The sequence below is a fragment of the Streptomyces sp. NBC_01433 genome (assembly GCF_026340105.1).
Lineage (GTDB): Bacteria > Actinomycetota > Actinomycetes > Streptomycetales > Streptomycetaceae > Streptomyces.
The window spans coordinates 288,358-345,514 of the sequence record NZ_JAPEPM010000001.1 but is presented as its reverse complement, the minus strand read 5'-3'; the positions used below and the strand labels follow the sequence as shown (position 1 = coordinate 345,514).

Sequence of the window (57,157 nt, the reverse complement as noted above, 5' to 3'; positions counted from 1 at the left end):
GCGCCGCCGTCGACGCCATCGAGCGGGGCGAATGCGTCGCCTTCTACCCCGAAGGCACCCTCACCCGCGACCCCGACATGTGGCCGATGGCCGGCAAGACCGGCGCCGCCCGCGTGGCGCTGATGACCAGGGCACCGGTCATCCCCGTCGCCCAGTGGGGCGCCAATCTCGCGATGCCGCCGTACGCCACGGAGAACAAGCTCCAGCTGTTCCCCCGCAAGACCCTCATCGTGCAGGCGGGACCGCCCGTCGACCTCAGCCGCTTCTACGCGATGGAGCCGACGCCCGACGTGCTGCGGCAGGCCACCGAGGTCATCATGGCCGCGGTCACCGCCCAGCTGGAGGTCGTACGCGGCGAGAAGGCCCCCACAGAGCTCTACGATCACCGCAAAGCCCGTGCTGAACTACGGCGCAAGGCCCAGGGAAAGGGACCCACGTGACGCACCCCGTCAAAGCAGCCGTCTTCGGAACCGGCTCATGGGGTACGGCCTTCGCCGTGATCCTCGCCGACGCGGGATGCGAGGTCACCCTCTGGGGCCGCCGCGCCGAAGTCGCCGAGGCCATCAACACCACTCGTACCAACCCGGACTACCTGCCGGGCCTCGAACTCCCCGCATCGGTACGGGCCACCACCGATGCCGCCGAGGCGCTGCGCGGCGCCGAGTTCGCCTTCCTGGTCGTGCCCTCGCAGACGCTGCGCGCCAACCTCGCGGACTGGGCCCCGTACCTGGAGGACCGCACCGTCCTCGTCTCCCTGATGAAGGGCGTCGAACTCGGCACCGCCAAGCTGATGAGCGAGGTCATCGGGGACGTCACCAAGGTCGCCCCGGACCGCATCGCCGTCATCTCCGGGCCCAACCTCGCCAAGGAGATCGCCGAACGCCGCCCCGCCGCGGCCGTCGTCGCCTGCCAGGACGAGTCCGTCGCCCGGCGCCTCCAGGCCGCCTGCCACACCCCGTACTTCCGCCCGTACACCAACACCGATGTGATCGGCTGCGAGCTCGGCGGCGCCGTGAAGAACGTCATCGGACTCGCCGTCGGCATCGCGGACGGAATGGGCCTCGGCGACAACGCCAAGGGCTCGCTCATCACCCGCGGCCTCGCCGAGACCACCCGTCTGGGCGTGGCCATGGGCGCCGATCCGCTGACGTTCTCCGGAATGGCGGGCCTCGGCGACCTGGTGGCGACCTGCTCCTCGCCGCTCTCGCGCAACCACACCTTCGGCACCAACCTCGGCCGCGGCATGACGCTCCAGGAGACGATCGCCGTCACCAAGCAGACCGCGGAGGGCGTCAAGTCCTGCGAATCGGTGCTCGACCTGGCCCGCAGGCACGGCGTCGACATGCCCATCGCCGAGACCGTCGTCGGCATCGTCCACGAGGGCAAGCCGCCGGTCGTCGCGCTCAAGGAGCTGATGTCGCGCAGCGCCAAGGCCGAGCGGCGCTGACGTCTCCCTTACCAGCAGGTACGCTCATCGCGATATGAGCAGCGAGAACCTCCCCCAGAGCCCTGAGCGCCGCGAGAGCCCTGAGCAGCAGCGCCGTAAACCGCGCGTGGCTGTCGTGTTCGGCGGACGCAGCTCCGAACACGGCATCTCGGTCGTCACGGCCGGCGCCGTCCTGAACGCCATCGACCGGACCGTGTACGACGTCCTGCCGATCGGCATCACGACGGACGGCCGCTGGGCGCTCACCGCGGATGAGCCCGAACGCATGGCCATCACCGGCCGCCAGGTGCCCAACGTGGCCGAGCTGGCCGAGTCCGACGAGGGCGCCGTGGTGCTCTCCGTCGATCCCGGCAGCCGTGAAGTCGTCTACAGCGAACCGGGATCGGTGCCCAAGGCACTCGGCGAGGTCGACGTCGTCTTCCCCGTGCTGCACGGCCCGTACGGAGAGGACGGCACGCTCCAGGGGCTGCTCGAACTCTCCGGCGTGCCCTACGTCGGCGCCGGTGTCCTCGCCTCCGCGGTCGGCCAGGACAAGGAGTACATGAAGCGGGTGTTCGTCTCCTTCGGGCTGCCCGTCGGACCGTACGAGGTCTTCCGCCCCCGCGAGTGGGACAGCGACCGCGACGCGGCCCGCAAGCGCATCGTGGACTTCGCCGGTGAGCACGGCTGGCCGCTCTTCATCAAGCCCGCCCGCGGCGGCTCCTCGGTGGGCATCACCAAGGTCGACGACCTCTCCGGCCTCGACGAGGCGATCGAGGAGGCCCGCCGCCACGACCCCAAGTTCCTCGTCGAGTCGCTGCTGCGCGGGCGTGAGATCGAGTGCGGGGTGCTGGAGTTCGAGGACGGACCGCGGGCCAGCGTGCCCGCCGAGATCCCGCCGGTCACCTCGCACGACTTCTACGACTTCGAGGCCAAGTACATCGACTCGGCCGCCGGTCTGGTGCCCGCCCCGCTCACCGCGGAGCAGACCGCCGAGGTCCAGCGCCTCGCCGTCGCCGCCTTCGAGGCCACCTCCTGCGAAGGGCTGGTGCGCGCCGACTTCTTCCTCACCGAGGACGGCGGGTTCGTCATCAACGAGATCAACACGATGCCGGGCTTCACCCCGATCTCCATGTACCCGCGCATGTGGCAGGAGAGCGGCGTGGACTACCCGGAACTGGTGGACCGGCTGATCCAGGCCGCGCTGACCCGTTCCACCGGACTGCGCTGAGGCGCTCCGGGGGAACCGTGCCGGAACACGACGCCCCGGCCCGCCGGTCACAGACTCTCCGGAACCGTCCTGTTGACGGGGGCGGCGAACGCGGCCAGCGGGCTGACGTCGTGGGCGTACTCCTCGGAGAACGTCACCTCGACATACGCCTTGCGGTACGTGGTGGTGAACCGGGGGCCCGCGTCCTGGCGCTGCTCCAGCATCCAGTTGACGCCGTCCGCGTCGATCGCCTTGGACTGGGCGTCGTCCATCTTCGCGGGCCGGGGGACACCGCAGCGCAGTACGATCGCCCCGTCCCCCCAGCCGGCGGTCAGCTCCGAATCCGGTCCGGGATCACTCCGTTCGAGATCGGCGACGGTCTGCGGCAGTTCCTTGTGCAGCGCTCCGCAGTACGCGGCTGCCTCCGACGACGGGGTGGGAACCGTGATCGAGGGCTGCGCGGCGCTGGAGGAGCAGCCCGCCGCGGCCAGGACCAGCAGGGCAGCGGACGGACCGAGGAACAGTGAGCGGGGGGACCGGCGGCGGGATGACGTCACCGGCCCAGCCTAGACGGGGGTCAGAGGTGGACGACCGGGCAGGTCAGGGTTCTGGTGATGCCGTCCACCTGCTGCACTTTGGCGACCACCATGCGGCCGAGCTCGTCGACCGTGTCGGCCTGAGCCCGCACGATCACGTCGTAGGGACCGGTGACGTCCTCTGCCTGGATAACTCCCGGAATCTTGGCGATGGTCTCGGCGACGGTCGACGCCTTGCCCACCTCGGTCTGAATAAGGATGTACGCCTGTACCACGGAACCTCCAGGGCGGCCACGAGGATCATGTGGGGGAAAGGGACGCCACGGTATCGCGTTGCCGCGGGCCGCGGGGAGACCTGCGGGCCGTATGACGTCCACAGCGTGGCGTACAGACGACAGAAGTTGACGTATCTCTTGACGGTACCGACAGCAGTGACGGCTCGCGACCGGGGGCCCGGACGGGTGTCCGGGGCGATAAATGAGAGGTGAGACTCGGTGAAGGGAACCGTGGGCGAGTTGGGGGAGTTCGGGCTCATCAGAGAGCTCACTTCCCGGCTCACCACCACTCCGGCGGTACGGCTGGGGCCCGGCGACGACGCCGCGGTCGTGGCCGCTCCCGACCGCAGGGTCGTGGTCAGTACGGACATCCTCCTGGAAGGGCGGCACTTCCGCCGCGACTGGTCGACCGCGTACGACGTCGGGCGCAAGGCCGCCGCCCAGAACCTCGCCGACATCGCGGCCATGGGCGCCGTGCCCACCGCACTGCTCCTCGGCCTCGTCGTCCCCGCCGACCTCCCGGTCACCTGGGCCGGTGAACTCATGGACGGCCTGCGTGACGAGTGCCAGGTCGCGGGGGCGGCCGTGGTCGGCGGCGACGTCGTCGGCGGCGACACCATCACCGTCTCGATCACCGCGCTCGGCGACCTGCGCAACCACGAACCGGTGACCCGCTCCGGCGCCCGGCCCGGCGACGTGGTCGCCGTCACCGGCTGGCTCGGCTGGTCCGCCGCCGGATACGCCGTACTCTCCCGCGGATTCCGCTCGCCGCGCGCCTTCGTCGAGGCCCACCGCCGCCCCGAACCGCCGTACCACGCGGGCCCCGCGGCGGCCGGACTCGGCGCCACCGCGATGACGGACGTCAGCGACGGACTGGTCGCCGACCTAGGGCACATCGCCGAGGCCAGCAAGGTCCGGATCGATCTGCGGTCCGGCCTCATCGACATCCCCTCGCAGATGTCCGACATCGGCCAGGCCGTCGGCGTCGACCCGCTCCAGTGGGTGCTCACCGGGGGAGAGGACCACGCGATCGTGGCGACATTCCCCCAGGACGTGAAACTTCCGGCCCGCTGGAGGGTGATCGGCGAGGTCCTGAACCCCTCCGCGCTGCCCCAGGTCACCGTCGACGGGGCGCCCTGGACCAGCAAGGGCGGCTGGGACCACTTCGGGAACATCGAGGACGCCCAGTAGATTGCCGCGTATGCCCATACGTACCGCCGTACCACCGCGTGTCCTCACCGTCGCCGGATCCGATTCCGGCGGCGGTGCGGGCATTCAGGCCGACCTGAAGACGATGCTGGCCCTCGGCGTGCACGGCATGAGCGTGCTGACCGCCGTCACCGCCCAGAACTCCCGCGGCGTCCAGGGCGCGTGGGAGCTTCCGGTGGAAGCCGTCATCGCCCAGTACCGCAGCGTCGTCGACGACATCGGCGTCCAGGCGGTGAAGACCGGAATGCTCTCCTCGGCCGCCCTGGTCGAGACCGTCGCCGCACTCCTCGCGGGGACGGACGCACCGGTCGTCGTCGACCCGGTGGGCGTCTCCAAGCACGGGGACGCGCTGCTCGCCGCCGAAGCGCTCGATTCCGTACGGACGAAGCTGCTGCCCGTCGCCACGGTGGCCACCCCGAACCTCGACGAAGTGGCACAGCTCACCGGCATCACCGTCACCGGCGAGGCGGACCTGCGCAGGGCCGCCGCCGGAATCCTGGCGTACGGGCCGCGCTGGGTCGTGATCAAGGGCGGGCACCTGCCGGGCGAGGCCGTGGACCTGCTGACCGACGGCGGCGAGGAGCACTGGCTGCGCGCACCCCGGCACGACAACCGGCACACCCACGGCACCGGCTGCACCCTCGCCTCCGCCATCGCCTCCGGTCTCGCGCTCGGCCAGGACGTCCCCACGGCCGTGCGGGGCGCGAAGGCGTACGTCACCGGGGCGATCGAGGCCGGATTCCCGCTCGGCGGCGGCATCGGACCCGTCGACCACGGCTGGCGGACCCGGAAGGACTGACCGGCCACCGCCGAGTGGACAGCAAAAAGCCGGTCCACCGAGGTGGACCGGCTTTTTGGGCAACCGGAAGGCTGCGCTACGACGGGAACGTCAGCGCGCGACCTTGCCGGCCTTGATGCACGAGGTGCAGACGTTGAGCCGCTTCGGCGTCCGACCGACCACGGCACGCACGCGCTGGATGTTGGGATTCCAGCGACGAGACGTACGGCGGTGCGAGTGCGAAATGTTGTTGCCGAAGCCCGGCCCCTTGCCGCAGACGTCGCAGTTGGCAGCCACGGGTCACTCCAAAGACTTCAGGTGCACTTACAGTGAATTCCGGCGCGCCGGATTCATTTGACTGAAGTGGCGGTACCGGAGGTATGGCCCGACTCTCATCGGGCAACCGAAGCAGCATACAACGGCTGCTCCGGAGATACGAAACTACCATGACTGCGCCCGCCGTCCGCCCGCCCCCTGTTCCGGACCGGACCCACCACAGGCGGGCTACCCTGCGGTGCAGTCCGCCGCCACGGCCGCTTCAAGGAGGACCATCGGTGCCGCAGCTCCCCGACGATCTGGACGCCGTCGCGGTGCGCACCTGGTGCTCACTGGCCTTGGAGGCCCTCGGCCGGGAACGCGCGGAGATCGACGCGATCAATGTGTATCCCGTCGCCGACGGTGATACCGGCACCAATCTCTATCTGACCGTGGAATCCGCGACAGCCGCCGTCGAAGCGGTCTTCGCCGCTCATGAGACCGGCTCGACCGTGCCCGCCGCCGCGGACGCCGTACGGGCCATGGCGCACGGGGCGCTGATCGGCGCCCGGGGGAACTCGGGCACCATTCTGGCCCAGCTGCTGCGCGGTATGGCGGGGGTACTGGCCGACGGCGGTGACGCCGACCGGCTGCGCGAGGCCCTCACCCGGGCCGCCTCGGCCGCCCGGCAGGCCGTCGCCCACCCCGTCGAGGGCACGGTGCTCACCGTGGCCACCGCCGCCGCCGAAGCCGCACGGGACGCGGGTCCCGGTCTCGTCACGGTGGTGGAGGCGGCGTACGACGGCGCGCGTGCGGCGCTGGAGGCGACCCCCGGCCAGCTCGCCGTACTCGGCCGGGCGGGCGTCGTGGACGCGGGCGGGCGGGGGCTCGTCGCCGTGCTCGGCGCGCTGCTGGAGACGGTGTCCGGCCAGGCGCCGGTACGTCACTCCTGGAGGGTCCCCGCGGTGCTGCCGACGGCGGGCGGTCCGGACGGCGGGGTGAGCAGCGGCGCGGAGGGCGTTCCGCGCGGTGGTCCGGACGACTGCGCGGACGGCGGGCCGGGGAACGGTCCCGCCTTCGAGGTGATCTATCTGCTGGAGGCCGACGACGAGGCGGTCGACCGGCTGCGGGCCCGGCTGGACGCACTCGGGGACTCCCTGGTCGTCGTGGGCGGCGACGGGCTGTGGAACGTGCACGTCCATGTCGACGACGCGGGGGCCGCGGTGGAGGCGGGGGTCGAGGCCGGACGGCCGTACCGGATCCGGATCACCCACTTCGCCTCCGACGGCACCCTCGACGTCCGCCCCCACACGGAGCCCGCCCAGCGTGCCGTCGTCGTCGTGGTACCCGGCGACGGGCTGGCCGGACTGTGCGCGGAGGCCGGCGCGACCACCGTGCTCGCGCGCCCCGGTGAACCGCCCGCCAGCGGCGAACTGGTCGACGCGATCCGCCGCGCCCACGCCCGCGAGGTGGTCCTCCTGCCCAACGACGCGGGGCTGCGGCACACCGCGGGAGCGGCAGCCGAGCAGGCCAGGACCGAGGGGGTCCGGGTCGCCCTGATCCCCACTCGGGCGGCCGTCCAGGGCATCGCCGCGCTCGCCGTCCACGAGGCGGACCGCAGCTTCGACGAGGACGTGGTCGCGATGACGGCGGCGGCGGGGGCCACCCGGTACGCCGAACTGGCCGTCGCCGAACGGCAGTCGTGGACCATGGCCGGCATCTGCCAGGCCGGTGACATCCTCGGCCTGATCGACGGGGACGTCGCCGTCATCGGCACCGACGTGCCCACGACGGCTCGCACCGTACTGGACCGGATGCTGGCGGCGGGCGGCGAACTGGTCACCCTGGTCCTCGGCGAGGATGTGCCGGACGCCCTGGCCGAAGCGCTCGCGGAACATGTGCGCGAGGGGTATCTGGCCGTGGACACCGTGGTCTACCGGGGCGGGCGCCAGGCGGCACCGATGCTGATCGGCGTGGAGTAGCGGAACAGCGGAACAGCGGAGTAGCGGAACGAGCGGGCACCGGGCGCGGGCAACCCGTACGGACAGCGCGTACGGACATTTGCGTACGGACGTGGCGTGCGGCAGGGCGTACGGACCCGTGTCGTGGCGCCCGGCGGACATTTGTCAGTGGCGTGGTGTGCAATGGATCGCGTGTCTGCGTTCGATGAACCCCTCAAGAAGCTGCTCGGCGGAGCCACCGCGAAGGTGATGGCCGAACACCTCGACCTGCACACGGTCGGTGATCTGCTGCACCACTACCCGCGGCGGTACGAGGAGCGCGGTCAGCTCACGGCGCTGGCCGACCTCCCGCTCGACGAGCATGTGACGGTCGTCGCGCAGGTCGCCGACGCCCGGGTCATGGTGTTCAACAACGGCCGCGGCAAGCGCCTCGAAGTGACCCTCACCGACGGCAGCGGCCGCCTCCAGCTGGTCTTCTTCGGCCATGGCGTCCACAAGCCGCACAAGGAACTCGTGCCCGGCCGCCGGGCGATGTTCGCGGGCAAGGTCTCCGTCTTCAACCGCAAGATGCAGCTCGCCCACCCCACGTACCAACTGCTGGACGCCGCGGACGCGGACGAGGCGACGGAGGCGGTGGACGCCTTCGCCGGGCGGCTGCTGCCCATCTACCCGGCCTGCAAGCAGCTCGATTCCTGGCGGATCGCCAAGGCCGTGGACGCCGTGCTGCCCAGCGCGCGGGACGCCGTCGATCCGCTGCCCGAGGCGCTGCGCGAGGGCCGCGGCTTCACCCCGCTGCCCGAGGCGCTGCTCAAGGTCCACCGCCCGCAGACCAGGGCGGACATCGCGGACGCCAGGGAGCGGCTGAAGTGGGACGAGGCGTTCGTCCTCCAGGTCGCGCTCGCCCGCAGACGGTACGCCGACACCCAACTCCCCGCGGTGGCAAGGAAATCCGTACCCGGCGGACTCCTCGACGCCTTCGACGCCAAGCTGCCCTTCACCCTCACCGAGGGCCAGCAGAAGGTCACCGGGGAGATCTTCGGCGACCTGGCGACCGAGCACCCGATGCACCGCCTCCTCCAGGGCGAGGTGGGCAGCGGCAAGACCATGGTCGCCCTGCGCGCCATGCTGACCGTCGTCGACGCGGGCGGGCAGGCCGCCATGCTCGCGCCCACCGAGGTCCTCGCCCAGCAGCACCACCGGTCCATCACCGAGATGATGGGCGAGCTGGCCGAGGGGGGCATGCTCGGCGGCTCCGACCGGGGCACCAAGGTCGTCCTGCTCACCGGCTCCATGGGCGTCCCGGCCCGGCGGCAGGCGCTGCTCGACCTGGTCACCGGAGAGGCCGGGATCGTGATCGGCACGCACGCGCTGATCGAGGACAAGGTGCAGTTCCACGACCTGGGCCTGGTCGTCGTGGACGAGCAGCACCGCTTCGGAGTGGAGCAGCGCGACGCCCTGCGATCCAAGGGGAAGCAGCCGCCCCACCTGCTGGTCATGACCGCCACCCCCATCCCCCGTACGGTCGCGATGACGGTCTTCGGTGACCTGGAGACCTCCGTACTGGACCAGCTCCCGGCCGGGCGCTCACCGATCGCCACCCATGTCGTCCCCGCCAAGGACAAGCCCCACTTCCTCAGCCGCGCCTGGGAACGGGTCCGCGAGGAAGTCGAGAACGGCCACCAGGCGTACGTCGTCTGCCCCCGCATCGGCGACGACGCCGATGAGGCGGCCGAGAAGAAGAAGGGCAAGAAGACCAAGGAGAGGACGGCCACGGAGAAGGCGGCCGAGGACGACGGGGAGAAGCGGCCGCCGCTGGCCGTGCTGGAGATCACCGAGGAGCTGCGCGGGGGCGCGCTGGCCGGACTGCGGATCGAGGTGCTGCACGGCAGGATGCACCCCGACGACAAGGACGACGTGATGCGCCGCTTCGCCGCGGGCCAGGTCGATGTGCTGGTCGCCACGACCGTCATCGAGGTCGGGGTCAACGTCCCCAATGCCACGGCCATGGTGATCATGGACGCCGACCGGTTCGGCGTATCCCAGCTGCACCAGTTGCGCGGCCGGGTCGGCCGGGGCTCGGCCCCAGGGCTCTGCCTCCTGGTCAGCGAGGCCCATGAGGCCAGTCCCGCACGGGCCAGACTCGCCGCCGTGGCCGCCACCCTCGACGGCTTCGAGCTCTCCCGGATCGACCTGGAACAGCGCCGTGAGGGCGATGTCCTCGGTCAGGCGCAGTCCGGCGTCCGCTCCTCCCTGCGGATGCTCACCGTCATCGACGACGAGGAGGTCATCGCCGCCGCCCGCGAGGAGGCCGTGGCGATCGTCGCCGCCGACCCGGAGCTGGAACACCTGCCGGACCTGCGCATCGTGCTGGACGCGCTGCTGGACAAGGAGCGCGAGGAATACCTGGACAAGGGATGACGGGGGCCGCCCGGGCCGCTGACGGACCGGGCAGGAGGCGCGAAGGCCGGGGCGGGCCCGACGCCATATCGTGGGAGCACGGCACACGCACGCCCTGTGTGCCGCCCCGCGACCCGAGGACCAGACACCCATGACCCGCGTGATCGCCGGCTCGGCCGGCGGACGCCGCCTGGCCGTCCCGCCCGGCACCGGCACCCGCCCCACCTCCGACCGCGCGCGTGAGGGCCTGTTCTCCACGTGGGAAGCGCTCCTCGGCACCCTCGAAGGCATCCGCATCGCCGACCTGTACGCCGGTTCCGGCGCCGTCGGCCTCGAAGCGCTCTCCCGCGGCGCCGTCCACGCGCTGCTCGTCGAAGCCGACGCGAAGGCCGTCCGCACCGTCCGGGACAACGTCCGTACGCTCGGCCTGCCCGGCGCCGAGGTCCGTACCGGCAAAGCCGAACAGATCGTGACAGGACCGGCGCCCGCGGACCCGTACGACGTCGTCTTCCTGGATCCTCCGTACGCCGTCACCGATGACGATCTTGGCGAGATCCTGCTCACACTCCGTGCTCAGGGCTGGCTCACGGGCGATGCACTCGTCACCGTGGAACGCAGCACCAGAGGCGGAGAATTCGGCTGGCCCGAAGGATTCGAGCCACTGCGGGCCCGCCGCTACGGCGAGGGAACGCTTTGGTACGGTCGCGCCGCCTCTACGTGCGAAGACGCACGATGACCGGACCGGAGAGCGAGGGAATCAGGGTGCGCCGCGCCGTCTGTCCGGGGTCCTTCGACCCCATCACCAACGGACATCTCGACATCATTGGCCGAGCCTCGAAGCTGTACGACGTCGTGCACGTCGCGGTGATGATCAACCAGTCCAAGAAGGGTCTCTTCACGGTGGACGAGCGGATCGAACTGATCCGTCAGGTCACCGCCGACTTCGGCAACGTCGAGGTCGAGTCCTTCCACGGTCTGCTGGTCGACTTCTGCAAGCAGCGCGAGATCCCGGCGATCGTGAAGGGCCTGAGGGCCGTCAGCGACTTCGACTACGAGCTTCAGATGGCCCAGATGAACAACGGCCTCTCCGGTGTCGAAACACTCTTCGTGCCGACCAACCCGACGTACAGCTTCCTGTCGTCATCCCTGGTCAAGGAGGTCGCGACCTGGGGCGGCGACGTCACCCACCTGCTGCCGCCGGTCGTCCACGACGCCCTCATAGAACGTCTCGGCGAGCAGTGAGCGACTGACGGTCCGTCACCAGGTGTCGGGCGGGAGCCGACTGGCCTTACAGTCGTCCCGTCCGGCTCCAACAGCAGCAGAGAGTGGCGAGCACACGGTGGACGTGCAGAAGAAGCTCGACGAGATCGTCGAAGCGGTCGGGAACGCCCGCTCCATGCCCATGTCGGCGTCGTGCGTGGTCAACCGCGCCGAGCTGCTCGCGATGCTGGAAGAGGTGCGGCAGGCCCTGCCCGGCTCGCTGGCCCATGCCCAGGAGCTCATCGGCGGCCGTGAGCAGCTGGTCGAGCAGGCCCGCCAGGAGGCCGAGCGGATCATCGAGTCCGCCCACAATCAGCGCGGCTCGCTGGTCTCCGACACCGAGATCGCCCGGCAGTCCCAGGGCGAGGCGGACCGCATCCTCTCCGAGGCGCGCCGGGAGGCCGACGAGGTCCGGGCCGACGCCGACGAGTACGTCGACAGCAAGCTCGCCAACTTCGAGGTCGTCCTCACCAAGACCATCGGCTCCGTGGACCGCGGCCGGGAGAAGCTGCTGGGACGGGGCCAGGGCCTGGACGAGCAGGGTTACCAGGACCCGGACTTCGCCGAGGCGCCCGAGCGCAGCGCCGACCCGGCCACGCTCCAGCGCCGGGCCGACGAGTACGTCGACACCAAGTTGGGCGCCTTCGAGGCGGTGCTCGCCAAGACCCTGGAAGCGGTCGGCAGGGGCCGGCAGAAGCTGCACGGCCGGGTGGCCAGCGACGACCTCGGGGCGCACATGGCCGCCCAGGACGCCGCGGGCGGCCAGGGCCACACCAGCGACGCCGACTATCTGGCCGGTCTCGCCGAGCTCGCCACCCCGGACCCGCGGCAGGCGCCCCAGCAGCCGCACTTCCCGGCGCAGGCCCAGCCCGAGCCGCAGGCCGAGCCGCAGTACGCGCAGACGTACGGCTACCAGGAGCAGCCGTACCAGCAGGATGCCTACGGCTACCAGCAGCAGCCCGATCCGTACGCCGCCTATCAGCAGCAGGGCTACGACCCCGGTCAGCTACAGGCGCAGCAGCAGCCCCAGCAGCCCCAGCAGCCCCAGCAGCCCCAGCAGGACTACGGCTGGCCGCAGCAGCCCGCCCAGCCGCCCGCCCCGGCCCCGCAGGGCGAGAGCGCACTGGACGAGACCAGCCTCTTCGACACGAGCATGATCGACCTGGAGCAGCTGCGCCGCTACGAACAGGGCCGCTGACGCACGGTCCCGGGCTCCGGTCCGGGCGCTGGTCAGGGCACCATTCAGGGCACCCGTCTCCGGCTTCGGCCCGGATTGGGTGCTGAGCGGTACGTCAAGTATCCTGGCTCTTCGGTCGCGCGTAGATCCGCGATCCCGGCTGCCCGTTTCGACTCCGGACCGGGTCGGCCCCTCCGATGCAGCACGACGCACATGATCGCGAAAGCAGGAAAAGCCCTGAACGGCCACCTCGACCACCGAAACCCCCTCGTGTTCGATACGCACGAGTTGGGTCGGCGTCCCGGTGCCCTCAAGCGGCTGACCCGCTCGGTGGAGGCACCGAAGGATCTGGGTATCGACGGCGTCATCGGTGTGCCGGAAGGCGCACCCGTGGTGCTGGACATCCGCCTTGAGTCGGTCATGGAAGGGGTGCTTGTCACAGGCACCGCCCGTGCGTCGGCCCAGGGGGAGTGCGTAAGGTGTCTGGAGCCGCTGGCCATAGAGGTCGAAGCGGACTTCCAGGAGATGTTCTCGTACCCTGACGCCGATGACCGGGGCCGCAGCAAGGCGGCGGACCCGGCCGACGACGTCGAGGACGACGAGGATGTGTTCTTCCTTGAGGACGGCTTGTTCGACCTCGAGTCAGTGCTGCGTGACGCGGTAGTGCTCGCACTGCCCATGCAGCCGGTGTGCAAGGAGACCTGCGCCGGCCTGTGTTCCGAATGCGGAATCAGGCTGGACGAGAATCCCGGCCACCACCACGACGCCGTCGACATTCGTTGGGCGGCACTGCAAGGACTCGCCGAGACCGTTCAGGACGGCGAGAAGGACAACATGGGCGGCGCCGAACCTGGCGTCGACGAGAAGCAGGAGAAGTAGCCGTGGCTGTTCCGAAGCGGAAGATGTCGCGCAGCAACACGCGCCACCGCCGGTCGCAGTGGAAGGCTGCGGTCCCCACCCTGGTTTCGTGCGAGCGTTGCCAGGAGCCGAAGCTCCAGCACATTGCGTGCCCGAGCTGCGGCACCTATAACAAGCGCCAGGTCCTCGAGGTCTGAGCGGCTGGTGAGAGGCCCGATGTCTGAGTTGTCCAGTGCCAAGAAGCAGGCAGACAACGTCAACACAGCCTCGTCCCACACGCTTCTGGAAGGGCGGCTCGGGTATCACCTCGAGTCCGCCCTTCTGGTGCGTGCGCTGACCCACCGTTCGTACGCATATGAGAACGGCGGTCTGCCCACCAACGAGCGGCTCGAATTCCTCGGGGATTCGGTGCTCGGCCTGGTGGTCACGGACACGCTGTACCGCACCCACCCCGACCTGCCCGAAGGCCAGCTGGCCAAGTTGCGGGCCGCGGTGGTCAACTCACGTGCACTTGCGGAAGTGGGCCGCGGCCTCGAACTCGGCTCCTTCATCCGGCTCGGCCGCGGTGAAGAGGGCACGGGGGGCCGGGACAAGGCTTCCATCCTCGCCGACACCCTTGAAGCGGTGATCGGTGCGGTCTACCTCGATCAGGGCCTCGGCGCGGCCTCGGAGCTGGTTCACCGGCTCTTCGACCCGCTGATCGACAGGTCCTCGAACCTCGGCGCCGGCCTGGACTGGAAAACCAGCCTCCAGGAGCTCACCGCGAGCGAGAGCCTCGGAGTTCCCGAGTACCTCGTCACGGAGACCGGCCCGGACCACGAGAAGACCTTCACTGCTGCTGCTCGCGTCGGTGGTGTCTCGTACGGCACCGGCACCGGCCGTAGCAAGAAGGAAGCGGAGCAACAGGCGGCGGAATCCGCCTGGCGTGAGATCAGCGCCGCCGCGGAAGCGCGGGAGGCCGCGGCGAAGGCCGCAGCCGACGGAGGGGTCGTCGCCGACACCTCTGCCGAGCCGTCGCCGAACACGGACGTCGCTCCTGCCTGAAGCAACCGGGAACCCCTCGGTGCCTAGTGCACCGGGGGGTTTTCCCTGTGCCGTACGAACTGTCCGTGCCGTGCGAACCGTCCGTGCTGTGCGAACCGTCCGTGCCGTACGGACATCCCCTTGTGCCGTCCCGTACCACTCATCGTTCCAGGAGCGCCATCGTGCCCGAGCTGCCCGAGGTCGAAGTCGTACGGCGAGGTCTGGAGCGCTGGGTCACCGGCCGCACCGTCACCGATGTCGAGGTCCTGCACCCGCGCGCGGTCCGCAGACACCTCGCGGGCGGCGTGGACTTCGCGGCGCGGCTGCACGGGGTCCGGTTCGGCACGGCGATGCGACGGGGCAAGTACCTCTGGGTGCCGCTGGAGGAGGAGTCCTCCTCGCTGCTCGGCCACCTCGGGATGAGCGGCCAGCTGCTCGTCCAGCCCGAGGACGCCGCCGACGAGAAGCACCTGCGGATCAGGATCCGGTTCGACGACGCGCTCGGCACCGAGCTGCGCTTCGTCGACCAGCGGACCTTCGGCGGGCTCTCGCTCCACGAGAACACCCCGGACGGGCTGCCCGACACCATCGCCCACATCGCCCGGGACCCGCTCGACCCGCAATTCGACGACGCCGCGTTCCACACGGCCCTGCGCCTGCGCCGTACGACGGTCAAGCGCGCCCTGCTCGACCAGTCGCTGATCAGCGGCGTCGGCAACATCTACGCCGACGAGGCACTGTGGCGGGCCAGGCTCCACTTCGACCGGCCGACCGCGACGCTGACCCGGCCCAAGTCGGCCGAGCTGCTCGGCCACGCCCGCGACGTGATGAACGCGGCCCTCGACCAGGGCGGCACCAGCTTCGACAGCCTCTATGTGAACGTGAACGGCGAGTCCGGCTACTTCGACCGCTCGCTCGACGCGTACGGGCGGGAGGGCGAGCCGTGCCACCGCTGCGGTACGCCGATGCGCCGCCGGGCCTGGATGAACCGCTCCAGCTACTACTGCCCGCGCTGCCAGCGCCCGCCGCGCGCCTCATGACCAACCGGCTCTCGCGGGCCGCTTCGTGACCAGGTCCTGTCGGACACGGCCTAAGGGCTGTCCCGTGCCTCGTCGTATCGCGTACGGGCCGCCAGCACCTCGGCCATCCGGCCCTCCACGAGCTGGATGAGTGCCAGCAGCCGCCCGGCCACCTCGCGGCCGAGGGGGGTCAACTCGTAGTCCACCCGGGGCGGATTGGTGGGCTGCGCCTCCCGGTGCACGAGTCCGTCACGCTCCAGGGCGTGCAGGGTCTGGGAGAGCATCTTCTCGCTCACCCCGTCGACCCGGCGGCGCAGCTCGTTGAAGCGGAGGCTGCCCTCGTACAGCGCGCCGAGGGTCAGGCCGCCCCAGCGCCCGGTGACATGCTCCAGCGTGCCGCGCGAAGGGCACTGCCTGGAGAAGACGTCGAACGGGAGGCTGTCCATACGCCACAGCTTACGCCCGCACAGCGCTCACCAGGAGAGTGCGCTGTACTCGCGTAAGTGGGGGCGTAGGGGGGGCGATACCGGTGGTGCCGGAAGCACTCAGAAGCCTCAGAAGAGCCTCTGAAGCCTCAGAAGCCGAAGTCCTGTGTCCACCAGGGGCCGCCGGAACCGGCGTGCATGCCGACGCCGAGGGTCTTGTAATCGCAGTTGAGAATGTTTGCCCGGTGCCCGTCGCTGTTCATCCAGGCCTCCATCGCGGCCTTGGCGTCGGCCTGGCCGCGGGCGATGTTCTCGCCGCCGAGCCCCTGTATGCCGGCCTTCGCGGCACGGTCCCAGGGGGTCGCGCCGTCGGGGTCGGTGTGGTCGAAGAAGCCGCGCGCCGCCATGTCCTCGCTGAAGTTCTGGGCGAGCGCGGTCAGCGGGGCGCTCGTGGTGACCGGGGAGCAGCCGACCTTGGACCGCTCCTGGTTCACCAGGGCGAGAATGGTGGCCTGGGCGGAGGTGGTGGAGGGCGAGGGGGCCGGTGCCTTCCGGGACGGTGCGGCGGACGAGGTCTTCGGCGCGGCCGGGGCCTTCGTCGCCGGGCTCGTGGTCTTCCTCGGCGCCGCGGCGGGGGTGTTCGAAGGTGCCTTCGAAGACGCCGTCGGCTTCTTCGACGGCGCGGCGGCCGGCTTGCTCGGGGTGGCGGAAGCGGAAGCGGACTTCGAGGCGGCCTTCGGCCGTGCGCTGCCCCGGCCGGCGGGGGTGGAGGCCGAAGCAGAGGCGCGGTCGGTCGGCTCGGCCGAGTCGCCGCCCTGCGTCAGGAGGTCCGGGGCGCCACCGGAGCGCAGCTGGTCCGCGGTGGACGTACCGCCCACGGTGTGGGTGTCACCGCCGGGCAGCAGACCCGTGGCCAGGGCGACCGCTCCCGCGGCCACCGCCGCGGAGACGCCGAGGAGGCCGGCGCGTACGGGCAGGGAGGCCCGCTTCTTCCGTCGCGTACCCCGGTGCCCGAACGCGGCTCCGGCCGCGTTGTCCTCAGCGGCGGGGTCTGCGGCGGATCGTCCGTGGCGTCCCATGCGCAGTGCCTTCCTGATGCTCCGGACGCCCCTGCGACGTCACATTTCTCAGTCGTACTCACCCGTTCGAGTGAGCTATTGCGACCGGACTGTACGCCATGGGTCAAAGGGGCGAAGTGCTCCGAGAGCTATTGGCCCGTTAGCGTTCACGTATGAGCGAAGACGCACGACTCGTCGTTTGGGTACGCGGCCGAGTACAGCAAGTAGGCTTCCGCTGGTTCACCAGGGCAAACGCTTTGGAGATCGGTGGGCTGATCGGCTTTGCCCTCAATCTCGACGACGGCAGGGTGCAGGTCGTAGCCGAGGGGTCACGTGAGAATTGCCACCGTTTGCTGGACTGGCTGCGTTCCGACGACACACCCGGGCGCGTGGACGGAGTCACTGAGATCTGGGACACCCCGCGCGGGGGTTATGAGGGATTCGCGATCCGTTGATCACGCCACCTGCGAGTGCCGGTGGATCCGCACCGTATACGGAGCGCGCCGGGCGGTTACCGAAGAGTTCATGATGACCCCGCACCCGAAATGACCTGCGAAGGGACCGGGAGGCGGCCTGTGGTTGCCAAGAACGGGACGGCGTGCCAGGCTGCGGCATTAACGAAGATCTCCACGCCCCTCAGGGCCCCGCAGGAGAGTCGCGCCGCATGATCGTCTAGCCGCGCACCCCCGGGACGCCCGCCTCTACGGGGTGTGATCGTGTTGACCGTCAAACTTTTTGGTGAGACGCTGAAAACCCCGCGCACCTTAGCTGTTTGGCAGAGCTTTTTGGCAGCAGAACCGCAGTGTTGACAGGGCACTGCCGAGCACCGCGGGTGCGATTCCCTCACGACCCACACCGCTCTCGGTCGGTCACTCAGTGTGGAGGACCATCCATCATGGCAAAGGCGCTTCTCGGTTACGTCGGCGGTTCCGACCCGCGACTCCTCGCCGAGATGCGACGGCTCCAGCAGCGCGTCCAGGACCTGGAATCCGAGCTTGTACGGATCCAGGACGAGAACGACGCGCTGAACGCCGCCGCCCAGCACCAAGAGTCGCTGCTCGACAGCATCGACATTGACGTACCCCAGGCGGAGCCCGCGCTGACCTGACCGGTGGCCCCGTCGGGCCGGTCGGGCTGGGCTTGCTCAGTCGCCTGAGAAATTCTGGATCGTCTTCGTCACGGATCGCCGTACCGGAACACCGAGGGTGTCCCGGAATACCGGGCATGTGCTCGTCGCCCGGTGTGTCAGCGATCCGTCACGCAGGACGCCGCGCAAGATTTACAGGGACGCCTCGGCGTCCCTTTCTTTCGTTCTCGACCCCCCGGTCGCACATTCCCGCCCCCGGCCCCGATCCGGACCCCCGCCCGGACGTACAGCCCTTCCCTTACCGTCTGATGTGCCCTGCACCTTCAACAGCGAAACCGAGTGCGAAAGGTAGAGTCCGGCGGCGTGCACCTCAAGGCCCTGACCCTGCGTGGTTTCAAATCGTTCGCCTCCGCCACGACCCTGCGGTTCGAACCGGGGATCACCTGTGTCGTCGGACCCAATGGATCAGGCAAATCCAATGTGGTGGACGCGCTCTCCTGGGTCATGGGAGAACAGGGCGCCAAGTCCCTGCGCGGCGGCAAGATGGAAGACGTGATCTTCGCCGGCACGACCGGGCGGCCGCCGCTCGGCCGGGCGGAGGTGTCGCTGACCATTGATAATTCCGATGGCGCACTCCCCATCGAATACGCCGAAGTGACGATCACCCGGATCATGTTCCGCAATGGCGGCAGCGAATACCAGATCAATGGCGACACCTGCCGGCTGCTCGACATCCAGGAACTCCTCTCGGACTCCGGTATCGGCCGCGAGATGCATGTCATCGTCGGTCAGGGTCAGTTGGACTCCGTGCTGCACGCCGATCCGATGGGCCGCCGCGCCTTCATCGAGGAGGCCGCGGGTGTGCTCAAACACCGCAAGCGAAAAGAAAAGGCGCTGCGGAAGCTGGACGCGATGGGGGCCAATCTGGCCCGCGTCCAGGACCTCACCGACGAGCTGCGCCGCCAGCTGAAGCCGCTCGGCAGACAGGCGGCCGTCGCCCGCCGGGCCGCGGTCATCCAGGCCGATCTGCGCGACGCCCGGCTGCGGCTCCTCGCCGACGACCTCGTGACCCTGCACACCGCGCTGCGCGACGAGATCGCGGACGAGGCCGAACTGAAGAGGCGCAAGGACGCCGCGGAGGCCGAGCTCAAGGCGGCGCTCGCCCGCGAGGCGGAACTGGAGGGCGAGGTGCGGCGCCTCGCGCCGAGACTCCAGCGGGCCCAGCAGACCTGGTACGAGCTGTCGCAGCTCGCCGAACGGGTACGGGGCACGATCTCGCTGGCCGATGCCCGGGTGAAGAGCGCCACCGCCGCGCCCGCGGAGGACCGGCGCGGGCGGGACCCGGAGGACATGGAGCGCGAGGCCGCCCGGATCCGCGAGCAGGAGGCGGAGCTGACGGCCGCGCTGGAAGCCGCGGAACACGCCCTGGAGGATACCGTCGCCCACCGGTCCGACCTGGAACGGGAGTTGGCGGCCGAGGAGCGCAGGCTCAAGGACGCCGCGCGGGCCATCGCGGACCGGCGCGAAGGGCTCGCCCGGCTGAACGGCCAGGTCAACGCGGCCCGCAGCCGGGCCGGCTCGGCCCAGGCGGAGATCGACCGGCTGGCCGCGTCCCGCGACGAGGCGCGGGAGCGCGCGGCCCTGGCCCAGGAGGAGTACGAGCAGCTCAAGGCCGAGGTCGACGGCCTGGACGCGGGCGACGCGGAGCTGGCCGGGCGGCACGAGGCCGCCAAGCGCGCGCTCGACGAGGCAGAGGCGGCCCACGGTGCGGCGCGGGAGGCCGCGACGGCCGCCGAGCGTGAGCGCGCCGCGGTCGCGGCCCGGCACGGGGCGCTGGCCCTGGGCCTGCGCCGCAAGGACGGCACGGGCGCGCTGCTCGGTGCCCGCGACCGGCTGTCCGGTCTGCTCGGTCCGGCCGCGGAACTGCTCACGGTGGTACCGGGGTACGAGGTCGCGGTGGCGGCAGCCCTGGGCGCGGCGGCGGACGCGGTGGCGGTGACGGACCCGGCCACGGCCGCGGAGGCGATCCGGCTGCTGCGCAAGGAGGACGCGGGGCGTGCGGCGCTGCTGCTGGGCGGCGGCCCACGGGTGGGTGCTCAGGTGGGCGTTCGGCATGTACCCGGGCAGGGGGACGCGCAGGTGACGGGGTGGGGGGACGCCGCCGTTCCGGGGCAGGCCGGCGAAGCCGCGGTGAGCGGTCCCGGTGCGCACGTACCTGGACAAGGGGACACGGACGTACCCGGACAGGGGGACGCGCACGTACCCGGGCACGGGGACGCGCACGTACCCGGCCGGGGTGACGCGTACGCGAGTGGGCGGAGCGACGCGGGCGTCCGGCCGGCCTCCGCCCACGCCTCCGCCCCGGCCGCCCTGGTGGCCGCCGGGGACGAGGTCTCGGTCGCGGGAGCGCCCGCCGTCGCCGGGCTGGTGCGCGGGCCCGCCGAGCTGATGGTTGCCGTGCGCAGGCTGGTGCGGGACATGGTGGTCGTCGGCACCCTGGACGACGCCGAGGACCTGGTCGCCGCGCACCCCGGGCTGATCGCGGTGACCGGTGAGGGCGACGTGCTGTCGGCCCACTTCGCGCACGGCGGTTCCGCCGGGGCGCCCAGCCTCCTCGAAGTGCGGGCGTCCGTGGACGAGGCGGCCGCCGACCTGGCGGAGCTGGCCGTACGGTGCGAGGAGCTGGCCGCCGCCCAGCAGCTCGCGGGGGAGCGGCGCCGGGCCGGTGCCGCGCTTGTCGAGGAGCTGGGGGAGCGGCGCCGCGCCGCGGAGCGGGAGAAGTCGGGTGTGGCCCAGCAGCTGGGGCGGCTCGCCGGGCAGGCCCGGGGAGCGGCGGGCGAGGCCGAGCGGACCGCCGCGTCCGCGGCCCGCGCCCAGGACGCCCTGGAGCGGGCGACCGAGGAGGCGGCGGAGCTGGCCGAGCGGCTGCTCGTGGCGGAGGAGACGCCGGTCGACGAGGAGCCCGACACCTCCGTACGCGACCGGCTCGCCGCCGACGGTGCCAACGCCCGCCAGACCGAGATGGAGGCCCGCCTCCAGGCCCGTACCCACGAGGAACGGGTGAAGTCGCTCGCCGGGCGCGCCGACTCCCTGGACCGCGCGGCTCGTGCCGAACGGGAGGCCCGTGCTCGCGCCGAGCAGCACCGGGCCAGGCTGCGGCACGAGGCCGCGGTGGCCTCCGCCGTCGCCTCCGGCGCCCGTCAGCTGCTCGCGCACGTCGAGGTGTCCGTCGTACGGGCCCAGGAGGAGCGGACTTCGGCGGAGGCGGCGAAGGCCGAACGGGAGCGGGAGCTGGCGGCCGAGCGGGACCGGGGCCGGGCGCTGAAGGGCGAGCTCGACAAACTGACCGACTCGGTGCACCGGGGTGAGGTCCTGGGTGCCGAGAAGCGGCTGCGGATAGAGCAGTTGGAGGCGAAGGCGCTGGAGGAGCTCGGCGTGGAGCCGGCCGGGCTGGCCTCCGAGTACGGCCCCGACCAGCTGGTTCCGCCGTCCCCGGCGGCCCAGGGCGAGGAGCTGCCGGAGGATCCGGAGGACCCGCGCAACCAGCCGAAGCCGTTCGTCAGGGCCGAGCAGGAGAAGCGGCTGAAGTCGGCCGAACGGGCGTACCAGCAACTCGGGAAGGTGAATCCGCTCGCCCTGGAGGAGTTCTCGGCGCTGGAGGAGCGGCACAAGTTCCTCTCCGAGCAGCTGGAAGACCTGAAGAAGACCCGGGCCGATCTGCTCCAGGTGATCAAGGAGGTCGACGAGCGGGTCGAGCAGGTGTTCACCGAGGCGTACCGGGACACGGCCCGCGAGTTCGAGGGCGTCTTCTCGCGGCTCTTCCCCGGCGGCGAGGGGCGGCTGATCCTGACCGATCCCGACAACATGCTCGCCACGGGCGTGGACGTCGAGGCCCGCCCGCCGGGCAAGAAGGTCAAGCGGCTCTCGCTGCTGTCGGGCGGCGAGCGGTCCCTGACGGCCGTGGCGTTGCTGGTCTCGATCTTCAAGGCGAGGCCGAGCCCGTTCTATGTGATGGACGAGGTCGAGGCGGCGCTGGACGACACCAATCTGCAGCGGCTGATCCGGATCATGGAGGAGCTCCAGGAGAGCTCCCAGCTGATCGTGATCACGCACCAGAAGCGGACGATGGAGGTCGCCGACGCGTTGTACGGGGTCTCCATGCAGGGCGATGGAGTCTCCAAGGTCATCAGCCAGCGGCTGCGCTGAACCTTTACTCAATCTTCAAGGCTTCAACGGGCTAATCCCATGTGCCTGGGTAGAAGTCGGCTCGCAAGAGAAATTCGACTTCGAGATCTGAATGAAAAATGCCTGCGAAGTTGATTTCACCTTCAAGTGGTGGCAGGCCGGATCTTATGCGCCACTTAGAGGGCTCACCCCCCACGCCTGACGACGCGGCCAGGCATCAGGAGTTCATGTGTCCAGCATTTCGAAGGGACCGCAGTCCGGAGCCCGGGTCGACCATCCGGACCACCTCGGTCATGTCATCTTCATCACGGCAGCCGCGGCGATGGGCGGCTTTCTCTTCGGCTACGACAGCTCTGTCATCAATGGCACCGTCGAAGCGATCCGCCACCGGTACGACATCGGCTCCGGCACGCTTGCCCAGGTCATCGCGATCGCGCTGATCGGCTGCGCGATCGGCGCCGCCACCGCAGGACGTATCGCCGACCGCATCGGCCGTATCCGCTGCATGCAGATCTCGTCCGTGCTCTTCACCATCAGCGCGGTCGGCTCGGCGCTGCCGTTCGCGCTCTGGGACCTGGCGATGTGGCGCATCATCGGCGGCTTCGCCATCGGGATGGCCTCCGTCATCGGTCCGGCGTACATCGCCGAGGTCTCGCCGCCCGCCTACCGCGGCCGGCTCGGCTCCTTCCAGCAGGCCGCCATCGTCATCGGCATCGCCCTCTCCCAGCTGGTCAACTACGGCATCCTCCAGATCGCCGACGGTGACCAGCGCGGCAAGATCGGCGGCATCGAGGCATGGCAGTGGATGCTCGGGGTGATGGTCGTCCCCGCCGTCCTGTACGGGCTCCTGTCCTTCGCGATCCCCGAGTCGCCGCGCTTTTTGATCTCGGTCGGCAAGAAGGAACGGGCCCGGAAGATCCTCGCCGAGGTCGAAGGAGAGCACGTCGACCTCGACGCCCGCGTGGCCGAGATCGAGACCGCCATGCACCGGGAGCACAAGTCCACCTTCAAGGACCTGCTCGGCAGCCGCTTCGGCTTCCTGCCCATCGTCTGGATCGGCATCGGCCTGTCCGTCTTCCAGCAACTCGTCGGCATCAACGTGGCGTTCTACTACTCGGCGACGCTGTGGCAGTCCGTCGGCATCGACCCGACCGAATCGTTCTTCTACTCGTTCACCACCTCGATCATCAACATCATCGGCACGGTGATCGCGATGGTCCTGGTGGACCGGGTGGGCCGCAGGCCGCTCGCGCTGGTCGGCTCGATCGGTATGGCGATCGCGCTGGCCTTCGAGGCCTGGGCGTTCTCCGCCAACCTCGTCGACGGCAAACTGCCCAACACCCAGGGCGTCGTCGCCCTCGTGGCGGCCCATGTCTTCGTGCTCTTCTTCGCCCTGTCGTGGGGTGTCGTGGTCTGGGTCCTTCTCGGTGAGATGTTCCCCAACCGGATCCGCGCCGCCGCGCTCGGCGTCGCCGTGTTCGCGCAGTGGATGGCCAACTGGGCGATCACCGCGAGCTTCCCGAGCCTGGCCGACTGGAACCTGTCGGCCACCTACATCATCTACGCGGGGTTCGCGACGCTCTCGATCCCCTTCGTGCTCAAGTTCGTGAAGGAGACCAAGGGCAAGACGCTGGAGGAGATGGGCTGAGACAGCGCCCGGCCGCGCTGCCCTCCTGGTGCCCGGCCCCGCTGCCCTTCCCGGAGCCCCGCACCGCTGCCCTTCCCGGAGCCCGGCCGCGCTGCCCCTCCCCATGCCGATGCCAGAGCGCCCGCCCGGCCTTCCGCCCCCGGATCACTGTCGAGCCGGGGCGGCGGCGTTCCCCGTCGCCTCGCAGAACAGCCGCAGGCTGCGCCACCCTTCCTCCACCGGCATCCCGCCGCACAGCGGATGCAGGACCAGGCTGTCCGCGTCCAGCTCCGCGCACTGCCGCGGTGTGACGATCCGGTACACGCCCTCCTCGCGCAGCTCCGCCACCGTCGTCGCCGCCGAGCGCACGGCCGAGCGGATGTCCTTCGACTGCCAGGAGGAGTACGTCCGGGCCTCGTGCAGAAGGTGCTCGCCGTACCGCGCCCATGTCCGGTCCGGGTCCTCGGACACATGCAGCAGCGGCGTCCTGGCCGCGGGCATCATGCAGAACCCCTCCGTCCCGTGTTCCGCGCGCTGCTCGTGGTAGTACGCCTCCAGCTCCGGCAGGTGCGCGCTCGGGAAGAGCGGCAGCCCCAGCCGGGCCGCCCGCCGTGCCGCCGCCCGCGAGCTGCCGCCCACCAGGAGCAGCGGATGGGGCTGGGTGTACGGGCGCGGGCTGACCGTGACCGTACGGCCCCGGTACGCGAACGGTTCCCCGGTCCACGCCTGGAGCAGCGTCTCCAGCAGCTCGTCCTGGAGTTTGCCGCGCCTGCCCCACTCCACGCCCGCCCGCTCGTACTCGGCGGGCCGGTAGCCGATCCCCGCGACGGTCACCAGCCGCCCCGCGCTGAGCAGGTCGAGCACCGCGATGTCCTCGGCCAGCCGCAGCGGATCGTGCAGCGGGCCGATGATGGCCGAGACGGTCACCGCGATCCGCCGGGTGGCCCCGAAGACGGAACCGGCGAAGACGAACGGGGAGGGCAGCCAGGAATTGGCGGCCCCGTGGTGCTCCTCGGTCTGTACGGTGTCGACGCCGTGCTCGTCGGCGTACGCGGCCATCTCCAGCGCCGCGCGGTAGCGGGCCGAGAGGGACTCGGGCGTGGCGTCGGGATCGACGAGATTGAACCGGACCACTGTGAAGGCCATGACGGGCGTCCCCTTCGCCGGGCGGGCTTGGTGGAGGCGGCACCGTAACTGACGTAGCGTCAGAAGTGTAGGGGCCGCTCGCCGGCACCTTGCGCGGGGCGCGGCGGCATCGCGTGCGGCCCCGTGCTCCAGCCGGAGAGCGCGGCCCGGGACGGCGTCATGCCCGGGGCGCCGTCCCGCCCCAGGCCGCGAGTCTCCATGAACGAAAGCTTACTTTTGCCACCAAAGGGTGCATAAGTCCGAGTGTGACCTTCGAGGTGTCCGCCACGGCCGCGCCCCGGTGCGGCCGTGGCCGATACTGGACGGGTTATGGAAATCGTCATCCTTGCTGTAGTCATCGCCCTGGTCGCGGTCGGCCTGATCAGCGGGCTCGTGGTCAGCAGCCGCAAGAAGAAGCAGCTGCCGCCCTCGGCACCGTCGAGCACGCCGACCATCACTCCTCCCGCCGAGCCCCATGTCGGCGAGGAAGCCGAGACGCCGCGCGACGAAGCGCGGCGCACCGTCGAGGAGGTCGGTCTCCCGGACACCGAGGCTCCCGCCGGACAAGCCCCGGCCGTCGCCGAGCCGGAGGCGCCCGCCGCCCCCGCACTGGAGGTCCCCGAGCCCACCGCGGGCCGGCTCGTCCGGCTCCGCGCCCGGCTCGCCCGCTCGCAGAACTCCCTCGGCAAGGGGCTGCTCACGCTCCTGTCCCGGGACAACCTCGACGAGGACACCTGGGAGGAGATCGAGGAGACCCTCCTCACCGCCGACGTCGGCGTCGCCCCCACCCAGGAACTGGTCGAGCGGCTGCGCGAGCGCGTCCGGGTGCTCGGCACCCGTACCCCCGAGGAACTGCGCACCCTGCTCCGCGAAGAACTGATCACCCTGCTCGGCCCCGACTTCGACCGCGAGGTCAGGACGGAGGGCGGCGCCGAAACCCCCGGCGTCGTCATGGTCGTCGGCGTCAACGGCACCGGCAAGACCACCACCACCGGCAAGCTGGCCCGGGTGCTCGTCGCCGACGGCCGCAGCGTCGTGCTCGGCGCCGCCGACACCTTCCGGGCGGCCGCCGCCGACCAGCTCCAGACCTGGGGCGAGCGCGTCGGCGCCCGTACGGTCCGCGGACCGGAGGGCGGCGACCCGGCGTCGATCGCCTTCGACGCGGTGAAGGAAGGCATCGCCGAGGGTGCCGATGTCGTCCTCATCGACACCGCGGGCCGCCTGCACACCAAGACCGGCCTCATGGACGAGCTCGGCAAGGTCAAGCGGGTGGTGGAGAAGCACGGGCCGCTCGACGAGATCCTGCTCGTCCTGGACGCCACCACCGGGCAGAACGGGCTCGTCCAGGCCCGGGTGTTCGCCGAGGTCGTCGACATCACCGGCATCGTCCTCACCAAACTCGACGGCACCGCCAAGGGCGGCATCGTCATCGCCGTCCAGCGCGAGCTGGGCGTACCGGTGAAGCTGATCGGTCTCGGTGAGGGACCGGACGACCTGGCCCCGTTCGAGCCGGGAGCCTTCGTCGACGCGCTGATCGGCGACTGACCCACCGTACGGACAACGGGCGGCGGACCTCTTTGTGAGGCCGCCGCCCGTTCGCATGTGTACGCCCAGGAGGCGCGGGCGCGGGTCGGGGGCCGTCCGGCCGGGGCGGCGGGCGGGGGTCCGCCTATGAGCGGTGGCAGCTGTAGGCCAGTGTGCCCAGCAGCAGTCGCGCCTGCGGAGGAGCGGCCGTGGTGTCCAGTGCCGGCGGGCGCAGCCAGCGGACCGGCCCGAGGCCGCCGAGATCGGACGGCGGTGCCGTGATGTGCGACCCCGGCCCCAGCGCCCGCAGATCCAGACCCGCGTCGTCCCAGCCCATCCGGTAGAGCAGCTGGGGGAGTTCGGCGGCGGCCCCGGGGGCGACGAGGAACTGGGCCCGGCCGGTCGGGGTCACGGCGACCGGCCCCAGGGGCAGACCCATCCGCTCCAGCCGCACCAGGGCGCGGCGGCCGGCCGGTTCCGCGACTTCCAGGACGTCGAAGGCGCGGCCCACCGGCAGCAGCATCGAGGCGCCGGGCACCTCGGCCCAGGCATGCGCGGCGATGTCGAGCGTGGCCCCGGCCGGGACCTCGCGGGCGAAGTCCAGCGGATGGGCGCCGGGAGCGGCGCACACCGGGTCGCCGCATGAACAGGCGCCGGCCCCGGCCCGCGCCCCGGGCACCACGGCCCAGCCCCAGAGTCCTGTGTACTCGGCCACCGCGGTGCCCTCGGCCGTACGGCCGCGACGCCGCGAGCCGGATCGCATCTCCCGGATGCCGCCGATCGTGAAGCCCATGCCCCCTCCAACGGGTCCGACTCATCGGTGGTTACGACCCGGAGCTTTCGCTCTACCCTCCGTCGCCGTTCTCGATCGGGCGGCGCGCGGGTGTGCACAAGAGGTGAATGGCGCGGAATGCGCGCCCCCTATGTGCTCCAATCCGCCTGTCGCTGATCGTCGTCTGTCAAGTCAAGCGCGCCCGGCGGCAGTCGGGTTCATTCGAAGGGGTGGCGAATGGTGGCGTTTCCGCAAGAGCCCTCGCGGGAGGGGTGATCGTAGGATTACCGTCGGTACACGAACCCTGGAAGTATGTGCACCCACAGGTATGCCGGAGGCAACCCGATTTCTTGTTCGATGGTGTGCAACCTCCGTACGGACAGCACCGATGCACGGCATTCTGATAGTGGTTCGCGCGATGAGATTTCCGGCGGGATGGGGGCGTTCCAGTGAGTGGCAGCGGCGCAGGCGAGACGAATGCCGGGAAGCGCCCCAATGAGCAATTGGGCTCGTGGTTCGTGCGCAGCGGCTGGTCCAAGGGCGAGCTGGCACGCCAGGTGAACCGCCGGGCACGGCAGATGGGCGCCCTGCACATCAGCACCGACACCTCCAGGGTGCGCCGCTGGCTCGACGGTGAACAGCCCCGCGAGCCGATCCCCCGCATCCTCTCCGAGCTCTTCTCGGAGCGCTTCGGCGCCGTCGTCGCCGTCGAGGACCTCGGGCTGCGCACCGCGCACCAGTCACCCTCGGTGGCCGGAGTCGACCTGCCCTGGGCCGGACCGCAGACCGTTGCCCTGCTCAGCGAGTTCTCCCGCAGCGACCTGATGCTCGCCCGGCGCGGATTCCTCGGCTCCTCGCTGGCCCTCGCCGCGGGCCCCGCCCTCATCGAACCCATGCAGCGCTGGCTGGTGCCCGTGTCCGGGGCCGGCCAGGCCGAACCGGAATCGCCCGCCGCGGCCCGCCGCCCCTCCCGGCTCTCCCAGCCCGAGCTGGATCTGCTGGAGTCCACCACGGCGATGTTCCGTCAGTGGGACGCGCAGTGCGGCGGCGGACTGCGCCGCAAAGCCGTCGTCGGCCAACTCCACGAGGTCACCGACCTGTTGCAGGAACCGCAGCCCGCGGCCACCTCCAAGCGCCTCTTCCGGTGCGCGGCCGAACTGGCCGAACTGGCGGGCTGGATGAGTTACGACGTCGGCCTCCAGCCCACCGCGCAGAAGTACTTCGTCCTCGCGCTGCATGCCTCCAAGGAGGCCGGTGACAAACCGCTCGGCAGCTACGTCCTGTCCAGCATGAGCCGTCAGATGATCCACCTCGGACGCCCCGACGACGCCCTGGAACTCATCCATCTCGCCCAGTACGGCAGCCGGGACTGCGCCACCGCGCGGACCCAGGCCATGCTGTATGCGATGGAGGCCCGCGCCTACGCCAACATGGGCCAGCCCAGCAAATGCAAACGGGCCGTCCGCATGGCCGAGGACACCTTCCTCGACGCCGGACTCGACGGCGAGAGCGAGCCCGACTGGATCCGCTTCTTCTCCGAGGCCGAACTCAACGGCGAGAACGCCCACTCCTACCGCGACCTGGCCTATGTCGCGGGCCGCAGCCCCACCTACGCCTCGCTCGCCGAACCCGTCATGGAGAAGGCCGTCGAGCTGTTCGGCGAGGACGACGAGCACCAGCGCTCGTACGCGCTCAATCTGATCGGGATGGCCACCGTCCATCTGCTCAAACGCGAGCCCGAGCAGTCCACGGTGCTGGCCGCACAGGCGCTGAAGATCGCCAAGAAGGTCCGTTCCGAGCGGGTGAACACCCGGCTCCGCAAGACCGTCGACACCGCCGCCAGGGACTTCGGCGATGTCGCCGATGTCGCCCGGCTCACCGACCGGCTCACCGAACAGCTGCCGGAGACCGCCGAAGCGGTCTGACCCGGCCCGCCCGCCACCGGCCGCGGCGCCCCTTCCGTACACCCCGACCCGGCTCCCCCATCGCCTGGTCACACGGAGGGCCGCCGTGGCCGGTTCCCGTGTGCGGCGGCCCCAACCGCGCCGTATGCGGCGTGGGCCGCATGGTAGCCAGGGCACCGGACACGCCACCCGCGGTTCATTCGGACGTAACACGCGAACCCTCTTCGTCACTGGTGTGAAACATCGTGCGGCATTCGTGGAAACGGCGCTCCGCCAATCTCATGGCGCATAACCGGCCCGCACCTTTTCCCCAGTGGTCCCGCAGCTTTCCCCCGCACGCGGCCGCACCGACGACGAGGAGACGCCGATGCCCCCAGGCATCACGACGCTTGCCGCAGACGCCCCAGAGCTGTCTGCCGCCAACACCGGGTTCATGCTCATCTGCTCGGCTCTGGTGATGCTCATGACCCCGGCCCTGGCCTTCTTCTACGGAGGCATGGTCCGCGTCAAGAGCACCCTCAACATGCTGATGATGAGCTTCATCAGCCTCGGGATCGTCACGATCCTGTGGGTGCTCTACGGATTCAGCCTCGCCTTCGGCACCGACACCGGCTCGGTCATCGGCTGGAGCGCGGACTACGTCGGCCTGAGCGGAATCGGCGTCACCGAACTCTGGGACGGCTACACCATCCCGGTCTACGTATTCGCCGTCTTCCAGCTGATGTTCGCCGTCCTCACCCCGGCCCTGATCAGCGGCGCCCTCGCCGACCGCGTCAAGTTCACCGCCTGGGCGGTCTTCATCACCCTCTGGGTCACCGTCGTCTACTTCCCGGTCGCCCACTGGGTGTGGGGCGCGGGCGGCTGGCTCTTCGAGCTGGGCGTCATCGACTTCGCCGGTGGCACGGCCGTCCACATCAACGCGGGCGCCGCGGCCCTCGGGGTGATCCTCGTCATCGGCAAGCGCGTCGGCTTCAAGAGGGACCCGATGCGGCCGCACAGCCTGCCGCTCGTCATGCTCGGCGCCGGTCTCCTGTGGTTCGGCTGGTTCGGCTTCAACGCGGGCTCCTGGCTCGGCAACGACGACGGCGTCGGCGCGGTCATGTTCGTCAACACCCAGGTCGCCACCGCCGCCGCGATGCTCGCCTGGCTCGGTTACGAGAAGCTGCGCCACGGCTCCTTCACCACGCTGGGCGCCGCCTCCGGTGCCGTCGCCGGACTCGTCGCCATCACCCCGGCCGGCGGATCGGTCAGCCCGCTCGGTGCCATCGCCGTCGGCGCCATCGCCGGTGTCCTGTGCGCCATGGCAGTCGGCCTGAAGTACCGGTTCGGCTACGACGACTCCCTGGACGTCGTCGGCGTCCACCTCGTCGGCGGCGTCGCCGGCTCCCTGCTCGTCGGCTTCTTCGCCACCGGCGGCGTCCAGTCCGACGCGGCGGGCCTCTTCTACGGCGGCGGCCTCGACCAGCTCGGCAAGCAGGCCGTCGGAGTCTTCGCCGTCCTCGCGTACTCTCTGGTCGTCTCCGCCCTCCTCGCCCTCCTGCTCGACAGGACCATCGGGATGCGGGTCCCCGAGGACGACGAGATCTCCGGCATCGACCAGGTCGAGCACGCCGAGACGGCATACGACTTCAGCGGCGCGGGCGGCGGCGCGGCCCCCCGCACCGCGGCCCCGGCACACGACACGACGGCAGCACCGAAGGCAAAGAGGGTGGACGCATGAAGCTCATCACCGCGGTCGTGAAGCCACACCGGCTGGACGAGATCAAGGAGGCACTCCAGGCCTTCGGCGTCCACGGCCTCACCGTCACGGAAGCCAGCGGTTACGGGCGTCAGCGCGGACACACCGAGGTCTACCGGGGCGCCGAGTACACCGTCGACCTCGTCCCGAAGATCCGCATCGAGGTCCTGGTCGAGGACGAGGACGCCGAACAGCTCATCGACGTGGTGGTGAAGGCCGCCAGGACCGGCAAGATCGGAGACGGCAAGGTCTGGAGCGTGCCGGTCGAGACCGCCATCCGCGTACGGACCGGCGAACGCGGTCCGGACGCCCTCTGACCGACGGCCCCGCCAACTGAAAGGCAGCTGGGTGACGAGCACCGAAACGACCACCGAATCCGAAGACTCGGGACCCAGCGGCTACGCGGCGGCCCGGCTGCGCCTCCTCCAGGAGAAGGCGCAGTCCGGGCCGCCGCGCCGTGCCGCCCTCGCCCGCCTCACCGACGACTGGCTGACCGGCCTGTTCACCGCCGCCGCCGAGCACGCCGGAGTCCGCGGAGCCGCCCTCGTCGCCGTCGGCGGCTACGGCCGCGGCGAGCTCTCCCCGCGCAGCGACCTCGATCTGCTGCTCCTGCACGACGGCAGCGCCGACGCCGGAGCCCTCGCCGCCCTCGCCGACGGCATCTGGTACCCCGTCTGGGACCTCGGCCTGGCCCTCGACCACTCCGTCCGCACCCCCGGCGAAGCCCGCAGGACCGCCGGCGAGGACCTCAAGGTCCAGCTCGGCCTGCTGGACGCCCGCCCCGTCGCCGGAGACCTCGGCCTCGTCGCCGGCCTGCGCACCGCGATCCTCGCCGACTGGCGCAACCAGGCGCCCAAACGGCTTCCCGCGCTCGACGAACTCTGCCGGGAACGCGCCGAACGCATGGGCGAGCTCCAGTTCCTCCTGGAACCCGACCTCAAGGAGGCCCGCGGCGGCCTCCGCGACGCCACCGCCCTGCGCGCCGTCGCCGCCTCCTGGGTCGCCGACGCCCCCCGCGAAGGGCTCACCGAGGCCCGCCGCACCCTCCTCGACGCCCGCGACGCCCTCCACCTCACCACCGGCCGCGCCACCGACCGCCTCGCCCTCCAGGAGCAGGACCAGGTCGCCGAGGCCCTCGGCCTGCTCGACGCCGACGTACTGCTGCGCCAGGTGTACGAGGCCGCGCGCACCGTCTCGTACGCCACCGACGTCACCTGGCGCGAGGTCAACCGCGTCCTGCGCGCCCGTTCGGTACGCCCGAGGCTCCGCGCCATGCTGAGCGGCGGCAAGGCCGTGCCCGAGCGCACCCCGCTCGCCGACGGGGTCGTGGAGGCGGACGGCGAGGTCGTCCTCGCCCGCGCCGCCCGCCCCGAGAAGGACCCCGTCCTGACCCTCCGGGCCGCCGCGGCGGCCGCCGAATCCGGGCTGCCGCTCTCCCGCCACCTCGTCCGCCACCTGGCCACCGCCGCCCGGCCGCTGCCGGTCCCGTGGCCCGCCGAGGCCCGCGAGGAACTCATCACGCTCCTCGGAGCGGGCGAATCCACCGTCGGCGTCTGGGAAGCCCTGGAGTCCGAGGGGATCATCACCCGGCTGCTGCCCGACTGGGAGCGGGTCCACTGCCGCCCCCAGCGCAACCCCGTCCACACCTGGACCGTCGACCGCCACCTCGTCGAGACCGCCGTACGGGCCGCCTCCCTCACCCGCCGCGTCCACCGCCCCGACCTGCTCCTGATCGCCGCCCTGCTCCACGACATCGGCAAGGGCTGGCCCGGGGACCACTCCGCCGCGGGCGAGGTCATCGCCCGCGACATGGCCGCCCGCATCGGCTTCGACAAGCACGACGTGGGCATCGTCGCCACCCTCGTACGCCACCATCTGCTGCTCGTGGAGACGGCCACCCGCCGCGACCTCGACGACCCCGCCACCGTCCGCTCCGTCGCCACCGCCGTCGGCAGCGCCTCCACCCTGGAACTGCTGCACGCCCTCACCGAGGCCGACGCCCTCGCCACCGGCCCCGCCGCCTGGAGCACCTGGCGCGCCTCGCTCGTCGCCGACCTCGTCAAACGCGTCGCCGCCGTCCTCGCGGGGGAGGCCCCCCAGGAACCGGAACCCGCCGCGCCCGGCGCCGAACAGGAACGCCTCGCCATCGAGGCCCTGCGCACCGGCGAACCGGTCCTGGCCCTGCACACCCAGCCGGGGCCGCCCGCCGACGACGGGGAACCGGAGCCCGTCGGCGTGGAACTCCTCATCGCCCTGCCCGACCGCCCCGGCGTCCTGCCCGCGGCCGCCGGTGTCCTGGCCCTGCACCGCCTCACCGTCCGCGCCGCCGAACTGCGCGCCGTGGAACTCCCCACCGAAGTGGGCGACTCCGCGGACCTGCTGCTGCTCAGCTGGCGGGTCGCGGCCGAGTACGGGTCCCTGCCGCAGGCGGCCCGGCTGCGCGCCGACCTCGTACGCGCCCTGGACGGCTCCCTGGACATCCGGGCCCGCCTCGCCGAACGGGAGGCCGCCTACCCGCGCCGCCGGGGGGTGAAGGCCCCGCCGCCCCGGGTGACGGTCGCGGCGGCGGGCTCACGTCTGGCCACGGTGATCGAGGTCCGTGCCCAGGACGCCCCGGGCCTGCTGCACCGGATCGGCCGGGCCCTGGAGCAGAGCGCGGTACGGGTGCGCAGCGCCCATGTCTCGACGCTCGGCGCCAACGCGGTGGACGCCTTCTACGTCACCGGCGCGGACGGCGAACCGCTGCCCGAGGTGCGGGCGGCGGAGGTGGCCAAGGAGGTCGAGAAGGCTCTCGGCTGACCCGCACGATCACGCCGATCGGCCCTTGTCCGGTACCAGAACCGGGCGAGGGCTTCGCGTTCTCCGGTGGCCGGATACCCTGGAGTGCGACTGACCTGCCCCGCCCCCGACCCTGAGGACCGACGAGCGCCGTGTTCGATACTCTCTCCGACCGCCTTAGCGCGACTTTCAAGAACCTCAGGGGCAAGGGCCGCTTGTCCGAGGCGGACATCGACGCCACGGCCCGCGAGATCCGTATCGCGCTCCTCGAAGCCGATGTCGCCCTGCCGGTCGTGCGCGCCTTCATCGCCAACGTCAAGGAGCGGGCGCGCGGCGTCGAGGTCTCCCAGGCGCTGAACCCCGCACAGCAGATGATCAAGATCGTCAACGAGGAGCTCGTCGGCATCCTCGGCGGCGAGACCCGGCGCCTGCGGTTCGCCAAGACCGCGCCCACCGTGATCATGCTCGCGGGTCTCCAGGGTGCCGGTAAGACCACCCTCGCCGGAAAGCTCGGCCTCTGGCTCAAGGGCCAGGGCCACTCCCCGCTGCTGGTCGCCTGTGACCTCCAGCGCCCCAACGCCGTCAACCAGCTCAGCGTCGTCGCCGACCGTGCCGGTGTCGCGGTGTACGCCCCGGAGCCGGGCAACGGGGTCGGTGACCCGGTCCAGGTCGCCAAGGACTCGATCGAGTTCGCCCGGTCCAAGCAGTACGACGTGGTCGTCGTCGACACCGCGGGCCGCCTCGGTATCGACCAGGAGCTGATGCGGGAGGCCGCGGACATCCGCGACGCCGTCAGCCCGGACGAGATCCTCTTCGTCGTCGACGCGATGATCGGCCAGGACGCGGTCAACACCGCCGAGGCCTTCCGCGACGGCGTCGGCTTCGACGGTGTGGTGCTCTCCAAGCTCGACGGTGACGCCCGCGGTGGTGCGGCCCTGTCGATCGCCCATGTCACGGGCAAGCAGGTCATGTTCGCGTCGAACGGCGAGAAGCTCGAAGACTTCGACGCCTTCCACCCGGACCGGATGGCCTCCCGCATCCTCGACATGGGTGACCTGCTCACCCTGATCGAGCAGGCGGAGAAGACCTTCAGCCAGGAAGAGGCCGCCCAAATGGCCTCCAAGCTGGCGTCGAGCAAGGGCAAGGACTTCACGCTCGACGACTTCCTGGCGCAGATGGAGCAGGTCAGGAAGATGGGCTCCATCTCCAAGCTGCTCGGGATGCTGCCCGGCATGGGGCAGATCAAGGACCAGATCAACAACATCGACGAGCGCGACGTGGACCGCACCGCCGCGATCATCAAGTCGATGACCCCGAAGGAGCGCGCCGAGCCGACGATCATCAACGGCTCGCGCCGGGCCCGTATCGCCAAGGGTTCGGGTGTCGAGGTCTCCGCCGTGAAGAACCTGGTGGAGCGGTTCTTCGAGGCCCGCAAGATGATGTCGAAGATGGCCCAGGGCGGTGGCATGCCCGGGATGCCGGGGATGCCCGGCATGGGTGGTGGCCCCGGCCGTCAGAAGAAGCAGGTCAAGCAGGCCAAGGGCAAGCGCAAGAGCGGTAACCCGATGAAGCGCAAGGCCGAGGAGCAGGCCGAGGCGGCCCGTCGCGAGCAGGCGGCGCAGGGCGGCGCGTTCGGTCTGCCCGGTCAGGACGGCAAGCCCGCCGAGGACTTCGCCCTGCCGGACGAGTTCAAGAAGTTCATGGGCTGACCGCCCACGGACCACGCGTAAGGGGCGCCCACCTGAGTGGGCGCCCCTTACGCGTACGCGCGCGTTCTCCGCGGGTGACGGCCCCTACGCCGCGTGCCGCCCCGGCTTCAGCGCCCGGCCGTTGGCCAGCCCCGCCGGGTCCAGCGACAGCGATACGGCGGCGGTCGCACCGACGTCCGCCAGGCTCCCCGCGTCCGGCAGCAGCTCCACCGCGCCCGCGCCGGGCCGGTGGATGAGGACGGGGACGTACTCACGGGTGTGCAGGGCGTGCCCGATCGTCGGGTCGTTGCCGTGGTCGCCGGTGACGATGAGCCGGTCGCCGGGGCTGTCGAGCAGGGCGACGAGCGCGGCCAGGCCCGCGTCGACCTGCTCCAGGAGGTGCCCGTACCGCTCCGTGTCCTGCTGGTGGCCGGCCAGATCGGTCTCCTGGACGTTGGCGACCACGAGGGCGTCGCCGGGGGCACGTACCGCTTCGAGGGTGTACGTGAGCACGTCCGCGGTCGCCACCGCGGGGTGCCGCGTCGCCGCGTCGCAGGCCAGAATGTCGGCGGCCTTCCCCACCAGGGTGACGGGAATGCCCGCGCGGGCTGCCAGATCGGGGAGCTGGCGGGTGTGGTCGAGCTCCGCTCCCAGGTGCCGCACTTCGAGGCCGCCGTTGCGGTAGAAGCCGGTGGCGGGGGTGTCGAGGCCGACCGTGCCCGCCTCCCCGGCACGGACGAACCGCGCCAGCGGGCCGTCCGCGTGGCCGCCGACCGCGATGACCCGGGCCACCGGTGCGACGGTGCGTACCGTTCGGGCGATGGCGAGGATGCCGCCCGGTCCGTCGAACGGCAGGTCGTCCAGCCGTCCTGAGGCGTTCCAGTTGATCCCCGGATCGGCCTCCAGGTTGTCGTGGACCAGGACCGCCCCGTCGACGACCAGGAGCGGCTTGCCCGCCAGCGGCTCGACCCGGTGTCCGGCCGCTTCGAGGGCGGCGGTCACCTCGCCGATGTGGTCCGCGAGCCGGGCCACGGTGACATGGCTGAAGTCGGCGCCCATCATCGTCTGGTGGCCCGCGAAGGTGTCGGCGCCCGGATAGCCGAGGGCGGCCCGGCCCGCGGCGACGGGGAGATGCGTACGGCGGGCGAGGTCGGGGTGCGGGTGGACGAGTCCGAGTCCCAGCGAGCCCAGTACCGGCAGCCGCAGCGGGCGGCCGAAGGCTTCGCGGCAGTGGTCCAGGACATGTCCGCAGGTGTCGGCGGTGAGATCGCCGGGGCGCAGCGTGCCCGCGTCGGGCATGGCGCCGATGCCGAATCCGTCGATGACGACGATGACGGTCTTGGCCATGGGATGCCTCCTCAGCTCAGGGACCGGCCCTGGGCGTCGTACAGACCGACTCGGCGAGGGGCACCGGAAGAGATTCCGGAGACGACGGCGACGGTCGAGCGGGTGACGAAGATCTGGGTACGGAAGGCGAGCAGCGCGGTGTCGCCGATCCGGACGTCCGCTCCGGCGGCGGGCGCGTCGAGCAGCCGGTAGTAGTCGATGTTCTCGGCGGGCGCGTCCTGTACGCGCAGGCGCGCGCCGGTGCGCGGCAGCAGTGCGCTCTTGATGTGCGAGCGGGCGTAGAACCCGCCGCCGAAGAGCGCCGGGCGGCCGTCGTCGAGGGTGTGGGCGACCTCGCTGACGTACACGTAGGCGGGTGTCTCGGGCTGGTCCGGGTCGAGTGCGTGCAGCGGGGTGGTGCCGGTGAGGGCATGGCCCGGTTCGCCGTGGGTGGCGCCGAGACCGGCGAGCAGCGGGAGCGAGGCCATCGAGGTGGCGCTGGGGGCGCTCAGCAGGAGGCCCTCGTGACCGCGCGCGGCGAGCACGTCACGGGCCTTGAGCGCCATCGCGAAGTTGGGCGTGGCGTACGGGGCTCCGGTGGCCGGGTCGCACAGGACGCACGGGAAGGCGGTGACACCCGCGAGCCGGATGCCGGGCAGCCGCTCGGCGGCCTCGGCGAACGCGTCGAGACGGGCGAGCGGGACACCGCCCTCCTGACCGGGGTAGACGGTGCCCTCGACCCCTTCGAGACGGACGAGGACGTCCTGGACGAAGCCCAGCCCCGTCGCCGCCTCGGAGACCGCGCGGGCGTTGGCCAGGTCGTAGACGGTGACGGTCTCGGGGCGCCAGGCCAGCATCTCGGGCAGCGCGCGGCGGGGAATCTGGACCAGATGGCCGAGGTTGCCCGCGCGGGCGCCCGCGGCGTGCAGGGTGCGGGCCTCTGGCGGGTCGATCGCGGCGTACTGGGGGATGTGCCGGGCGATGGCCCGGATCAGCTCCGGGTTGCGGCCGAGCTGCTTGACGACGAACCAGAGCGAGATTCCCAGCCGTTCGGCCTCGGCGGCCAGGAGCGCGGCGTTGGCCTCGATGGCGTCGAGGTCCATCACATAGGTGTCGGGCGGGATCTCGCCGTCGCGGTGGAGCGCGGTCGCGGCCTCGACGAGCCCGGGGTTGCGGGTGAGCAGGGTGTCGAGAAACACGGTCAGTCGTCCTTCTGGTCGTTCAGGGCGTCCAGTGAGTGGCGCAGGATCTCGATGACGAGGTCCGCGCCCGCCCGCATCGGGTTGACGCGTACGGTCCAGTCGGCCAGCTCGGGGGAGTCGTCCAGGGCGGAGCTGGACATCCGGTAGAAGAGCGGGGCGATCTCGTAGCGCGAGTTGGAGCCGACCGGGTAGGGGGCCGCGCCGAAGCGGGCGGCGACCGCGGGCAGTTCCTTCGCGACCGGCCGGTCGAGGCGGACCAGCAGGCACCGGTCCTGGGCGTTGGCGAGCCGTACCTCGGCGACACCGGGCACCTCGCCCGCCGCCAGCCGCTCGGCGACCTCGGCGCCGACCCGGGACTGCACGGCCCACATCACCGGTACGTGGGTGAGCGCGCGCAGGGCGTCGAGTGCCTGGTGGCCCTGGACCTGGCCGCCGCCGGAGTAGTTGTCGTGGCGGATGCGCCCGACCAGGTCGCCGGCGCCGACGACGATGCCGACGCCCTCCGGGCCGTGCAGCTTGAAGAGGGAGAAACAGGAGGCGTCGGCGCCCAGTTCCACCCCGGCGGCCGGGGTGCGCAGGACGGCGTAGTTGTCGTCGACCAGGGTGCGGACACCGGCCGCCCGGCAGGCAGCCAGGACCGCGCCTGGGTCGTAGGAGTCGGCGAGCCGCTGCCGGGTGTGCTGGACGTACGCCCACCGGAAGCGGCCGGACTCCAGCGCCCCGCGCAGCTCGTCCGGGTCGTTGAAGTCGGCCTCGACGGTCTCCACACCGATGCCGCGCAGCGTGACCTCGGTCGTCCGGTAGACCGGCGCCCGGTGGATCAGCAGCGGGTCGCCCGCCCGTACGGCGGCGTTCAGGGCGGCCCGGATCGCGCCGGTGCCCGCGCCCTGGACGAACGCGGCGTCCTCGGCGCCGAAGAAGTCGGCCAGGACGGCTTCGACGCGGGCGGTGGTCCGGGGGCGGCCGAGACCGGGGACGACCCCGGCGTCGGACGCGAAGAGCTGAGGTCCCTCGAAGTGCCGGGCGGTGGCCTCGATGAGCCGGAACTGCCGGGCCACGGCGTCGGCGAGCTCCACCGTGGGCAGCGGCAAGGTCTCGGGGAGTGCGGGGGCGGGGCTCATGGTCAGATCTCCTCCACGCTCGCGCCCGTGAGGAAGCGCAGCGGATTGCGGCGGGTCATCAGGTCGATCAGGTCCTCGTCCACACCGGCCGCGCGTGCCTGGGGAAGGAAGCTGTGGAAGAGGTGCCCGTACCCCTGGCCGCCCTCGGTGGTCAGATAGCCGTGGCGGGAGATGTCGCAGCTGAGCAGTACCCGGTCGGCGTGGCCGGCCTCCAGCAGGGCGAGCAGCAGCCGCAGCCGGGTGCCGTCGCTCTGGTAGCGGTCCTTGCCGACCGTGTCGAAGGCGACGTACGCACCGCTCGCCGCCAGTTCCCGGTGCACGGCCGGGTCGTCGAGCAGGTCCTGGTGACCGATCGAGATCCGCTGCGGGGGCAGGCCCTCGGCGGTGAGCAGGTCCAGCTGGGCCAGGCCTCCGCGGCCGAGCTGGGCATGGGTGGCGACGGAGAGCCCGGTGGTGACGGCGGCCCGCGCACTGGCGCGCAGCACCTTGGTCTCGGGCGCCGTCGGGGTGTCGCCGTGGCTGCCGATCTCGCCGAGGACCCCGGGGCGGACTCCGGTGGCGCCGATGCCGCCGTGGATCTCGCGGACGAGGGTGCCGGTGAGCTGTTCGACGCTGCTGTCGTCGATCTCGGGAGTGTGGAACGGCTCGTAGTACCAGCCGGTCGCGGCGACGACGGCGACCTGGGCGTCCCGGGCGATCCGGGCCAGCGTTTCCACGTCGCGGCCCATGCCGCGGCAGGTCAGCTCGATGACCAGGGACAGCCCGAACTCCTCGCGGAGTGCGGCCAGCTCGGCGGTGACGGCGGCGGCGTGCCGGTCCGGGGTGAGGACGGCGGCGCCGTCGCCCTTGTGGTCCAGGTCCAGGACCAGATGCTCGTGGGCGAGGACGGGGCCGCGTACGGAATCGGGGGTGAGGTTTCCGACGACGGTACGGAGAAGGGGGGCGGGGTGCGGGGCGGTGCTGTTCATCGTGGGGGTCCTTCCTGGCGGTGGCGCGTACCTGATCCGGGGGGGCCGGGTCGTGTCCGCGGAGTTCCGCCGTACGTCCGCGGGCCGGGCGTCGCGCGCCGGGCGGAACTTCGCGGACCCGTCCTAGCCCTTGACCGGTGTGAACAGGTCGAGCCAGTACAGGAGGTTGAGGAGGACGCCGCCGACGATCACCGCGGCCGGTGCCGCGGCCATCCGGACGATCGGCCGGCCCATCGCCTCGTTCAGCAGGTAGAGCCCGCCGACGACGAGGATCCCGAGCCCGCCGCCCATCGCGTTGGCGGCCATCAGCGAACCGAAGAGGATCGCCAGCTGGAGGGTGTCGCTGATCGCGCTGCGCAGGTGCTCCGAGGAGTCGCGGACGCTGGGCAGCTTGCCGAGGAGCTTGCCGATGTAGGAGAGGGCCAGCACCTCAAGGGCGAAGACCAGCGCGCCGACGATCGCGGCGACGAACGGGTTCGGCATCAGATAGCCGATGGGGTACACGAGGGTGAAGCCCGCGATGCCGTACGCGCCGGAGGCGAGGGCGGTCGTCGCGATCAGCGGGATGAACCCGAAGACCCGGTAGAAGTCGACCTGGGCGGCTTCGGCGTACTGCCCCTTGGCGATCAGGAAGCTGGTTGCCTCGCCGCCGCCGAATATGTGCATCTGCGCGAGCACACAGACCCCGGCCCCCAGCACCATGAACAGCGGGAGGTACTTGCGCAGCCGGGCCGCGCTGGCGCTGAAGAGCGAGGCCATCGGGTCGTCGTCGAGGACGGGCTCGATGACGCCCGCGGCCTTGTCGGCCTTGCGCTGCTTCAGGTCCTTGGCGACGGCGAGCCCGATCAGCATCAGCACGCCGACGGCCATCGCGAGCGCTCCGGCGAACATGTTCGGCCAGAGCTTCATGGTCATGACGACCAGGGCGAATTCGAGGACACCGGCGATGCCGCCCCACTTGCGGCCGAACTGCTTGGTGATGGCCAGTACCGGGAAGAGCGTGAAGAGGAAGAGGATCGGCGTCGACATCTGCTGCATCGCGGTGATGAAGTCGACGGGGAGGTCGTGCGCCACGTTGTTGGCGCCGTTCAGCCCGAAGACGACCACCGCGCCCCAGGCCCCGCCGAGGATCGGCGCGAGCCACTTCTTCGGCGACAGCATGCCGAGGATGTCCGTGGGCAGGAAGAGGAGCCACGGGTTCAGCACACCGGTGGAGAGGGCCATCGGTGCGCCGAGTCCGAAGATGAACCCGGCCGAGAGACCGAAAGAGACCGCCGTCGTGGCGCTGCGGGTGGTGCGCCCCTGGATGAAGTCCAGGAGGAACGGTCGTACGCCGTCGTTGAAGACGGCCAGCGCCATGTGCGAGATGTACGCGGTGAGCGCACAGAGGGCTATCACGGTCAGCTGCTGTGCCAGCGTGAAATCGAGGCCGGCACCGGCTGCGAGTGTGGTACTCACTGGGTCACTCCTTCGTGCCCGGGATGATCAAGAAATGTGGCTGGGGTCAGCCGCGGGCGGCGATGGCGCGCGCCATGAGCGGGGCGATGGTGTCGATCTGGTCCATCGAGAAGCCGAAGACCTTCTTGCCGTCGGCGAGCAGGGCGGTGACCTGGTCCTCGGTGGGGACGCTGCGGCCGAAGGTGTGGCAGGCGGCGGCGCCCATCAGACCCACGAGCACGCCGAGCGAGGCGCCGGCCCCGGTGTGACAGGTGCCGAGGTAGTAGTCGGCCTGTCCCACCCGGAGCTTCATCGCGGCGTCCATGTCGCTGGAGGCGACGACGTCGAGGCCCTCGATGCCCAGCTTCTTGATGGTGTCGGTGACCTCGATCTTGCCGACGCCGCCGGTGAGGATCTTCGTCATGGCTGTCCTTCTTCCTTCGTGAGGTGGTTCGGCCGAGGTGATCCCGGCTGCGGGGGTGCGGTGATCAGGAAGCGGGGGCGGCTGGGGACTGCTGGGCCAGGACCGCGAGGTGCATGCCGAGGAAGTTGACCTCGGACTCGGGGAGGGCCGCGCCGAGTTCCCGCCGGGCGCGCGCCGAGACGGCGCGGGCGCGGGCGACGGCGTCGGGATGTCCGGCCAGTTCGGCGGCGACCTGGTCGTCGGTGAGGAACTGCTCGATGGGCTCGCCGTCCAGGAGCCGGGTGAGCGCCATCATCAGATGGCTGGTGAGCATGCCCGCGGTCGCTTCGGTGACCGTGCGGCCGTCGGCTTCGAGGGCGGCCAGCTCGGCGGTGACGAAGTCGGCCACTTCGGGCCGGACCTGTCCGCCGTCACGGAAGAGCTGGATCCGCAGTGCGAGCTGGTCGTCCACGGTGATCCTCCTAAAATCAACAATAACCAGGATTCTGTATTTTGAAGGTGACGAAGGTCCCTCGCCGCTCGGACCTTGGTCACTCGCCCCGCCGGACCGGAGTCAGTACGAGGGCATGCGCTCGCCCCTCAGTACTTCGCTCTGGAGCGAGGTGATCAGCGAGAGGTCGAGCGAGTCCCGGACGGCGGCCAGGGCCTTCGCCCCGTCGGTCCGGCCGATGATGGCCGCGCTGGAGTTGCGCAGCGCCAGCTCGCGGGTGACCTCGTCGCCCAGCGGGAGCACATCGACGCCGAATCCGACCCGGTCCTGCGCCTCGTCCAGGTTCCAGACGGTGGCGTCGACCTCGTCGCGGGCGAAGAGATCGCGCAGCTGCATGTACGAGGCTTCCCGCCACCGGACGTCCTCGCGCCCGGCGAAGACCCGCTCGACGAGCATCCGCAGATCCTCCGACGCGTGGTCGACCGCGACCCGCAGGCCGGGGGCGTCGAGGTCGACACCGTGGCGCACGAGCATGCCGTGCGCGCCGACGTAGGTGGCCGGTCCCAGATCGGCGACGAGCTCCACCGGGTGTTCGGAGATCAGCTGGTCGGCCGCGAAGCGGGACAGGACGACAAGGTCGACCTTGCCTTCGAGCAGCGCGGCGGTACGGGCTCCGGCGCCTCGCATGAACGTGATCGCGAAGGGGGCGCCGGCCTCCTCGAAGGCGCTGCGCAGCCCGGTCGCGAGGCCCTCGTACCGACGGGAGTACGGCAGGGGCATCGCGGCGAGCAGCGTGCCGAGGCCGGAGAGCCGCCAGAGTATGGAGCGGTCCGAGCGGACGAGGAAGGTGCCGAGGTGGCCCCGGGCGGTCGTCTCGATGGCCCCGGACTCCTCCAGGAGCTGCAGCGCGGCCTGGACCGTGCCGTTTCCGCAGCCCAGCTCCTCGGCGAAGTCGCGCACCCGGGGCAGCCGGGTGTCCGGCTCGTGGTTGAGCAGCAGGACCGCGAGCTGCCGGGCGGCGAGGCCGTTTCGCGTGAGGAAGCGGTCATCGAAAACGTTCACGAAAAGAACAGTAAACAGGATTCTGGATATTGGCAAGGAATTCACCCCGGTGATGTGACGCGGCGGGGGAAGGTCCGCCCGCGTCCCCCTCCTGGGCCCCCTGAGCCGTCCCTCCAGAGGCTTTGGTGCTATTTCTCCCCTAATGTCGCCAGCAGTGGCCGTCGGCAGAGGAGCACGCGTGAGCAACCCCGTACCTCCGCGCGATCGAACGGACCAGCCATGGCGCTCCGAAGGCGCGCCCCCGCCCCCGCCCCCCAGCCGCAAGATGCCGGGCGGCTGGGGCGGACTGCTGCTCACCGCCCTGGCCGTCTATCTGATCGCCAACCTGGTGCTGTCCTTCTTCAACGGCGACGACGAGCCGACCATCGCGTACACCGAGTTCAGCAAGCAGGTCACCGCGGGCAACGTCTCGAAGATCTACTCCAAGGGCGATGCCATCCAGGGGCAGCTGAAGAAGGAGGCCAAGCTCCCCGGCGGAGACGACAAGTACACCAAGTTCACCACCCAGCGGCCCGCCTTCGCCGACGACCACCTCTGGGCCGAACTGATCAAGGACGACGTCACGGTCACCGCCGAACCGGTCGTCCAGCAGCGCAGCTTCCTGGCCAACCTCCTGATCTCGCTCGCCCCGATGCTGCTGCTCGTCCTGCTGTGGGTGTTCATCGCCCGGCGGATGCGCGGCGGTCTCGGCGGCGGTATGGCCGGTCTCGGCCGCAAGCCCCCGCCCAAACCGGTCGAGCTCGAAGGGAGCAAGCGCACCACCTTCGAGGACGTGGCCGGAATCGACGAGGTCGAGGGCGAACTGAACGACGTCGTCGACTTCCTCAAGAACCCGCAGGAGTACGCGAAAATGGGCGCCCGGATGCCCGGCGGTGTGCTGCTCGCGGGCCCGCCCGGCACCGGGAAGACGCTCCTGGCCCGCGCCGTGGCCGGTGAGGCGGGGGTGCCGTTCTTCTCCGCCTCGGCCTCCGAATTCATCGAGATGATCGTCGGCGTGGGAGCAGGCCGGGTACGGGAGCTCTTCGCCGAGGCCCGCAAGGTCGCCCCCGCCATCATCTTCATCGACGAGATCGACACCATCGGCAGGGCCCGCGGCGGCGGCTCCGGCATGGGCGGCCACGACGAACGCGAACAGACCCTCAATCAGATCCTCACCGAGATGGACGGCTTCTCCGGCTCCGAGGGCGTCGTCGTGCTCGCCGCCACCAACCGCGCCGACGTGCTGGACCCCGCCCTCACCCGGCCCGGCCGCTTCGACCGGATCGTCCAGGTCAGCCCGCCGGACAAGGGCGGCCGGGAAGCGATCCTGCGGATCCACACCCGGAGCATCCCGCTCGCCGAGGACGTCGACCTCGCCCAGGTCGCCCGGACGACGCCCGGCATGACCGGCGCCGACCTCGCCAACCTGGCCAACGAGGCCGCCCTGCTCGCCGTCAAGCGCAAACAGTCCGAGGTCAGTCAGTCCGACCTCTCCGACGCCCTGGAGAAGGTCCAGCTCGGGGCGGAACGCCCGCTCGTCATGCCCGCCGAGGAGCGCCGCCGTACCGCGTACCACGAGAGCGGCCACGCGCTGCTCGGCATGCTCCAGCCCGGCGCCGACCCGGTCCGCAAGATCACCATCGTGCCGCGCGGCCGCGCCCTCGGCGTCACCCTCTCGACCCCGGACGCCGACAAGTACGCGTACACCGAGGAGTATCTGCGCGGCCGGATCATCGGCGCTCTGGGTGGCATGGCGGCGGAACGGGTGGTGTACGACGTGGTCACCACCGGCGCGGAGAGCGACCTGGAACAGGTCACCGGTCTGGCCCGCGGCATGGTCGGACGGTGGGGCATGAGCGACCGGATCGGCCGCCTCACCGCCATCCCCGCCGACGCCCAGCAGGCGTACGGCCTCTCCGCGGCGCCCGCCACCCTCGACACCATCGACGCCGAGATGCGCCGCATCGTCGACGAGTGCTACGAGGAGGCCTGCCGCCTGCTGCGGGAGAACCGGGACAAGCTCGACTCACTGGCCGAGGCGCTGCTGGCGAACGAGACCCTGGACGAGGCGGCGGCCTACCGGGCGGCCGGCATCGCCCGGCTGGCCAAGCCGGGCGGCGGCTCCTCCTCCTGACGAACGCGGGAAGGGCCGGGTCACGCAGGTGTGGTGCGGTGGGTGTGCGGTCGGGTGAGTTGAGGGTCAGGCCACGCACACGAGGTAGCGGAACACGTTCGGCATCCACACGGTGCCGTCCGGCCGCTGATACGGATGCAGCGCCTCCGCGACCTCCTTCTCCACCCGGGAGCGGTCCGTCGCCCGGAGCGCCGCGTCGAACAGTCCGGTCGACAGCAGCCCGCGCAGCGCGCTCTTCAGGTCCGCGTACCCGAACGGGCACGACACCCGCCCCGAGCCGTCCGGCCTCAGCCCGGCCCGCGAAGCCACGTCCTCCAAGTCGTCGCGCCGGGCCGCCCGCCAGCCGCCGGAACGCGGAGTGGGCGACGGATCGGCGAGCCGGGCCGCCACCCGCAGCACCGCCGCGGTGGCACACCTCTCGGGCGGACCCCAGCCGGTCAGGACCACGGTGGCGCCCCGGGCGGCCAGGGGTACGGCGGATTCCAGCGCGGGTGTGAGCCCCTCGGAGTCACCGGCCGCGCACCCGATCGGGTCGAACGAGGTGAGCAGGTTGTACGACCCTTCGGCCTCGTCGGCCCCGCCTGCCGCCGAAGGGCCGCCGACGAGCAGCCGCGCCCGCTCGGCGGCGGGCCGGCCGGGCGGGGCGCCGTGGCCCGGATCGGGCGACAACCGCTCACGGGCCAGTGCGAGCCGCTCCCGGTCGGTGTCGACTCCGGTGACGCGCGCCCCGCGGGAAGCCGCGATCAGCAGGGCGAGCCCGGAACCGCAGCCGAGGGAGAGCAACCGTGTGGCGGCCCCGACTTCGAGCCGGTCGTACACCGCTTCGTACAGCGGTGCCAGCATCCGCTCCTGGATCTCGGCCCAGTCACGGGCACGGGTGCCGGCATCGACCGGGGCGGACGAATCCGCGGACGAATCCGCATACGGATCCGCGTGCCGGTGGTGCCGGACGAGCGTTGGTGTCATGGAATGCGCCCCAATCCGCCGAGAGGTCGGTCGTGCCCGAGTGACAGTCCCCGTATGCGTACGCCCGCGGTTCCCCCGTATGTCAGAGAACTGCGCATCCGCGGTCCCGTCCAGGGGTTGAAGGGGTTCAATGGCGATGCTCGCGTGCCCGGTCGTGCGCCCCCGCGCGCGGCACCGTGCTGCTTCCCGCTCTTCGATCCCAGTCTTACCCGACACGCCGGGCACAGCACGTCGAGGGCTCCGGACCGGGACTCCGTACGGTGACGCGCGCCGCGGGCGCTCCGGTGCGCGGCCGGTGGGCCCAGCACACGGTCCGGCATGCGGTCCGGCGCGCGGCCCGGCGCAACGGGTGGTGATTCGCCGGGTAATGTCGTTCGCGAGGTCGGTGCCCCGCACCCCGCGCGCACGCCGGGACGTAGCCGGTGCTACGTACCACCTTGGTGTGAGCTGTGAGCCTTCTCCACAGATCTGCGCACCCGCCCTCGTCCGGACGCATCAAGGGCAACTGACTGGTACGTGCAAATTATTTGGGATGCCCCGGAATAGGAACACCGGGGCACTCAGGCTCGTTGTCACGACGTGAGCACGACACCACCTGTACTTGCCGCAGAGCTGGCACAGGCGTGGGCCGACATTCAGCGGTACCACCCCGAGCTGCCCGATCTTGCCGCGCCCGAGTCCCTGATCGGAGAGTCCTCGTCCGCCTGTGGCGCCGAGCTCTCCTTCGAGCGACTGCTCCATGAGGCAGTCCACGGCATCGCCGCCGCGAGAGGTGTCCGAGACACCTCCCGCGCCGGCCGTTACCACAACCGACGTTTCCTCGCGATCGCCGAGGAGCTGGGCCTCGATCATGCCGAGGAGCCCCACCCCAGCAGCGGATTCTCGCTGGTCACGCTGAATCCGGAGGCCAAGCGCCGGTACCGCCCGACCACCGAACGGCTGCAGCGCGCCCTCAAGGCGCACACGGTGGCCACCGCCGCCGACACCAAGCGTTCCTTCCGCGGCCCGGCCGCCCGGCACGGTTCCTCCGGAGGAGGCGTGCGGGTCAAGGCTGTATGCGACTGCGGACGCAACGTCCGGGTCGTGCCGTCGGTCCTCGCGCAGGCGCCGATCGTCTGCGGTGGCTGTGGCAAGCCGTTCCAGATCCCGGAAGCGGCGGTCGCGGTGGGGTGAGCCGACGGGGTGTGGCACAATGGCTAGCTGTACTCGACAGTCGCATAGGACCCCTCTCTCCTCCGGCTGACGCGTCCATCGGGCACCCGAGTACCGCAACCCCACGTGGCATCTTCGTTGTGCCCAACCACGTCAAGACCAGGAGACACCACTTCCGTGGCAGTCAAGATCAAGCTGAAGCGTCTGGGCAAGATCCGTTCGCCTCACTACCGCATCGTCGTCGCCGACTCCCGTACCCGCCGTGACGGCCGGGCCATCGAGGAGATCGGCCTGTACCACCCGGTGCAGAACCCCTCGCGCATCGAGGTCAACTCGGAGCGTGCGCAGTACTGGCTGTCCGTCGGCGCCCAGCCGACCGAGCCGGTTCTCGCGATCCTGAAGCTCACCGGTGACTGGCAGGCGCACAAGGGCCTCCCGGCCCCCGCGCCGCTGCTGCAGCCGGAGCCCAAGGCCGACAAGCGCGCCCTGTTCGAGGCGCTGTCGTCGGACGGCGACGAGGCCAAGGGTGAGGCCATCACTCAGAAGGCCAAGAAGTCCGACAAGAAGGCGGACGAGGCGGCTGACGCTGCCGCGTCCACCGAGTCGACCGAGGCCTGAGCATGCTCGAGGAGGCTCTCGAGCACCTCGTGAAGGGCATCGTGGACAACCCCGACGAAGTGCAGGTGGCCTCGCGCACCCTGCGCCGTGGGCGCGTGCTGGAGGTTCGGGTACACCCCGATGACCTCGGCAAGGTGATCGGCCGCAACGGCCGCACCGCTCGCGCTCTGCGTACCGTCGTGGGCGCCATCGGTGGTCGTGGTATCCGTGTCGACCTCGTCGATGTGGACCAGGTTCACTGAAAGAGTTGAACACCGGCCAGGGCCGGGGAGGGCTTTCGAGCCGTCCCCGGCCTTTGTCGTCCGTCACTCCTCTACTCGTACGTCCGTCCCTACTCGTACGTCCGTCCCTACTCGTACGTCCGTCCCTACTCGTACGTCCGTACACCATCAATCGGAGAAGCAGCGTGCAGTTGGTAGTTGCGCGGATCGGCCGCGCCCATGGCATCAAGGGCGAGGTCACCGTCGAGGTACGAACGGACGAGCCGGAGCTGCGGCTCGGGCCCGGGGCAGTCCTGGCCACCGAACCGGCCGCGACGGGGCCGCTGACGATCGAGACCGGCCGGGTGCACAGCGGCAGGCTGCTGCTGCGCTTCGAGGGCGTACGGGACCGTTCGGCGGCCGAAGCCCTGCGCAACACGCTCCTGATCGCCGAAGTGGATCCGGAGGAACTCCCGGAGGACCCCGAGGAGTTCTACGACCACCAGCTGATGGACCTCGATGTCGTCCTCGCCGACGGCACCGAGATCGGCCGGATCACCGAGATCACCCACCTGCCCTCGCAGGACCTGTTCATCGTGGAGCGCCCGGACGGCAGCGAGGTGATGATCCCGTTCGTGGAAGAGATCGTCACCGAGATCGACCTGGAGGAGCAGCGCGCGGTCATCTCCCCGCCGCCGGGCCTCATCGACGAGAACGAGGCCGTGGTGGCCTCCTCGCGCGACGACGCGGCGGACGGCGCGGACCCGGTGGACGGTGCGGACCCGGCGGACGGCCCCGGCGACGGTGGGCCGGCGGGCGCCGGTGAGGCGGGCAGTGCCGACGGGGCGCCGAAGGGTGACGCGTAATGCGGCTCGATGTCGTCACGATCTTCCCGGAGTACCTGGAACCGCTGAACGTATCGCTGGTCGGCAAGGCCCGCGCCCGTGGCCGGCTCGACGTACAGGTCCATGACCTGCGGGACTGGACGTACGACCGGCACAACACGGTGGACGACACCCCGTACGGCGGTGGCCCCGGCATGGTCATGAAGACCGAGCCGTGGGGCGAGGCCCTGGACGCGACGCTGGCGGACGGTTACGAGGCGGGGGCGCAATCCCCGGTGCTCGTGGTGCCCACGCCCAGCGGACGGCCGTTCACCCAGGAGCTGGCCGTCGAGCTCTCCGAGCGGCCCTGGCTGATCTTCACCCCCGCCCGCTACGAGGGCATCGACCGCCGGGTGATGGACGAATACGCCACACGGATGCCGGTCATCGAGGTGTCCATCGGGGACTATGTGCTGGCCGGCGGGGAAGCCGCCGTTCTGGTCATCACGGAAGCCGTGGCCCGGCTGCTGCCGGGAGTCCTGGGCAACGCCGAATCGCACCGCGACGACTCCTTCGCCCCGGGCGCCATGGCCGATCTGCTGGAAGGGCCCGTCTACACCAAGCCGCCCGAGTGGCGCGGCCGGGGCATTCCGGATGTCCTGCTGAGCGGACATCACGGCAGGATCGCGCGCTGGCGGCGGGACCAGGCGTTCGCCCGTACCGCGCTGAACCGGCCCGACCTCATCGAGCGCTGCGAGGCCGGCGGCTTCGACAAGAAGGACCGCGAGATCCTCTCCATCCTCGGCTGGTCCCCGGAGCCCGGCGGCCGATTTTGGCGCAGGCCCCCGGCCATGGAAGAATAGGCCGCTGCTGTACGTCCGGTGTGCGCCCCTGCCACAGGGGGAACGACGCCCGCCCGACGCGATCAGCACTCCGAACTCCTTACGAACTCCCGTCGATGACCTGTGGCATCGGCGAAGAAAGCAGACAAAATGACTTCCCTGCTCGATGGCGTCAATGCCGCCTCCCTGCGTACGGACGTTCCGTCCTTCCGCCCCGGTGACACCGTCAACGTCCACGTGCGCGTGATCGAGGGCAACCGCTCCCGTATCCAGCAGTTCAAGGGTGTTGTCATCCGCCGCCAGGGCTCGGGCGTCAGCGAGACCTTCACGGTCCGCAAGGTCTCCTTCAGCGTCGGCGTCGAGCGCACCTTCCCGGTGCACAGCCCGATCTTCGAGAAGATCGAGCTCGTCACCCGCGGTGACGTCCGTCGCGCCAAGCTGTACTTCCTCCGTGACCTGCGCGGCAAGGCCGCGAAGATCAAGGAGAAGCGCGACAACTGAGCTGGCGCCCGCGTCCACAGCGCGGCCGGATAAGCTTCGGCCGCGATGGACACGGAAGCACAGCACACGGAGCGCGATCGTTCCTCCGGACCCGGAACAGGGCCGGAGGAGGGGTCGCGCTTCTCGCGTATCCAGGACCGGTCCGTCCCGTCGATGTCCTGGCGGCGGGCAGCCGCGCTGGGCGCCCTCTGCACGGTCGTCCTGCTGCTGTTCAGCGCGTATGTGATCCAGCCCTTCCTGATCCCCAGCGGCTCGATGGAGCCCACCCTGCGGGTCGGGGACCGGGTGCTCGTCAACAAGCTTGCGTACCGGTTCGGCTCCGCGCCGGAGCGCGGTGACGTGGTGGTGTTCGACGGGACCGGCTCCTTCGTCCAGAAGAGCCCCGAGGAGAACGCCGTCGCAGCGCTGCTGCGCGGCGCGGCCTCGTCGCTGGGGCTGGCCGAACCCGCCGCGACCGACTTCGTGAAGCGCGTCGTGGGCGTGGGGGGCGATCGCGTGGTCTGCTGCGACAAGCAGGGGAGGGTCGAGGTGAACGGCCACCCGGTGGACGAGGAGTACCTGTACCCCGGGGACGTACCTTCCCAGGTGCCCTTCGACATCGTCGTCCCCATGGGCACGCTGTGGATGATGGGTGACCACCGAGGCAGTTCCCGCGACTCCCGGGACCACCTGGGACAGCCCGGCGGCGGCATGGTCCCCGTCGACATGGTGATCGGGCGGGTCGACTGGCTGGGCTGGCCGTTGGGCCGGCTGGGATCGCTGCCGGGCACCGACGCCTTCCGGGGTGTACGGGCGCCGGGCGGCGCCCATGGGTAACCGGGGGCGCGGGCGCGGCGCGCCGGACGCCGAGGGTCCGCCGCCGCCCGGAACGGGGTGGACGGGTGCCGGGCGCGCGAACACCGGACGGGCGGACACCGGGCGCGCGGGTGCCGGGTCGACGGGTGCCGGACCGGCGGCTGGAAACGGGCCCGCCGTGTCGCGCTCGCTGCCGACACGGGCGGAGCGCCGCAAACTGGCCCGCAAGGTCAAACGGCGGCGGCGCAGGTCAGCGGTGACGGAGATCCCCGTGCTCATCGTGGTGGCGCTGCTGATCGCGCTGGTGCTGAAGACCTTCCTGGTGCAGGCGTTCGTGATCCCGTCCGGGTCGATGGAGCAGACCATCCGGATCGGCGACCGGGTGCTCGTGGACAAGCTGACGCCCTGGTTCGGGTCGAAGCCGCAGCGTGGCGACGTCGTCGTCTTCAAGGATCCCGGCGGCTGGCTGGGCGAGGAGCACGCGGGCGGCGAGAAGAAGGACCCGCCGGTCGGCGTCAAGCAGGTCATGGAGCTGCTGACCTTCATCGGACTGCTGCCGTCCGACGACGAGCAGGACCTCATCAAACGTGTGGTTGCCGTCGGCGGCGACACCGTGAAGTGCTGCGGCAAGGACGGCAGGGTCACCGTCAACGGTGTCGCGCTGGACGAGCCCTATCTGTACCCCGGCAACGAGCCATCGACTGTCCAATTCGAGGTAAAGGTTCCGGTCGGCCGGCTCTTCGTGATGGGGGACCACCGGTCGAATTCCGCGGATTCGCGCTTCCATCTCGACGAGCCGGACAAGGGCACCGTTTCCGAGGACGAGGTCGTGGGACGGGCCGTGGTGATCGCCTGGCCGTTCGGTCACTGGCGCACGCTGGAGGAACGCGCGACCTTCGGCTCGGTCCCGGACGCGCGCGCCGGGGCGGCGGCAGTGTCGGCCATGTCGAATAGTCTGTCCCCCCAGGATCGATACGCGATGGTCCGGCTCCCGACCCCTGCGGAACTCCCGCTCGTTATGGGAGTGGTGGGCCTGCACCGAACCGGGCGTGGGCAGTGGCACGTATTGAGGAGTGGATGTGGGGGATTTGGCGGTCGGCGCACGATCCGGACACGACGAACCCGAGGATCGGCCGGAGCACGCGGAGTCTCCTGTGGAGGCGACGGAGGGCCGGACGGAAGGTGACTCCGGCTCCTCGGACAGCGGCGGCAGGGCTCCGAAGAAGCCGCGTTCCTTCTGGAAGGAACTGCCGCTGCTCATCGGCATCGCGCTCGTTCTGGCGTTGTTGATCAAGACTTTCCTGGTGCAGGCGTTCTCGATCCCCTCGGACTCCATGCAGAACACACTGCAGCGGGGCGACCGGGTGCTGGTCGACAAGCTGACCCCGTGGTTCGGCTCGGAGCCGGAGCGCGGCGAGGTCGTGGTCTTCCACGACCCGGGCGGCTGGCTGGAGGACACCGCGACGCCGGACCCCAACGCGGTGCAGAAGTTCCTCAGCTTCATCGGGCTGATGCCGTCCGCCGAGGAGAAGGACCTGATCAAGCGGGTCATCGCGGTCGGCGGCGACACGGTGGAGTGCAAGAAGAACGGGCCGGTGACGGTCAACGGGAAGGCGCTGGACGAGAAGTCGTTCATCTTCCCCGGGAACACCCCGTGCAACGACGAGCCGTTCGGACCGATCCATGTGCCCGAGGGCCGGATCTGGGTGATGGGCGACCACCGTCAGAACTCGCTGGACTCCCGGTACCACCAGGAGCTTCCCGGCCAGGGCACGGTCTCCACGGACGAGGTCGTCGGCCGTGCCGTCGTCGTCGCCTGGCCGATCAACCGCTGGGCGACCCTCCCGGTCCCGGGAACCTTCGACCAGCCGGGGCTGAACGCGGCGGCGGCCATGGCGCCCGCGGCACTGGGTGTAGCCGGAGCGCTGCCCCTCGTGCTGTGGCGCCGCAAGAGGCTGACCAGCGGGCGTACCGCCGGGTAGGGTGCCGACTCGGATCAGCGATTGTCGATCTCCGATGGGGGAGCGCTGGGATGAGCGGAACAGGACGTACGGATGGCGGCCGCGGTCGGCTCGGCAATGTGTTGTCGGGTCTGGCCGTGGCCGTCGGCTGTGTGCTCTTCCTCGGCGGATTCGCCTGGGCAGCGGTGGTGTACAAGCCGTACACGGTGCCGACCGATTCGATGGCGCCGACGGTGAACGCCGGGGACCGGGTGCTCGCGGAACGGGTGGACGGTGCCGATGTGCGACGCGGGGACGTGGTGGTGTTCACCGATTCGGCCTGGGGCGCTGTGCCGATGGTGAAGCGGGTCGTCGGTGTCGGAGGCGACAAGGTGGCCTGCTGTGACAAGGGCGGTCGGCTCACCATCAACGGCACCCCCATGGAGGAACCGTATCTGCGGGCGTACGACGGGACGGCCGGTTCCGCGGCGCGGACCCCGGCCTCGCCTCAGGGGTTCACCGCCGAAGTGCCCAAGGACCAGCTCTTCCTGCTCGGTGACGAACGGGCCGGTTCGCTGGACTCCCGGGTCCACATCGGCGACCCGAGCCAGGGTTCGGTCCCCCGCAGCGCAGTCGAGGCCCGGGTCGACGCGGTGGCGTGGCCGATGAACGGCATGATCGGACGGCCGGACTCCTTCGCGGCGCTGCCCGGCGGGGTGTCCTCCAGCGGACCTTTGCGGCTCCAGCTCGGGACGGTCGTGGTGGGGCTGGTGCTCATTCTGGGCGGCGCCGCGTATGGACCGATCGCCGCGCGCTTCGCCCGGTCCGGTCGGTCCGGTCGGTCCGGTGGGTCTGCCGGGTCCGGCCGGACCGGCCGGGGGAAGCAGCGCACTGCGGCGGCCGCCGATGCCGGCTGAGACCGAGGGGACGCCGGGGGCTGCCGAGATCCGGAGGGTCGCCCGAGTGGTGCTCCTCGATCCCGAGGACCGCATCCTGCTGATGCACGGGTACGAGCCGGACGACCCGGCGGACACCTGGTGGTTCACGCCCGGCGGCGGCCTGGAGGGCGACGAGACCCGGGAACAGGCGGCGCGGCGCGAGCTCGCCGAGGAGACCGGGATCACGGACATCGAGCTGGGCCCCGTGCTCTGGCAGCGGATCTGCTCCTTCCCGTTCGACGGGCGGCGCTGGAACCAGGACGAGTGGTACTTCCTGGCCCGTACGGCGCAGACCGCCACCGCTCCCCAGGGCCTCACCGAACTGGAGCGGCGCAGTGTTGCCGGTCTGAGGTGGTGGACTTCCGCCGAACTGCTCGCGGCGCGTGAGACGGTGTATCCGACCAGACTCGCCGAGCTGCTGCGCACGCTCCTCGACGAGGGTCCCCCACGTGCTCCGCTGCTTCTGGCCCCCGAAATCGTCTAATCGTTCAAGGGTGCCGGGGGCTGACGCACAATGGGGGGACGCACGGCTGAAGGGGAACATGCCATGAGCGCCGAGGACCTCGAGAAGTACGAGACCGAGATGGAGCTGAAGCTCTACCGGGAGTACCGCGATGTCGTCGGTCTGTTCAAATATGTGATCGAGACCGAACGGCGCTTCTACCTCACCAACGACTACGAGATGCAGGTGCACTCGGTCCAGGGTGAGGTTTTCTTCGAAGTATCCATGGCGGATGCCTGGGTGTGGGACATGTACCGGCCGGCGAGGTTCGTCAAGCAGGTCCGCGTGCTGACGTTCAAGGACGTGAACATCGAGGAGCTCAACAAGAGCGACCTCGAACTTCCGGGCGGCTGATCCGCGCGACCCGGTCGCCCTGACGGGTGACCGGGTTATCCACAATCACGGAGTTGTCCACCAAGATCCACACGTCCGGGCCGGACACGTCAGAGTCGGTCCCGGAGGTGGTGCCGATATGAACGCACGGGGGGCACTCGGGCGGTACGGCGAGGATCTGGCGGCGCGGCTGCTGGCCGACGCCGGAATGGCCGTGCTGGAGCGCAACTGGCGCTGTCGCGCCGGAGAGATCGACATTGTCGCCAGGGACGGCGACGCACTGGTCATCTGCGAGGTGAAGACCCGCAGGTCCGGAGTATTCGAGCATCCCATGGCAGCCGTCACCCCGGCCAAGGCGGACCGGCTGCGACGGCTCGCGGAGATCTGGCTCGACGGCCACGGCGGACCACCGGACGGCGGGGTCCGGATCGACCTGGTCGGAGTGGTCGTACCGAGGCGCGGCGCTGCGGTCACCGAGCATGTGCGCGGGGTGTCCTGATGGGATTCGCGCGAGCGTGTTCGGTGGCGCTGGTCGGCGTCGAGGGTGTGGTGGTGGAGGTCCAGGCGGACCTGGAACCGGGAGTGGCGGCGTTCACCCTGGTGGGGCTGCCGGACAAGAGCCTGGTGGAGAGCCGGGACCGGGTCAGGGCCGCCGTGGTCAATTCGGGGGCGGAGTGGCCGCAGAAGAAACTCACGGTGGGGCTCTCCCCGGCATCCGTACCCAAAGGGGGTTCGGGGTTCGATCTCGCTGTCGCGTGTGCGGTCCTCGGCGCGGCCGAGAGGATCGCCCCCGGTTCCATCGCGGATGTGGTGATGATCGGTGAGCTCGGCCTGGACGGCAGGGTGCGCCCGGTCCGCGGGGTGCTGCCCGCCGTGCTCGCCGCCGCGGAGGCGGGGTATCGCCATGTCGTCGTCCCCGAGCAGACGGCCGGGGAAGCGGCCCTTGTACCAGGTGTTTCGGTCCTCGGTGTACGGAGCCTGCGCCAGCTCATCGCGGTGCTGGGCGACGAGCCCGTGCCGGACGAGCCGGCCGATGACCCGGGACGTCCGGACGCGATGCTGGCCGGGCTGATGGTGCCGGGCGCCGGTGTCGGCTCCGGTCTCGCCGCACTCTGCGGGCAGGGTGACGGCCACCGGCCCGACCTGGCGGATGTCGCGGGGCAGCCGCGTCCCCGCAAGGCCCTGGAGGTCGCCGCCGCAGGGGGACACCATCTGCTGCTCTCCGGGCCGCCGGGGGCCGGAAAGACGATGCTGGCCGAGCGCCTCCCGGCGATCCTGCCTCCGCTGACCCGGAAGGAATCCCTCGAAGTGACGGCGATCCACTCGGTGGCGGGAATCCTCCCACCGGGTGAACCCCTGGTCGCCAGAGCGCCGTATTGCGCACCTCACCACTCGGCGACGATGCAGTCGCTGGTCGGCGGGGGCAATGGGCTGCCGAGGCCGGGAGCCGTCTCGCTGGCCCATCGCGGGGTGCTCTTTCTGGACGAGGCGCCCGAATTCTCCGGGAAGGTGCTCGACGCGTTGCGCCAGCCGCTGGAGTCCGGCCATGTCGTGGTCGCGCGGGCGGCCGGGGTGGTGAGGCTGCCCGCCAGATTCCTGATGATGCTCGCCGCGAACCCGTGCCCCTGCGGCCGGCACACGCTCAGCGGCGCCGGCTGTGAGTGCCCGCCCTCAGCCGTTCGCCGCTACCAGGCAAGGCTGTCCGGGCCCCTGCTCGACCGGGTGGACCTGCGCGTCGAGGTGGAGCCCGTCGACCGCGCCGACCTGATGGGGCGCGGCGGCAGGGGCGAGTCGACGGCCGAGGTCGCCGCCCGGGTGCGGGAGGCCAGGGCACGGGCCGCCGACCGGCTGGCAGGCACGCCCTGGACCACCAACAGCGAAGTGCCCGGACACGAACTGCGGACCCGGCTGCTCGCGGCGCCGGGGGCGCTGATGGCGGCGGAGCGGGACATGGAACGCGGCATCCTCACGGCCCGGGGCCTCGACCGGGTGCTACGGGTGGCGTGGACAGTGGCGGACCTGCGGGGCGCCGACCGCCCGGACGCCTCCGACATCGCGGTGGCCCTGGAGCTGCGGACGGGCATCCAGCGCGGGGTACCGATGAACGCCGGAACATCGTGAAACGGCAGCTGGGGGCGGACGGGGGAGCGGCTGCCGACGAGACGGGG

At 70.8% G+C, this 57,157-nt stretch carries 55 protein-coding genes (1 of these 55 cut by a window edge); 39 read left to right on the top strand and 16 right to left on the bottom strand.

Translation table 11 applies throughout. The annotated features are described in order from the left end of the window. The 3 genes in view from OG413_RS01440 to OG413_RS01430 are tightly spaced (at most 34 nt apart) and all read left to right on the top strand, a layout consistent with a single transcriptional unit that may run on beyond the window. A protein-coding gene (locus OG413_RS01440; RefSeq protein ID WP_266802460.1) for a 1-acyl-sn-glycerol-3-phosphate acyltransferase crosses the window boundary here: on the top strand, positions 1-440 show its 3' portion. The gene continues 313 nt to the left of window position 1, outside the view; only the last 440 of its 753 coding nucleotides appear in the window; its start codon lies beyond the left edge, outside the window; its stop codon occupies positions 438-440. Beyond that, positions 437-1,447 carry an NAD(P)H-dependent glycerol-3-phosphate dehydrogenase gene (locus tag OG413_RS01435; RefSeq protein WP_266802459.1) on the top strand — a complete coding sequence of 337 codons (1,011 nt, stop codon included), beginning with the start codon at positions 437-439 and terminating at the stop codon, positions 1,445-1,447. Before OG413_RS01440 ends, OG413_RS01435 begins: the two co-directional genes overlap by 4 nt. Positions 1,448-1,481: 34 nt before the next feature. Beyond that, complete coding sequence (locus OG413_RS01430) at positions 1,482-2,657, top strand: D-alanine--D-alanine ligase family protein (protein WP_266802458.1); 1,176 nt, start codon at positions 1,482-1,484, stop codon at positions 2,655-2,657. A gap of 47 nt (positions 2,658-2,704) precedes the next feature. Here OG413_RS01430 and OG413_RS01425 read toward each other — a convergent pair whose 3' ends face one another. Beyond that, positions 2,705-3,193: a DUF3515 domain-containing protein gene (locus tag OG413_RS01425; RefSeq protein WP_266802457.1), complete on the bottom strand. Its 489-nt coding sequence runs from the start codon at positions 3,191-3,193 to the stop codon at positions 2,705-2,707. Between the two features lie 20 nt (positions 3,194-3,213). Beyond that, positions 3,214-3,447 (bottom strand): Lrp/AsnC family transcriptional regulator, encoded by a 234-nt coding sequence (locus OG413_RS01420; protein WP_064070330.1) that lies wholly within the window; start codon positions 3,445-3,447, stop codon positions 3,214-3,216. A 219-nt stretch (positions 3,448-3,666) separates the two neighbouring features. Here OG413_RS01420 and OG413_RS01415 point away from each other — a divergent pair, with 219 nt between their 5' ends. Together OG413_RS01415 and thiD are read left to right on the top strand one after the other, a co-directional pair. Next, positions 3,667-4,638: a thiamine-phosphate kinase gene (locus tag OG413_RS01415; RefSeq protein WP_266802456.1), complete on the top strand. Its 972-nt coding sequence runs from the start codon at positions 3,667-3,669 to the stop codon at positions 4,636-4,638. Positions 4,639-4,648: 10 nt separating this feature from the next. Further along, complete coding sequence (gene thiD, locus OG413_RS01410) at positions 4,649-5,455, top strand: bifunctional hydroxymethylpyrimidine kinase/phosphomethylpyrimidine kinase (protein WP_266802455.1); 807 nt, start codon at positions 4,649-4,651, stop codon at positions 5,453-5,455. Between the two features lie 90 nt (positions 5,456-5,545). On the opposite strand, the gene rpmB is transcribed toward thiD, so the two are convergent. Continuing rightward, positions 5,546-5,731, bottom strand: a complete 186-nt coding sequence (gene rpmB, locus OG413_RS01405) for a 50S ribosomal protein L28 (protein ID WP_030928661.1) — start codon at positions 5,729-5,731, stop codon at positions 5,546-5,548. 257 nt (positions 5,732-5,988) lie between these two features. Between rpmB and OG413_RS01400 the strand changes: the two genes are divergently transcribed. The 9 genes from OG413_RS01400 to mutM all read left to right on the top strand — a co-directional run bounded on the left by OG413_RS01400 (position 5,989) and on the right by mutM (position 15,405). After that, complete coding sequence (locus OG413_RS01400) at positions 5,989-7,671, top strand: DAK2 domain-containing protein (RefSeq protein ID WP_266802454.1); 1,683 nt, start codon at positions 5,989-5,991, stop codon at positions 7,669-7,671. Positions 7,672-7,833: 162 nt separating this feature from the next. Beyond that, a complete protein-coding gene (gene recG, locus OG413_RS01395) occupies positions 7,834-10,068 on the top strand; it encodes an ATP-dependent DNA helicase RecG (RefSeq protein ID WP_266802453.1) in 2,235 nt (744 codons plus the stop codon). A gap of 130 nt (positions 10,069-10,198) precedes the next feature. Beyond that, on the top strand, positions 10,199-10,783 hold the full coding sequence (gene rsmD / locus OG413_RS01390; protein WP_266802452.1) for a 16S rRNA (guanine(966)-N(2))-methyltransferase RsmD: 585 nt from the start codon (positions 10,199-10,201) through the stop codon (positions 10,781-10,783). A gap of 26 nt (positions 10,784-10,809) precedes the next feature. Next, positions 10,810-11,289 carry a pantetheine-phosphate adenylyltransferase gene (coaD, locus tag OG413_RS01385; RefSeq protein ID WP_266809803.1) on the top strand — a complete coding sequence of 160 codons (480 nt, stop codon included), beginning with the start codon at positions 10,810-10,812 and terminating at the stop codon, positions 11,287-11,289. 97 nt (positions 11,290-11,386) lie between these two features. Next, entirely contained in the window at positions 11,387-12,505 is a 1,119-nt protein-coding gene (locus OG413_RS01380; RefSeq protein ID WP_266802451.1) for a cell division initiation protein, read from the top strand. Positions 12,506-12,697: 192 nt separating this feature from the next. After that, the gene (locus OG413_RS01375; protein ID WP_266802450.1) at positions 12,698-13,363 is read left to right on the top strand and encodes a DUF177 domain-containing protein; all 666 of its coding nucleotides are present in this window, start codon (positions 12,698-12,700) and stop codon (positions 13,361-13,363) included. A 2-nt stretch (positions 13,364-13,365) separates the two neighbouring features. Continuing rightward, positions 13,366-13,539: a 50S ribosomal protein L32 gene (gene rpmF, locus OG413_RS01370; protein ID WP_003965982.1), complete on the top strand. Its 174-nt coding sequence runs from the start codon at positions 13,366-13,368 to the stop codon at positions 13,537-13,539. Positions 13,540-13,558: 19 nt separating this feature from the next. Further along, positions 13,559-14,386, top strand: a complete 828-nt coding sequence (gene rnc, locus OG413_RS01365; protein WP_266802449.1) for a ribonuclease III — start codon at positions 13,559-13,561, stop codon at positions 14,384-14,386. 161 nt (positions 14,387-14,547) lie between these two features. Continuing rightward, positions 14,548-15,405, top strand: a complete 858-nt coding sequence (mutM, locus tag OG413_RS01360) for a bifunctional DNA-formamidopyrimidine glycosylase/DNA-(apurinic or apyrimidinic site) lyase (RefSeq protein ID WP_266802448.1) — start codon at positions 14,548-14,550, stop codon at positions 15,403-15,405. A 50-nt stretch (positions 15,406-15,455) separates the two neighbouring features. Here the strand turns inward: mutM and OG413_RS01355 are convergent, their stop codons facing one another. Next, complete coding sequence (locus OG413_RS01355) at positions 15,456-15,830, bottom strand: helix-turn-helix domain-containing protein (RefSeq protein WP_266802447.1); 375 nt, start codon at positions 15,828-15,830, stop codon at positions 15,456-15,458. A 128-nt stretch (positions 15,831-15,958) separates the two neighbouring features. Continuing rightward, positions 15,959-16,888 (bottom strand): CAP domain-containing protein, encoded by a 930-nt coding sequence (locus OG413_RS01350; protein WP_266802446.1) that lies wholly within the window; start codon positions 16,886-16,888, stop codon positions 15,959-15,961. Between the two features lie 152 nt (positions 16,889-17,040). Here OG413_RS01350 and OG413_RS01345 point away from each other — a divergent pair, with 152 nt between their 5' ends. The 4 genes from OG413_RS01345 (at position 17,041) to OG413_RS01330 (ending at position 23,787) form a co-directional block, all read left to right on the top strand. Further along, the gene (locus OG413_RS01345; RefSeq protein ID WP_266802445.1) at positions 17,041-17,322 is read left to right on the top strand and encodes an acylphosphatase; all 282 of its coding nucleotides are present in this window, start codon (positions 17,041-17,043) and stop codon (positions 17,320-17,322) included. Positions 17,323-17,762: 440 nt separating this feature from the next. Then, the gene (locus OG413_RS01340) at positions 17,763-17,975 is read left to right on the top strand and encodes a hypothetical protein (protein WP_018551753.1); all 213 of its coding nucleotides are present in this window, start codon (positions 17,763-17,765) and stop codon (positions 17,973-17,975) included. A 342-nt stretch (positions 17,976-18,317) separates the two neighbouring features. Continuing rightward, a complete protein-coding gene (locus OG413_RS01335; protein WP_266802444.1) occupies positions 18,318-22,160 on the top strand; it encodes an AAA family ATPase in 3,843 nt (1,280 codons plus the stop codon). Between the two features lie 208 nt (positions 22,161-22,368). After that, entirely contained in the window at positions 22,369-23,787 is a 1,419-nt protein-coding gene (locus tag OG413_RS01330; protein ID WP_266802443.1) for a sugar porter family MFS transporter, read from the top strand. A 144-nt stretch (positions 23,788-23,931) separates the two neighbouring features. Here the strand turns inward: OG413_RS01330 and OG413_RS01325 are convergent, their stop codons facing one another. Beyond that, positions 23,932-24,912, bottom strand: a complete 981-nt coding sequence (locus OG413_RS01325; protein WP_266802442.1) for an LLM class flavin-dependent oxidoreductase — start codon at positions 24,910-24,912, stop codon at positions 23,932-23,934. A 309-nt stretch (positions 24,913-25,221) separates the two neighbouring features. Here OG413_RS01325 and ftsY point away from each other — a divergent pair, with 309 nt between their 5' ends. Next, on the top strand, positions 25,222-26,436 hold the full coding sequence (gene ftsY, locus OG413_RS01320) for a signal recognition particle-docking protein FtsY (protein WP_266802441.1): 1,215 nt from the start codon (positions 25,222-25,224) through the stop codon (positions 26,434-26,436). 124 nt (positions 26,437-26,560) lie between these two features. Here ftsY and OG413_RS01315 read toward each other — a convergent pair whose 3' ends face one another. Further along, complete coding sequence (locus OG413_RS01315) at positions 26,561-27,208, bottom strand: bifunctional DNA primase/polymerase (RefSeq protein ID WP_266802440.1); 648 nt, start codon at positions 27,206-27,208, stop codon at positions 26,561-26,563. A gap of 428 nt (positions 27,209-27,636) precedes the next feature. Here OG413_RS01315 and OG413_RS01310 point away from each other — a divergent pair, with 428 nt between their 5' ends. The 5 genes from OG413_RS01310 (at position 27,637) to ffh (ending at position 35,316) form a co-directional block, all read left to right on the top strand. Continuing rightward, positions 27,637-29,112 (top strand): hypothetical protein, encoded by a 1,476-nt coding sequence (locus OG413_RS01310; RefSeq protein ID WP_266802439.1) that lies wholly within the window; start codon positions 27,637-27,639, stop codon positions 29,110-29,112. A 346-nt stretch (positions 29,113-29,458) separates the two neighbouring features. Next, positions 29,459-30,811 (top strand): ammonium transporter, encoded by a 1,353-nt coding sequence (locus tag OG413_RS01305; RefSeq protein ID WP_266802438.1) that lies wholly within the window; start codon positions 29,459-29,461, stop codon positions 30,809-30,811. Then, complete coding sequence (locus OG413_RS01300; RefSeq protein WP_266802437.1) at positions 30,808-31,146, top strand: P-II family nitrogen regulator; 339 nt, start codon at positions 30,808-30,810, stop codon at positions 31,144-31,146. Before OG413_RS01305 ends, OG413_RS01300 begins: the two co-directional genes overlap by 4 nt. A gap of 31 nt (positions 31,147-31,177) precedes the next feature. Beyond that, positions 31,178-33,628: a [protein-PII] uridylyltransferase gene (locus OG413_RS01295; RefSeq protein ID WP_266802436.1), complete on the top strand. Its 2,451-nt coding sequence runs from the start codon at positions 31,178-31,180 to the stop codon at positions 33,626-33,628. A gap of 131 nt (positions 33,629-33,759) precedes the next feature. Next, positions 33,760-35,316, top strand: coding sequence for a signal recognition particle protein (ffh, locus tag OG413_RS01290; RefSeq protein WP_266802435.1), 1,557 nt, complete (start codon positions 33,760-33,762; stop codon positions 35,314-35,316). A gap of 84 nt (positions 35,317-35,400) precedes the next feature. On the opposite strand, the gene OG413_RS01285 is transcribed toward ffh, so the two are convergent. From OG413_RS01285 to yhfZ, 8 genes are all read right to left on the bottom strand, one after another. Beyond that, positions 35,401-36,642: a phosphopentomutase gene (locus OG413_RS01285; RefSeq protein WP_266802434.1), complete on the bottom strand. Its 1,242-nt coding sequence runs from the start codon at positions 36,640-36,642 to the stop codon at positions 35,401-35,403. Positions 36,643-36,653: 11 nt separating this feature from the next. After that, on the bottom strand, positions 36,654-37,820 hold the full coding sequence (locus tag OG413_RS01280; protein ID WP_266802433.1) for an alanine racemase: 1,167 nt from the start codon (positions 37,818-37,820) through the stop codon (positions 36,654-36,656). A gap of 2 nt (positions 37,821-37,822) precedes the next feature. Continuing rightward, positions 37,823-38,944 (bottom strand): aminotransferase class V-fold PLP-dependent enzyme, encoded by a 1,122-nt coding sequence (locus OG413_RS01275; RefSeq protein WP_266802432.1) that lies wholly within the window; start codon positions 38,942-38,944, stop codon positions 37,823-37,825. A gap of 2 nt (positions 38,945-38,946) precedes the next feature. Then, positions 38,947-39,912 (bottom strand): phosphotriesterase, encoded by a 966-nt coding sequence (locus OG413_RS01270; RefSeq protein ID WP_266802431.1) that lies wholly within the window; start codon positions 39,910-39,912, stop codon positions 38,947-38,949. Positions 39,913-40,035: 123 nt separating this feature from the next. Next, positions 40,036-41,370, bottom strand: a complete 1,335-nt coding sequence (locus OG413_RS01265; RefSeq protein WP_266802430.1) for a YhfT family protein — start codon at positions 41,368-41,370, stop codon at positions 40,036-40,038. Between the two features lie 46 nt (positions 41,371-41,416). Beyond that, positions 41,417-41,773, bottom strand: coding sequence for a DUF2620 domain-containing protein (locus OG413_RS01260; RefSeq protein WP_266802429.1), 357 nt, complete (start codon positions 41,771-41,773; stop codon positions 41,417-41,419). Positions 41,774-41,837: 64 nt separating this feature from the next. Continuing rightward, positions 41,838-42,224: a PRD domain-containing protein gene (locus tag OG413_RS01255; protein ID WP_266802428.1), complete on the bottom strand. Its 387-nt coding sequence runs from the start codon at positions 42,222-42,224 to the stop codon at positions 41,838-41,840. Positions 42,225-42,326: 102 nt separating this feature from the next. Continuing rightward, positions 42,327-43,265 carry a GntR family transcriptional regulator YhfZ gene (gene yhfZ / locus OG413_RS01250; protein WP_073726859.1) on the bottom strand — a complete coding sequence of 313 codons (939 nt, stop codon included), beginning with the start codon at positions 43,263-43,265 and terminating at the stop codon, positions 42,327-42,329. Positions 43,266-43,443: 178 nt separating this feature from the next. Here yhfZ and ftsH point away from each other — a divergent pair, with 178 nt between their 5' ends. After that, complete coding sequence (ftsH, locus tag OG413_RS01245; RefSeq protein WP_266802427.1) at positions 43,444-45,378, top strand: ATP-dependent zinc metalloprotease FtsH; 1,935 nt, start codon at positions 43,444-43,446, stop codon at positions 45,376-45,378. A 66-nt stretch (positions 45,379-45,444) separates the two neighbouring features. Here the strand turns inward: ftsH and OG413_RS01240 are convergent, their stop codons facing one another. Further along, positions 45,445-46,344, bottom strand: a complete 900-nt coding sequence (locus OG413_RS01240) for a methyltransferase domain-containing protein (RefSeq protein ID WP_266802426.1) — start codon at positions 46,342-46,344, stop codon at positions 45,445-45,447. A gap of 579 nt (positions 46,345-46,923) precedes the next feature. Here OG413_RS01240 and OG413_RS01235 point away from each other — a divergent pair. From OG413_RS01235 to OG413_RS01170, 14 genes are all read left to right on the top strand, one after another. Beyond that, positions 46,924-47,517, top strand: a complete 594-nt coding sequence (locus tag OG413_RS01235; protein WP_018509633.1) for a hypothetical protein — start codon at positions 46,924-46,926, stop codon at positions 47,515-47,517. A gap of 156 nt (positions 47,518-47,673) precedes the next feature. Continuing rightward, on the top strand, positions 47,674-48,114 hold the full coding sequence (rpsP, locus tag OG413_RS01230; RefSeq protein ID WP_073726855.1) for a 30S ribosomal protein S16: 441 nt from the start codon (positions 47,674-47,676) through the stop codon (positions 48,112-48,114). Positions 48,115-48,116: 2 nt separating this feature from the next. After that, complete coding sequence (locus OG413_RS01225; RefSeq protein ID WP_073726853.1) at positions 48,117-48,356, top strand: RNA-binding protein; 240 nt, start codon at positions 48,117-48,119, stop codon at positions 48,354-48,356. A 164-nt stretch (positions 48,357-48,520) separates the two neighbouring features. Beyond that, positions 48,521-49,180: a ribosome maturation factor RimM gene (gene rimM / locus OG413_RS01220; protein ID WP_266802425.1), complete on the top strand. Its 660-nt coding sequence runs from the start codon at positions 48,521-48,523 to the stop codon at positions 49,178-49,180. Then, the gene (gene trmD, locus OG413_RS01215; RefSeq protein ID WP_266802424.1) at positions 49,180-50,001 is read left to right on the top strand and encodes a tRNA (guanosine(37)-N1)-methyltransferase TrmD; all 822 of its coding nucleotides are present in this window, start codon (positions 49,180-49,182) and stop codon (positions 49,999-50,001) included. Before rimM ends, trmD begins: the two co-directional genes overlap by 1 nt. Positions 50,002-50,130: 129 nt before the next feature. Continuing rightward, positions 50,131-50,481, top strand: coding sequence for a 50S ribosomal protein L19 (gene rplS, locus OG413_RS01210; protein ID WP_073726847.1), 351 nt, complete (start codon positions 50,131-50,133; stop codon positions 50,479-50,481). A 45-nt stretch (positions 50,482-50,526) separates the two neighbouring features. Continuing rightward, positions 50,527-51,297 carry a signal peptidase I gene (lepB, locus tag OG413_RS01205; RefSeq protein ID WP_266802423.1) on the top strand — a complete coding sequence of 257 codons (771 nt, stop codon included), beginning with the start codon at positions 50,527-50,529 and terminating at the stop codon, positions 51,295-51,297. Next, a complete protein-coding gene (lepB, locus tag OG413_RS01200) occupies positions 51,290-52,462 on the top strand; it encodes a signal peptidase I (protein ID WP_266802422.1) in 1,173 nt (390 codons plus the stop codon). Before lepB (OG413_RS01205) ends, lepB (OG413_RS01200) begins: the two co-directional genes overlap by 8 nt. Then, on the top strand, positions 52,365-53,258 hold the full coding sequence (lepB, locus tag OG413_RS01195) for a signal peptidase I (RefSeq protein WP_266809801.1): 894 nt from the start codon (positions 52,365-52,367) through the stop codon (positions 53,256-53,258). The genes lepB (OG413_RS01200) and lepB (OG413_RS01195) overlap by 98 nt, the downstream gene beginning before the upstream one ends. Before the next feature lie 50 nt (positions 53,259-53,308). Further along, the gene (gene lepB, locus OG413_RS01190; RefSeq protein ID WP_266802421.1) at positions 53,309-54,133 is read left to right on the top strand and encodes a signal peptidase I; all 825 of its coding nucleotides are present in this window, start codon (positions 53,309-53,311) and stop codon (positions 54,131-54,133) included. Further along, positions 54,123-54,638, top strand: a complete 516-nt coding sequence (locus OG413_RS01185; RefSeq protein WP_266802420.1) for an NUDIX hydrolase — start codon at positions 54,123-54,125, stop codon at positions 54,636-54,638. The genes lepB (OG413_RS01190) and OG413_RS01185 overlap by 11 nt, the downstream gene beginning before the upstream one ends. Before the next feature lie 63 nt (positions 54,639-54,701). Then, positions 54,702-55,010: a DUF2469 domain-containing protein gene (locus OG413_RS01180; protein WP_003965949.1), complete on the top strand. Its 309-nt coding sequence runs from the start codon at positions 54,702-54,704 to the stop codon at positions 55,008-55,010. A 118-nt stretch (positions 55,011-55,128) separates the two neighbouring features. Then, positions 55,129-55,488 carry a YraN family protein gene (locus tag OG413_RS01175; RefSeq protein ID WP_266802419.1) on the top strand — a complete coding sequence of 120 codons (360 nt, stop codon included), beginning with the start codon at positions 55,129-55,131 and terminating at the stop codon, positions 55,486-55,488. Next, positions 55,488-57,110 (top strand): YifB family Mg chelatase-like AAA ATPase, encoded by a 1,623-nt coding sequence (locus OG413_RS01170; RefSeq protein WP_266802418.1) that lies wholly within the window; start codon positions 55,488-55,490, stop codon positions 57,108-57,110. The genes OG413_RS01175 and OG413_RS01170 overlap by 1 nt, the downstream gene beginning before the upstream one ends. The last annotated feature ends 47 nt before the right edge of the window (positions 57,111-57,157 follow it).

What these genes read in the sequence shown, in the direction of transcription:
- rsmD (WP_266802452.1), top strand. Translation starts at nt 10,199, where the DNA reads ATGACCCGCGTGATCGCCGGCTCGGCCGGCGGACGCCGCCTGGCCGTC.
- OG413_RS01300 (WP_266802437.1), top strand. Translation starts at nt 30,808, where the DNA reads ATGAAGCTCATCACCGCGGTCGTGAAGCCACACCGGCTGGACGAGATC.
- OG413_RS01345 (WP_266802445.1), top strand. Translation starts at nt 17,041, where the DNA reads ATGAGCGAAGACGCACGACTCGTCGTTTGGGTACGCGGCCGAGTACAG.
- OG413_RS01430 (WP_266802458.1), top strand. Translation starts at nt 1,482, where the DNA reads ATGAGCAGCGAGAACCTCCCCCAGAGCCCTGAGCGCCGCGAGAGCCCT.
- rplS (WP_073726847.1), top strand. Translation starts at nt 50,131, where the DNA reads ATGACTTCCCTGCTCGATGGCGTCAATGCCGCCTCCCTGCGTACGGAC.
- OG413_RS01180 (WP_003965949.1), top strand. Translation starts at nt 54,702, where the DNA reads ATGAGCGCCGAGGACCTCGAGAAGTACGAGACCGAGATGGAGCTGAAG.
- OG413_RS01285 (WP_266802434.1), bottom strand. Translation starts at nt 36,642, where the DNA reads ATGGCCAAGACCGTCATCGTCGTCATCGACGGATTCGGCATCGGCGCC.
- OG413_RS01170 (WP_266802418.1), top strand. Translation starts at nt 55,488, where the DNA reads ATGGGATTCGCGCGAGCGTGTTCGGTGGCGCTGGTCGGCGTCGAGGGT.
- lepB (WP_266802423.1), top strand. Translation starts at nt 50,527, where the DNA reads ATGGACACGGAAGCACAGCACACGGAGCGCGATCGTTCCTCCGGACCC.
- OG413_RS01340 (WP_018551753.1), top strand. Translation starts at nt 17,763, where the DNA reads ATGGCAAAGGCGCTTCTCGGTTACGTCGGCGGTTCCGACCCGCGACTC.
- recG (WP_266802453.1), top strand. Translation starts at nt 7,834, where the DNA reads ATGGATCGCGTGTCTGCGTTCGATGAACCCCTCAAGAAGCTGCTCGGC.
- thiD (WP_266802455.1), top strand. Translation starts at nt 4,649, where the DNA reads ATGCCCATACGTACCGCCGTACCACCGCGTGTCCTCACCGTCGCCGGA.
- OG413_RS01350 (WP_266802446.1), bottom strand. Translation starts at nt 16,888, where the DNA reads ATGGGACGCCACGGACGATCCGCCGCAGACCCCGCCGCTGAGGACAAC.
- OG413_RS01185 (WP_266802420.1), top strand. Translation starts at nt 54,123, where the DNA reads ATGCCGGCTGAGACCGAGGGGACGCCGGGGGCTGCCGAGATCCGGAGG.
- trmD (WP_266802424.1), top strand. Translation starts at nt 49,180, where the DNA reads ATGCGGCTCGATGTCGTCACGATCTTCCCGGAGTACCTGGAACCGCTG.
- OG413_RS01270 (WP_266802431.1), bottom strand. Translation starts at nt 39,912, where the DNA reads ATGAACAGCACCGCCCCGCACCCCGCCCCCCTTCTCCGTACCGTCGTC.
- OG413_RS01275 (WP_266802432.1), bottom strand. Translation starts at nt 38,944, where the DNA reads ATGAGCCCCGCCCCCGCACTCCCCGAGACCTTGCCGCTGCCCACGGTG.
- OG413_RS01355 (WP_266802447.1), bottom strand. Translation starts at nt 15,830, where the DNA reads ATGGACAGCCTCCCGTTCGACGTCTTCTCCAGGCAGTGCCCTTCGCGC.
- OG413_RS01260 (WP_266802429.1), bottom strand. Translation starts at nt 41,773, where the DNA reads ATGACGAAGATCCTCACCGGCGGCGTCGGCAAGATCGAGGTCACCGAC.
- lepB (WP_266802421.1), top strand. Translation starts at nt 53,309, where the DNA reads ATGAGCGGAACAGGACGTACGGATGGCGGCCGCGGTCGGCTCGGCAAT.
- OG413_RS01225 (WP_073726853.1), top strand. Translation starts at nt 48,117, where the DNA reads ATGCTCGAGGAGGCTCTCGAGCACCTCGTGAAGGGCATCGTGGACAAC.
- lepB (WP_266802422.1), top strand. Translation starts at nt 51,290, where the DNA reads ATGGGTAACCGGGGGCGCGGGCGCGGCGCGCCGGACGCCGAGGGTCCG.
- OG413_RS01305 (WP_266802438.1), top strand. Translation starts at nt 29,459, where the DNA reads ATGCCCCCAGGCATCACGACGCTTGCCGCAGACGCCCCAGAGCTGTCT.
- OG413_RS01325 (WP_266802442.1), bottom strand. Translation starts at nt 24,912, where the DNA reads ATGGCCTTCACAGTGGTCCGGTTCAATCTCGTCGATCCCGACGCCACG.
- OG413_RS01175 (WP_266802419.1), top strand. Translation starts at nt 55,129, where the DNA reads ATGAACGCACGGGGGGCACTCGGGCGGTACGGCGAGGATCTGGCGGCG.
- OG413_RS01315 (WP_266802440.1), bottom strand. Translation starts at nt 27,208, where the DNA reads ATGGGCTTCACGATCGGCGGCATCCGGGAGATGCGATCCGGCTCGCGG.
- OG413_RS01375 (WP_266802450.1), top strand. Translation starts at nt 12,698, where the DNA reads ATGATCGCGAAAGCAGGAAAAGCCCTGAACGGCCACCTCGACCACCGA.
- OG413_RS01240 (WP_266802426.1), bottom strand. Translation starts at nt 46,344, where the DNA reads ATGACACCAACGCTCGTCCGGCACCACCGGCACGCGGATCCGTATGCG.
- rnc (WP_266802449.1), top strand. Translation starts at nt 13,559, where the DNA reads ATGTCTGAGTTGTCCAGTGCCAAGAAGCAGGCAGACAACGTCAACACA.
- ftsY (WP_266802441.1), top strand. Translation starts at nt 25,222, where the DNA reads ATGGAAATCGTCATCCTTGCTGTAGTCATCGCCCTGGTCGCGGTCGGC.